The sequence below is a fragment of the Exiguobacterium sp. ZOR0005 genome (assembly GCF_000798975.1).
Lineage (GTDB): Bacteria > Bacillota > Bacilli > Exiguobacteriales > Exiguobacteriaceae > Exiguobacterium > Exiguobacterium aurantiacum.
Map to the genome: position 1 here is coordinate 1 of NZ_JTLB01000009.1, position 44,891 is coordinate 44,891.

Sequence of the window (44,891 nt, forward strand, 5' to 3'; positions counted from 1 at the left end):
GGGGACCGGCGATTCATCTCCCACCTACGCTGGGCCATGCCCTGAGACGCTTAGAGGTGGGAGAATTCTCGCCTAAATCAGTTAAATTATCCTGTAAAGACGTCTTCTTTTGGATAACGGAATTGATCTTTTGTGGATTTGGCGAGCGCAAAGGCTAATGTTACTGGTCCGACTCGTCCAACAATCATGAGAATCATGACGATTATTTTCCCCAACGCTGACAACTCTCCGGTCAGTCCCATAGATAGACCAACTGTACCAAATGCGGAAAAGGCTTCAAAAATGATACTTAAGTAATCGGCAGACTGTTCGGTATACGACAGTAAAAAAATACTGACTGCTACAAATCCCAAACTGATAACCAAAATGGAAAGAGCGCGAATGACAATACTTTCAGAAATTCTTCTCCCGAACACGACAGCATCTCGATTTCCTTTCAAATAAGCGCGCACTGTAACGATAATAATTAAAATCGTCGTCAACTTAATACCGCTTCCGGTTGAGGCGCTACCTGCTCCGATAAACATGAGCATAATAATCAACGTCAATGTACTCGGCTCTAAACTCGCGATATCAAGTGTGTTAAATCCCGCCGTTCGTGGTGTCACTGCCTGGAAGTAAGATCCCCAAAGCTTGTCAGACCAAGATAAAGAACCTAACGTATCTTGGTTATTAAATTCAAGTAAAAAGATAAGGAACATCACGATTAAATTCAATGTAAAGGTTCCGACTAACATCAACTTGGAGTGAAGTGAAAGTGTTTTAAATCTTCGCTTATGAACGAGGTCGTAAATAACTGTGAATCCAATCCCACCTGTAATGAAGAGCATCGTAATGATCATGTTCACGACAGGGTCACCAACATAATTCGATAGACTTTCTCCCCATAACGAAAACCCAGCGTTATTAAATGCCGAGACGGCATGAAATAAACTCGTAAAAAGACCAAAGCCCCATCCGTACTCAGGAACCCAACGCATCGCCAAAATGGCCGTGGCAATCAATTCCATCATCGTTGAGAAAGCGAGCAATAAAATTACGAGTCTGACAATTCCTCCTGTTGCTGTTTGGTTTAATGATTCTTGAACGAGGATGCGTTCTCTTAGCCCGATTCGCTTTCCTAAAATCAGGATAATAAGAAGCGCAAATGACATAAGGCCTAGCCCTCCGATTTTCATCAATATCATAATGATGATTTGTCCGAACATCGTAAAACTAGTTCCAGTGTCAACAACGACTAATCCTGTAACGGTGGTAGCAGACGTTGCTGTAAAAAGTGCATCCAGAAAAGTGATGGACTGTGTTGTGGAAATGGGAAGCTTCAACAAGAGGGCTCCGATAAAGATTGTAACCGTAAAGCCGATAGCGACGATTTGTGGCGGTGTGAGTCTCTTTTGATCCGTTAATCTAAGATTCATGAATGTAACTCCACTGTCGACCATCTTGCTGCATAATGTTGAATCATTTCTTTTTCAGGCTCGAGAATGTCTTCGACACCTATCCGCATTAACAGTTTGCGATGGCGTGCGTGTACAGCTTTAACACTAAACCGGACGTCTCGTTCGCTCAAATACATGGCTACAATCAAACTGTCTTCAATTCGATCACCGAGCGCTACGATGACATGGTCTACGTTCAAAATACCAGTCCGTTGCAATGCTTCTTCATCGGTTGCATCTAACTGGAAAGATTGCGTTGTTAAGGCGTGATAACGTTGAATTTTCCCTTCATCATAATCAATAGCTAAGATGTCATGTCCATTTTGCATCAATACTTGACATAACTCACTCCCAAAATGACCCAATCCGATAACTCCATACATCTTACGTTTCATAGAAACGTCCTCCTCAAACTATATAGACTTATCTCTTCTGATCGCTTACGAAGTTAGCTGTCGGGTTAGGAGCAAAGAGGACCCCTCGAATATCCGTTAACCCCAATTAATGGTTCCCCCGTTCCATAAAAGGATTCAGCGTGTTGAGTGATGGATGAACATAAATTTACTCCTCGAATAACATCCAGTCAATCATATTTTTGAAGGTGATCGGGCATTGAAAGCTTTAATTAAATAAGAAGTAAGCAAGGGGAAATGAATGTAAAATTTTAACCTCAAATCTTCACAATTACCTAATAATTACAACCGAAAAATAGAAAAGAGGATTTCCCTAGAGAAATCCTCAAAAAAAGTATTGTAGAAACAAACAGTCATGCCTTCATCCGTGTGACCGTCCGTGCATCCGTGTCGTACAGGCACCATTCACGGTCAAAGATGACGGCGCCGACGTTGATGACGTAGCGTTTCTTCTTCAACTTGAACGGTGTCCCGATTTCCCACGGGATCGAGCGTCCTTTCCGGTAAATACCCGGAATGTGGCTGTGGCCGATGAAGACGAGCGGGTACTTGCCTTTCTCGACGAGCGGTTCCCAGTCTTCGTTCCACTTCACTTGATGACCATGTAGGAACAGCGCCTCATCGAGCGTTGTCTGTTCCGGGAGGAGCGAGATGCGCGTCTTGACCGGATGTGAGACGACGAGCACCTCGTCGATTCGTTCTTCTTGATTGCCGCGCAGGCTCGGGAACGTGAGGAGCGCCTCGTAGTCCGGGTCGTACGTCACGACGTCCGTCACATCGCGAAACCTTTCGTTGCGCCGTTTTTTGCCGATATGGCACTCGTACAAGTCACCGAGGCAAAGGATATGTTCCGTCTCGCGGCGGACGGACTCGAGCACGGCTTTCAAATCAGCGAACGAACCGTGCGGGTCACTGATGATGGCGAGTTTCATCGGTAGTTTGTGAACTGGGCGTCAACCGACAACTCGAGCTCGCGGACGAGCTGCATGACAGCTTGCAGGTCATCACGTGACTTGGCCGTCACGCGGATTTGATCGTCTTGAATTTGTGATTTCACTTTCAACTTCGACTCTTTGATGGCGGTGTTGATTTTTTTCGCGTCATCTTTATCGATCCCGCTCTTCAATTTGACGCGTTGACGGACCGTTCCGCCGAGCGCGCGCTCGACTTTTTGATAGTCGAGGTTTTTCGTCGGGACGCCACGCTTGATCAATTTCGTAATCATGACGTCTTTCAACTGTTCGAGCTTATAGTCGTCATCTGAGACGAGGACAAGGTCGCCGTTATCGAGTGACATCTCGCTTTTCGACCCTTTGAAATCGTAACGGTTCAAGATTTCTTTTTCGGCGATTTGGATCGCGTTCTTCACTTCTTCGAGGTTCATTTCTGACACAATATCAAAAGAATTGTCTTTTGCCATGTTTCATCCATCCTTTATGAGGGTTTTGTTATAATGATAGCAGATTTGAAGTAGTGAAGGAGTGAAAGAATGGAACGTACTATTGATCAACAGACAAATGTAGATTTAGATCATATGGCTTATCACGGAAAAGATCTCGGGGTGACGTTTAAAAGTGACTTCATCCGGTTGCGAGTCTGGTCGCCAGTCGCCACAGAAATGGCTGTCAAACTGTACCGGACGCCACGGGCCCGTAAGTTTGAACGGATGGCGCTTGAGCAGGCAGAGAAAGGAACGTGGGTCATTGAACTCGATCGCTCGTTCGAAGGACAGTTTTACGTGTTCGAGGCGGTCGTTGACGGCAAGCGTGTCGAGTCGCTCGACCCGTATGCGAAAGTCGTCGGTGTCAACGGCAAACGCGGATGTCTTCTCGACCCATCTGCGCTTAATCCTGACCATTGGGTGAAAGAACGTCCGCTCTTCCACTCTTCGCAAGAAGCGGTCATCTATGAGGCACACGTCCGCGACTTGACGAGCCATCCGGACAGCGGCGTCATGCATCGTGGTAAATTCCTCGGCATGACCGAGGTCGGCACGAAGACGCCGAACGGCTATCCGACCGGACTCGACTACATCACCTCGCTCGGCATCACGCATCTACAGCTCATGCCGTTTTTCGACTACGGGTCGGTCAATGAGTCAAAAGAGAGTGAAGACAATTACAATTGGGGCTACGATCCGGTGCATTACTTTGCCGTCGAAGGTTCTTACGCGTCATCCGCGGACGACCCGGCCGCTCGCATCATCGAGTTGAAGGCGATGATTCAAGCGCTCCATGACCGCGGGATCCGTGTCATCATGGACGTCGTCTTCAATCATACGTACGATGCAGCAACGACACCGCTCGGTCAATTCGTACCTGACTATTATTATCGCTTGAACGAGGACGGGACACTCGCTGACGGATCAGCTTGTGGAAACGATACGGCATCGGAGCGGGCAATGATGCGGAAACTGATCATCGAATGCGTCACGTATTGGGCGAAGGAGTTCATGATTGACGGATTCCGTTTCGACTTGATGGGGCTGCATGACGTCAAGACGATGAACCAAGTCCGCAAAGCGCTCGACCGCGTCGACCCTTCGATTCTCGTCATCGGAGAAGGATGGGACCTCGATACGCCACTCTCGGTACGAAAGAAAGCGAACCAACATAACGCCCGGAAGATGCCGCGCATCGCCCAATTCAACGATGCCATCCGCGACGGTGTCCGCGGTGACGTGTTCATCGAGGACTTGCCAGGTTGGGTGAGCGGCAACCTCGACATGACGGCTGATGTGAAACGCGGCATCGCCGGTGCGGTCACGAGTCAAAGCTTTGCCGACGAACCGAACCAAGTCGTCAACTACGTCGAGTGCCATGACAACTTGACGCTCTGGGACAAGCTCGCCGTGACGAACCCGGACGATGACGAGACGACACGTCGCCGCCGCCATCGTCTCGCGACGACGATCGTGTTGCTCGGGCAAGGCATCCCGTTCCTCCATAGCGGACAGGAATTCTTCCGGACAAAAGACGGAGACGAGAACAGTTTCAACTCCGGTGAAGTCATCAACCGCTTGGACTGGAGCCGGGCCGAAGTCGAGACGCCGAGCGTCGAGTACGTCAAAGGCTTGATCAGTTTACGAAAGCAGTATCCGTTGTTCCGCCTCGAGAACGCGGAGCAGATCCGGAAACATTTACGCTTCTTTGATGAGGAAGAGGGCGTGATCGCATACGAGCTGCATCGCCACGTCGAAGGGTACGTGGAACGCCACCTCGTCTACCATAACGGTCTTGAGGAGGCGGTCGACGTGAAGCTGCCGTCCGGGAAGTTCGAAGTGAACGTCGAGGATCATACGGTCAACTTGACGGCGCCGCGGCTCGTCGAAGATCGGCACATGACGATCGCCCCGTTATCGACGCTCGTCGTGACCGAACGTCGTCCAGACTACAGCAAATACGCTGTCGCCGGCGGAGCGGCGCTCGCCATCCTCGGTCTCTGGTATGTGGCGAAAAAACGGAAAAACAAGCAAAAGTAAGCAAGAGAAAAGGAGACGTCATTCCGTCTCCTTTTCCTCGTTCGCTTCCGATTGTGAGGCTTCAAGTTGCATCATTTTTTGGACGAGGATATGTTTTGGCATATGCATCAAGTCTTCGAGCGGGACGTTTAGCTTCTTGGCAAGTTCGACAGCTGTCTCGGGTGACAGTTGAAGTGGGCGCATGAGAAACCCTCCTTTCTATAAATGGATTAGCTATCGCCAGTATACAGGAAATCAAGGCGAAATGAGAATGTGTTCGATGAACACATTCAAAATCGTCAAATCGTTCGGGCGTTGCTAAGCTAAAGCTAGGAAGTGATCAAATGTACAAACAAGTCGCAGACTATCAATTTCATCAGACGGTCGAATGGTTAGAGCGTGTCGGTGGAGGATGGATGTTATATTTGGCGCAAACGGGCTTTTTATTCTTTGATGAGACGTTCCACATCCAATGGGAACTCGAATGGGAATGGACCCCATGTGCCCTGTTTATAGAACCACATAGAAAGATTGCCGTCGCACTGTTCCGTGATCGGCAGACGTACGGCATCATCGACCTCGCGAGAGGAACGATGGAAAGTCATCCGCTACCACGCGCGTTTCATGACGATTGGTTCAGCAATTTATACCATTGGCAAGGGGACGACCTGTTCCTGTACTCGGCCGAATCCGATATTGCGGCGCTCAATGTGAGCGACAAGACGTTTCGTTACAGCCGGTACGAGGAAGTCCCGACGTTCGGAGCCATTATCGAGCTGGCGTATCAACCAGACTACGACTTTGAACGTTTCACGGCCCCTGGTCTCGTCACGTTGTATGACGAACGAAATCGCCGATTCCTCGTCGAGGACGTCGGTGCCAAAGAGCGCTGGATCATTCCATACGGGGGGGAACGCGATACCGTCATCGTCGATCAAATCGGTGAGACGACTGCGATCACATCGTCGACAGCGTTCCAGCTGTTTGGACGTGAGCGCGAACTGTTTTCTTCTGAAGTATGTGCTGAAAATGAATTATTGAAAGTCGTTTTGCTAGACGAGGCGGGCGACCGACTCGTCGTCTTATCAACGCCGCGTCGCTTTTGTCACAGTTGGCTTCAAGTGTTCGAGCGTTGATGTTCCTGAACCCGATCAAGGTTCAGGAATTTTTTGTGAAGACTCTAGTGAAAGCCTGAGAAAACGGGAAGAGTCTTCTTAGACGGAGAGGAGTGGGGAAAGTATGGAACGATTAGGACACACGTTAGTCCGATGGCGCTACATAGTCGTCGCGATTTGGACCGTATTATTGGCGGTATCGGTGTATTTTGGATTGCAACTCCCGGGCGAATTGCGAGGCAACGGTTTTGCCATTCAAGACGGACGGTTCGCCCAAGTCGAGGACAAGTTGAATGATCGGTTCGACCGAGCCGGTGCCTCGATGATCGTGTTGCTTGAAGGCGGGGACCTCGATGCCGCGCTCGAAGAGCAACGCGAACAACTCGAAGCGGTAAACGGTGTCGATGGGATCATCACGCCGGATGAGAATCCAGACGCGCGGTCTGGGGACGTCGCATATTTACTCTTGGAGTTTAACGACTATGAGACGGCCGAGGCGTCCATCGAGGACGTCCGCAACGCCCTCATTCAAAACAGTGACACTGAAATCCGTTTGACCGGTGAGCCGGTCTTTGCCGATGACTTGAACGAGGCGTCGAAAAACGATTTGATTCGAGCCGAATTGATTGGGATACCGGTCGCGCTCGTCGTCCTCTTGCTCGTGTTCGGCACGCCGCTCGCGGCGTTCATGCCGCTCTTTGTCGGTGTGATCACGTTCATCGTTGCGGCCGGATCGCTTTTCTTCTTCGCTCAGACGATGGAACTGTCCATTTTCGTCTTGAACGCGGTGGCGATGATTGCGATCGCGCTTGGCATCGACTTCTCGCTCCTGCTCGTCAACCGCTACCGTGAAGAGTTAGCGAAAGGGAAGTCACGGGAAGCGGCCATTGTCCGCACGGTCGCGACCGCGGGCCGATCGATTCTGTTCTCCGGCCTTTGTGTGTTCGTCGGCTTGGCCGGTCTCTTGTTCATTCAAGTGGACGTTTTCCAAGCCATCGCGCTCGGCGCGCTCATCGCCGTCGCCGGTGCCGTCTTATCGGCACTCACGCTCTTGCCGTCAGCGCTTTACATCGTCGGTGACGCGATCAACAAAGGGCGCCTCATCAAGACGAATGAGGTCCGTTCCGAAGTGCGCTGGCAACAGCTCGCCCGTTTCGTCATGAAACGTCCGGTCGTCATGACGCTCGTCGCGCTTCTCCTCTTGTTGCCGAGCCTCTGGTTCGTCCGCGACTTGGAACTCAATATTCCGGACGCCGATGCGCTCCCGACGTCGTATGAGTCGCGCGCTGCCTTGGAACGTTGGGACGATGTGTTCGGCGCCACCGCGACGGATGCGGTCCTCTTGTTCGAGACGAACGATTTGACCAATTCGATGATTCTCGATGAATTGACGGCGCTCACCGATGAGTTGAACGAAGATCCGATTGTTGACAACGTCACGACGTTCTTGACGGCATCGGGGCTCGAACCGGAAGCGTTCCAACAACTCGCCGAAGTCGCTCCCGAACAGCTCGAGGCGTTCGACCGTCTCGTCACACTCGATGGCGATACGAACCTCGCTCTCGTCAACGTCAGCTTTGATGTTCCACCAAGCGACAAGGAAGCGCAGGCGTTCGTCCGCGATTGGCGTGAGAAAGGGTTCGAGGTCGGAGGGCCAGCCGCGTTCAACGAAGAGATTTATGAAGAGATATATGACAGCATCCCGTATGCGGTCATCACGGTCATTTTGGCGACGTTCGTCATCCTCATGTGGGCGTTCCGTTCCATTCTGATTCCGATCAAGGCGATCATCATGAACGTGCTCGGTCTCGGGGCGACGTTTGGACTTCTCGTCATTATCTTCGAGTCGGGTTACGTCTATGACGCCGAGACGATCAGTATTTTGACACCGGTGTTCATCTTCTCGCTCGTCTTTGGCCTCTCGATGGACTACGAGGTGTTCCTCGTTTCGCGGATCGAGGAATATTACCGGGAGACGGGGGATAACGATTACGCGACAGAGATGGGGCTAGCGAAGACGAGTAAAATCATCACGTCGGCCGCCATCATCATGATTGTCGTGACGGGTGCGTTCGCGTTCACCGGTGTCAGTCCGATCAAACAGCTCGGGGTCGGGATCGCGCTCGCCATCTTCATCGATGCGACGATTATTCGGATTCTTCTCGTCCCGTCCTTGATGAAACTGTTCGGGGATTGGAACTGGTGGTGGTTCGGAAAGAAAAATTTACCGAAACGTAACCTTCATTAAATGTACATTTAATGAAACACTCGTCAAAGTATGTTAAAATAGTCCCATGATTACGCGCATTTATGGGAAAGGAAGGTCTTTATGGACACCGAGAGGGCATGGCCTCTGTTTCAATTGCCGGACTTCTAGCGTTGAGTTTTTACAGATGAAAGCAATGTAAAAATCAACAAACGGAAGATCGGAGATGGAACAGATGGAACCGCGGCTACGACTGAGGATCCTCCTCTCCGTTGAAAACGGGGAGGACAATCGGAATGAAACGAGTTGCTACCATAGTGCTCGGAACGCTGATCATGGCGTTCGGTTATTATTATTTGAATGAACAGTTTGGTTTGGCTGAAGGGGGCTTTGTCGGGTTAGCATTACTCGGCCGCTATTTATTTGATATCGATCCAGCGATCTCGATGATCGTACTCGATATCCCCTTCTTTTTAATCGCCCTTTGGTGGAAAGGCTGGCGTTTCGTCGGACAAGCGGTGCTTGCGGCGGCGTCACTTTCGCTCAGCTATGCGATGTGGGACCGGCTCGACCTGTTGACGTTTGACATCCAAGTATGGCCGGCAACGCTCTTTGCCGCGATCGCAAGTGGGATCGTGACCGGTTACGGTCTCGGTCTCGTCTTGAAGTCAGGCGGAGCGACGGGCGGGGACGACTTGTTCGCGCTCGGTTTGTCGAAGTGGACCGGCGTATCGGTCGGAACGATCCTCATCATATTCGATGTGATCGTCTTGGCGATCTCGCTCATCTACTTGCCATTGTCGAACGCGCTCTATACGCTCGTCGCCGTCGCAATCGCGGGACGTGTCGTCACGAAGATGTTGACGGAAGACGTTGTCGAAATCGTCGTGCCAAGTGTGACCAAACTGAAAACAAAAAACGATCTCGCGTGAGATCGTTTTTTGTTTTGTAAAATTTATCACAGTTATACTGCTCCCGTTCTTCTACACTAAACAGAGAAGGAGGGGGTCACATGAAATGGATGATTCCAAAACAGCACGGCGCCTGGTCGATGCTGATTTTACCGTTCTTGCTCGGCGGCATCGTCGGGGGCTGGACGCTCGTCCACATCCCGTTCGCCATTGCTTGGCTGTTCGTTTATATGGGGACGTTTTTCTTGTTCCAATACATCAAGCAACGAAAGAAGTCGCCAGAACTGTTGCGCACGGTCGCGACGTATTTGACGATTGCAATCGTCGCCGCCATCCCGGTGTTTCTAGCCGAGTGGCGTCTCGTCTGGTTCGTCCTTGCCATGATTCCGTTCGGCCTCGTCAACGCCTATTTCGCTAAAATCAAGGATGAGCGCAACGTCTGGAACGACGTCAGTGCCGTCACCTCGTTTTGTATCGGTGGGATGGCGAGTTATTATCTCGGGGCACGTGCCTTGGACGGGACGATAGTATGGATGTTCGTCTTGCCGTACTTATATTTCCTCGGCAGTATCTTTTTCGTCAAGACGATGATTCGGGAGAAAAAGAGCCTGTTTTATCGCAACGTATCATGGGGATATCATGGCTTGCTCGTCACCATTTTCATCGTCCTCGGCTACCCGATGCTCGCACTCGCTTACGTGCCGAGTCTCATGCGGGCGGTTGCGTTCTATGGAAAAAAGATCCCCATCATGAAGATCGGGATCGTGGAGATTGCCAACTCTGTGTTCGTGTTGGTATGTTTGAGCGTATATTTGTACACGTAGAAGGGGCGACCCTTCTTTTTTAGTTGTTCGATGATGTGCTCGAGATGACGGCCACGGTCGCAGCTGCCGTCGCGGCCTGCTGCATGGCGAGCAGATGGGCGAACGTGCCATGTAGGAGCAACTCACTCGCCTCTTCCGTAATATGTTCTGCGGCGACGAGTTGTAAAGCGACGGTCAGGCTATGCGTGTTGAACCAACGCTGTTTCTCGGTTTCAGCTAGGACGATGTCGGCCACGGCCTGGACCGTCTCGTCGGTCGGCTCGGTGACGATTGTGAGCAAGGCGAGCGGTGGCAGATGTTCGTTTCGGACGGTAATCTTTTGCCGTTGTAGCCTCTCTCGCCAAGCGAGGAAACGTGTGACGGCATCGTCTGGAGCGAGTTCGCTGAAGGCGAGCAAATGCGAGACGAGCTGCAGTTCGTTCGAGCGGGACACATGAACCTTCAGCGCCTCGTAGTACGTTTCGATCCGTTCGTTCAAACCGTCATGGTCGTCAAACGCTTGGAGGAGGACGAGCGCCGACAACAGGTCTTCTTCGCTCGTCAGCCACGGGTGATGTTGCTTGAACGTTTGATAGAGGGCACTTGCCTCGTCGAGACGGCGCTCCGGCTCGTCGACGTTCAGTAGCTGGCTCGCGATGAACGGACGTAACGTGCTGTAGCGGAAGTGTTTTCGGTCGAGCAGCTGATCGAGCCGCAGTGCCTCATCGATGGCCGGGGCGACGTCCTCATATTTGGCATCGAGGAACGATAACCAGACGAGGCTGTTCGTCCCGCGAAACTTCGAGAACATGCCCGTCTTTTGTTTTAAGGCAGTTTGTGCCGTCTCGAAACGTGTTGAATCGAACGCCATATCGTGGATGGCATAGTTGATGGCCATCAGTCTTCGGAAGTCATCGGTGAGTGACCATTTGGTCGCTTGTTTAATCGCTTCGAACGCATCAAGGTAATGAGTATAACGCTTCATCATCTGAAAACCTCCTTTTTCTACATACGACAAGTACAACGAAAATGTTTCAACACGTGAGCCTCTCTTCGGAAGAGAAAGAGAAAACGTTTAGTTGGAAACGAGAAGGGAATCAATTGGATGTCAGAAGATTCTGGTTTTAACTAGGGGGTGTAAAGGGATGGAGAGGCGTCCTTATGCGCAAGCGTTTCGAAATTTCGGTTCAGGATTTCTATTCGGGATCGGGCTCATCGCATTTGTTGATGAAGTGGTTTTCCATCAACTGCTCGCATGGCATCACTTTTATGATAAATCCACTTTGAAGGTCGGCTTATTTTCAGATGGCCTGTTCCACGCCTTTAGTTGGTTCGCCACCGTCGCGTCCTTGTTTTTATTAGCTGATCTACGTAGACGACAGTCTTTTTGGATGAAGAGATGGATGAGCGGGGTGCTCATCGGAGTAGGGTTCTTCCAATTGTACGACGGGATCGTCCATCATAAGCTTTTTCAGCTTCATCAAATTCGCTATGGCGTGAACATCCTTCCTTATGATCTCGTCTGGAACATTACGGCTGCCTTGATCTTAATCGGTGGTCTCATTCTGTTCAACCAGACACAAAAGCGGAAGAGACTGGCGGAAGAAGGGGGATGAGTGACATGCATTCCCACATGCACGTACCCGGTGGTGGGTATGAGACGATTGTCTTAATCTTGTTGCTGATCGCGCTCGTCGTTTATCCACTCGCCGCCGTGATGACGAGTCGCGCCTATAAATCGTGGCCGCTTCATCGCTACGGCTTATGGGTCGCCGGCATCTTAACAGCGGGACTCGCGCTCATCGGACCTTTGGCAGCCTACGCCCATACCAATTTTGTCGGTCATATGATTGGACACTTGCTTCTTGGAATGTTGGCGCCGCTTCTTCTTGCCTTAGCGGCACCGATGACGTTGATGTTACGGACGTTACGTGTAGAGGCGGCTCGACGAGTAACCCGGTTATTAAAAATCCGCATTTTCCAATTCATCATGAATCCTGCTACGGCAGCTGTTCTTAACATCGGAGGACTATACGTGCTCTACATGACGAACGTTTATTCGCTCATGCACGAATCGACTTCGTTGTATGCGTTAGTCCATCTACACGTATTTTTGGCAGGGTATATATTCACAATTTCAATCATTTATGTGGACATCACCTCGCACCGCTACAGTTATCTGTATCGAGCGACGATGTTGGTACTCGCCTTGGCCGGACACAAAATATTGGCAAAACTGATTTATGCTAACCCGCCTCACAGAGTACCGAGAGTGGAGGCGGAGGCAGGTGCGCTTTGGATGTATTACGGTGGTGATGCGGTCGATTTGGTCTTAATCATTATTCTTTGTTACCAATGGTATAAAGCGACAGCACCTCGCCATCTTGCGTTAGATAAAAACGGCTAACGGTAAGGAAAAAGACGATTCTCCCGAACAATCGGAGGAATCGTCTTTTTGGCTGGCGACTAACGTCGTCAGAAAATAGTGGTCATTGGACTTGCGTGTACAACTTCTGCATGTACTCGTTCACTTCGTCGGCCGCTTGGAACATCATGAATGAATGTTGCAAGATGATCTCCGGTGAAAAGCCGAGGTCGAGGTCGAGCGTCGAAGCGAGCGTGACATCACGGTCGCTGTCGAGGACACAACGGAAGTATTTGAACTCTTGGTTGAACTCGTTCAATGCGTTGAGGATCGGTAAATCTTCGACGTAGTCCGGCACGTGCGTCACGGTCGCGGCATAAAGCTCGGCGTCCGTCGTTTTTTTGTTGAAGGCGATAATCATAACGGGTTGAGCCCCGGATTTAGTCGTTTCACGCGTTAAAAACGTGACGTGCGTTTCAGTCTCGCTCTCTTTGAACGTCATGTTGCGTTCTGCGACGAGCGCTTTGAATGATTCTACTTTTTCTTCGAAGTTCACAAGAAATCCCCCTTAAAAGTCGTTACTCTAACTTTCCCCCATTTGGGAGGGGAAAGCAAGGGGAACTAGCGTTTCATCAACATTTTGATGGCTTCTTCGACCGTTTCAGACGTATCTTCGCCATCTTGTTGGGCTGTAATGATGCACTGCTCCAAGTTTTTCGCGACGATGATCGTCGAGGCGCGGTCGAGCGCCGAACGGGCCGCGCTCAATTGGGTGACGACGTCCCGGCATTCTTTGCCTTCTTCCATCATGCGGATGATGGCTTTGATCTGACCTTCGACGCGTTTCATCCGGTTCAACACTTTCGTGTCATATTGGTATTGTTCCATGTCTGTTCACCTCTATAGTAAAAATCGTTCAGTAACCCAACTATTTATTGTGTAGTCTCATCTTAATACGTAGGGGAGTATGTGTCGAGCGACAACCTTTGAAGTGAAGATTTTTAAAAAGTTTGCGGTTTCGTCAAACATATTCCTTGCAATGGGATACCATAGGGGGTATATTAATGACGTGGACGCGCATTGTTCAACGAATCACAAACTTTGTTGGACGCCAGCGACCAAGCTGAGATCAATACCGGATACATGACTATAGAAGAAAAGGATGGATTTACACAGATGAAAGCATCGGCTTTGAAACGACAAATGGATTTTGAAGTACCTGTAAATATCGTCGACGTTCGTGAACGGGACGAATTTCAAGAAGCACACATCGCCGGGGCGAAAAACTACCCGCTCTCTGAACTAGCAGACTGGATCGACACGCTCGACCCGGAGCAAGAATACATCGTCTTATGCCGTTCAGGTGCCCGCAGCACGCAAGCGACTTGGCAAATGGAAGCAAAAGGCTATAAAGTGGTCAATATAGAAGATGGCTTGATGAGTTGGCCAGGTGAAGTCGTCAAAGGAGGAAATGAGCAATGAGTAAAAAAATTGTAATCGTCGGTGGGGTGGCAGGTGGTGCTTCGGCAGCAGCCCGTCTTCGCCGTTTAAATGAAGAGAACCAAATCGTCATGTTCGACCGTGGAGAGTACATCTCGTTCGCGAACTGCGGTCTTCCGTACTACATCGGAGACGTGATCCAAGACCGTCAAAAGTTACTCGTCCAAACGGTCGAAGGGATGAACAAGCGATTCCAACTCGATATCCGTAACTTGACGGAAGTGACGAAAATCAACCGTGCTGAGAAAACGGTATCGGTGAAAAACGTCAAAACGGGTGAGACGTATGATGAGTCATACGACGTCCTCGTCTTGTCGCCAGGTGCGAAACCGATTCGTCCGAACATTCCAGGGATCGAAGAAGCGGAAGACATCTTCACGCTCCGTAACATTCCGGATACGGATAAGATTCGTAGCTACGTTGATGACAAGGCGCCGAAACACGCGACGGTCATCGGTGGCGGTTTCATCGGAATTGAAATGGCTGAAAACTTGCGTGAGCGCGGCGTCGAAGTGACGCTCGTCGAGATGGCCGATCAAGTCATGACACCACTCGACCGTGAGATGGTATCGCCGGTTCACGAGCATATGCGTCTTCATGGCGTCGACCTTCAATTGTCTGACGGTGTTGACTCGTTCTCGGAAAAAGGGAAGCGCGTCCACTTGAAGAGCGGTCGCGTCATCGAAACGGACATGGTCGTCTTGTCGATCGGCGTTGTGCCAGAATCTTCAATCGCGACAGAAGCTGGTCTTGAGACAGGCATCCGTGGCGCGATTCGTGTCAACGAGAAGATGCTCACGTCAGATCCGAACATTTATGCGATCGGCGATGCTGTCGAAGTACTCGACTACGTCTTCCAAGAGCCGACGGTCGTCCCGCTCGCATGGCCGGCTAACCGTCAAGGACGTCTCGTGGCCGACATCATTAACGGCCGTGATGTGAAATACAACGGTACGATGGGGACTGGGATCGCCAAAGTATTTGATATGACGGTCGCGTCGACAGGTTGGAACGAGAAACGTTTGAAAGCTGCCGGTAAAGAGTTTGAAGCCGTTCACGTGCACCCAGGTTCGCACGCCGGGTACTACCCAGGATCGACACCGGTGTCGCTCAAGCTGTTGTTCCATCCGACGACAGGTGAGATCTATGGCGCCCAAGGCGTCGGCATGAACGGTGTCGACAAACGAATCGACGTGATTGCGACAGCGATGAAAGGCGGATTGACGGTCCTCGACCTCCCAGACCTTGAACTCAGCTACGCGCCGCCGTTCAGTTCGGCGAAAGACCCGGTCAACATGATCGGCTACGTCGCCTCGAACGTCGTCCTCGGCGACAACGAAGTCGTCCACTGGGATGAGATTGAAGGCTTGGTCAAAGGCGGCGCGACATTGCTCGACGTCCGTGACGAGTCGGAACACGAACTTGGGAAAATCCCAGGATCGATTAACGTCCCGGTCAACTCGCTTCGTGACAACTTGGACAACTACAGCAAAGACGAAACGATTTACGTGACATGCCAAGTCGGTCTTCGCGGATACCTTGCTGCCCGCATCTTGCGTCAAAACGGCTTCAAAGTGAAGAACTTGAGCGGTGGCTACAAAACATGGTCACAAGTGAAGCGTGATTTTGATGCGATTGAGGAAGGCACGAAGACTGCGGCGGACGAAACAGCCGCGACAGCTACAAAGGAGGCACCACAAGCAATGATGAATGAACCAGTCGGGGAACCGATTTTCCTAGATACGTGCGGTCTGCAATGCCCGGGACCGATCTTAGAAGTAAACAAAAAGGTCGCTGAACTAGGCGAAGGCGAGACACTTCGTGTCCTCGCGAGCGATCCAGGCTTCTTCGCTGACATCGAGGCGTGGGCGAAAAAGACGGGCAACAAACTCGTTTCGAAACAGTTCGTCAACGGTAGAGTCGAAGCGATTCTTCAAAAAGGAAATGGCCCTGCGGCCGTCCCGGCAGGCGCACCAGCAGCTGACGGCGCATCGATGGTCGTCTTCAGCGGTGACCTTGACCGTGCCCTCGCTTCGTTCATCATCGCCCAAGGCGCGGCGGCGATGGGTAAAGAAGTGACGATGTTCTTCACATTCTGGGGACTTAACGTCATCCGTAAACCGGACGCACCGGAAGTGAAGAAACAAGGTCTCGAGAAGATGTTCGGCATGATGATGCCGTCACACGCAGGTGAACTCCCGCTCTCGAACATGAACTTCGCCGGTGTTGGACAGAAGATGATGAAGAAAGTCATGAGTGACAAGAACGTCCCATCACTCGACGAAATGATCAAGTCAGCTCAAGAGGCGGGCGTCAAAATGGTCGCTTGTACGATGTCAATGGACGTCATGGGTATCAAAGAAGAAGAGTTGATCGATGGTATCGACCTCGGTGGTGTGGCAGCATACCTCGGGGCAGCCGAAGGCGGCAACTTGAACCTCTTCATCTAATCGCATCGAATCGTAAGGACGACCGGTCACGTGACCGGTCGTCCTTTTTCACGGTCGCGTCAAACGATGAGATTGTTGAAAAGGATTGCAATTTTCAAATATTTTTCCTATAATTCTAAACATGTTAAGAAAGTTGACATAACTTTTACTTATGACTATTCATACTTATGGAGGATTAAGCAATGGAGAATATGATTGAAAAGTTTGTTGGGCAAGCGAACGACCTGCTCTGGTCGTCGGTGCTCATCGTCGTCCTTGTCGCCTTAGGCCTTTACTTTACGGTCCGGATGGGCTTCGTCCAATTCCGGATGCTTCCGGAGATGTTCCGTCTCTTGTTCAAAGAAGGCATGAAACGTGAGAAAGGCCAAGTTTCGTCGTTCCAGGCATTCGCCATCGGTACGGCAGCTCGTGTCGGTACGGGAAACATCGCCGGTGTCGCGACGGCAATCGCCCTCGGTGGCCCGGGAGCCGTCTTCTGGATGTGGCTCATCGCGCTCATCGGCTCAGCCTCGGCGTTCGTCGAGAGCACACTCGCGCAAGTATATAAAGTCCGTGACGGACGCACATGGCGCGGGGGGCCGGCCTACTATATGGAACGCGCCCTCGGACAGCGTTGGCTCGGGATTTTGTTCGCCATTTTGATCACGTTCTCGTTCGGCTTCGCCTTCAACTCGGTGCAGTCAAACACGATCTCGCTCTCGATGAGCAACCAGTTCGGCGTCAGCACGACGACGGTCGGGATCATTTTGGCGGTTATCACGGCAATCGTCATCTTCGGAGGCGTCCAATCGATTGCCATCTTGTCGAGTATCATCGTCCCGGTCATGGCCGGCGGATATATTTTGCTCGCGATGTGGATCATGATTTCGAACGCCTCGTTATTGCCAAGCGTCTTCAGCCTCATCTTCTCGGAAGGTGTGCTCGGCATCCAGCAACTGTTCGGAGGGGCGATTGGGGCGATGGTGCTTCAAGGTATCCGTCGCGGTCTCTTCTCGAACGAGGCAGGTATGGGTTCGGCGCCGAACGCGGCAGCGACGGCGGAAGTATCGCACCCGGTTAAACAAGGTTTGATCCAATCGTTCAGCGTCTTCGTCGATACACTCATCATCTGTACATCAACGGCGATGATCATTTTGTTGTCGGGCGTGGCTGGTTCAGAGTCGTTCGCTGGTGTCGAATTGACACAAGCGGCGCTTACGGCAGAAGTCGGTCCGATCGCGACATCGTTCTTAACGATTGCTATCTTCTTGTTCGCGTTCAGTTCAATTTTAGGTAACTATTACTACGGCGAGACGAACATTCAGTTTATCTCGCAGAAAAAGATTTACGTCACGCTCTATCGGATCGGTGTCGTCGGGATGGTCCTCTTCGGAGCGATTCGTTCAGCTGGCCTCGTTTGGTCGATCGCCGACGTGTTCATGGGACTCATGGCGCTCGTCAACTTGTATGCGATCTTCCGCCTCGCGAAAGTGGCGCGTCTCGTGCTCGATGACTACTTGGCGCAGCGTCGCCAAGGAGACGATCCAGTGTTCTATGCCGATTCGATTGAAGACCTTCCAGGTCGTGAGTATTTGGAAGCTTGGGAAACCGAAGCGGAAGAAACGAAAACCGGAACCGTCCGTTCATAACGTATAAACCGTCTACGAAAGCGCGTAGGCGGTTTTTTTGCGTCCAAAAGATGGGTAAACAATAAAAAAAGGGGGGCGTTCATTCATGGAGACGACACACTATATACGCATTTCCCCAGAGGTTTGGGTCTCGTTCGGACAAGACCCGGAGATGATCATGGATTGGCTCCTTCACGTCCACGCCCAAGGTCGCGACACCTATGACACGTTGACGCTGCCGAATATTAGTCATTTCCAAAAAGTACTCGGACAAATCGAGGTCTACATCGACGGGGACGACACGTATAACTTGGAAATGGCCGCGATCGGGGAAGAGTTGATCGTCAATGAAGAGCAGGCGGTCGTCGTCGGCATTTTGACGCCGCAACTGTTGCACATCGTTAAAGACGCGCTTGGCGCATTTACAAAAGAAGATGTAGCCGATATGGCGTTCGTCGATCAAGATGCGCTCGATGACGTTTGGCTAAAATGGATATCGCTCCAACATTTTTGCGAGGCGGCGGCAGAGCGGGACGAGCTCGTTTTGATTTACTATGAATGAGGTTAAGATGATGGTATAATATTGAAAAAATGGATGGTGATCAATGGTGGGTGACTTCTTCATTACGACAGCGCTCTTTTTTTCACTGATTAGCCCGATATTTGCCTATCGGACGGGACATAAATGGCTCGGTCGCGTCAACATGTTGACGTTGCTAGCGTTCGTGGTCGGTTTTTTATCCGTGCATGGATTTGTCTTGTATGACACGTGGTTGGTCACGGCCATGTTCGCACTATTTTTTCTAAATTTATTGTTTGCCATCATCAACAGTTCGATGTTTATCCACGACCGGCATCCGCGCGCATCGCTCGCCAAAGTAGCCGGAACGGTCGGCTTGATTTTTCTCGGAAGTCTATTGACTGCGTACTACTTCGATTTACGTGGGGAATGGTGGAGAGTGATTATCGGGGCAACGATCCCGACCGTGACACTGTTCGTGACCGGGGTGTTATTGCTTCGCCTGAAACAACTCGACAAACAGCCAGAAGTATAAAAGAACGCTCGGAGCCTGAGGCACCGAGCGTTCTGTTTGTATTACTTCAACGCAATTTCGAGCGCTTTGACGTTTTCACGCATCAAGTCGAAATAGCTCTGTTCCATTTGTTCTTTCGTGACCGATTCCAAGTTGTAAATCGTCACCGTTTCAGCACCGATCTCGTTTTTCACGACTTCGGCGACTTTCGGAGTGACCGTGTCTTCAAACGCGATATGCGTCAAGTCGTGGGCCCGCGCTTCTTCGATGACACGCTTTAACGCTTGCTGAGATGGCTCTTCAGATGGCGTCAATCCGGCGATCGGGAGTTGTTCGAAACCGTAACGGTCCGCCATGTATCCGTATGCCGCATGCGTGACGAGGAGTTGCTTCTTCGATCCGCCATCGACTGCTGCCTGTAGTTCGGCGTCGAGTGCTTCAGCCTCTTCTTTGAATGCGCTCAACCGATCTGCGAACTCATCTTTGTAGTCGGGTGCCTGATCGGCGAATGCAGCTTCAACAGCTTCCGCCATCGAGACGGCGTTCATTGGATCGAGCCAGACGTGCGGGTCGTATTGTCCGTGGCTATGACCGTGTGCATCTTCTTCGTGGGCGTGCTCGTCCTCTTCGTGGGCGTGCTCATCCTCTTCGTGGGCGTGCTCGTCCTCTTCGTGGGCGTGCTCATCCTCTTCGTGGGCGTGCTCGTCTTCACCGTGGGCGTGCTCGTCTTCACCGTGGACGTGAACCGTCTTATCGGCATCGAGTAATGTGACGTTCTCGGCTGTCTTGACGAAAGAGACGTCCTCGTTCGCAAGGCTCTTCTCCATCGACTCGACGTAAGGCTCGAGGTCGTGTCCGACTGTCAAGAACAAGTCGGCTTCAGCGATCTGTGTCATTTGACGTGATGTCGGCTCGTACGTATGCGGGTCGGCGCCAGGCGGGATAACCATCTCGACTTGGACGCGATCGCCTCCGATTTCTTCTGCGATTGACTTCAAAGCGAACGTCGACGCATAAACGGTCAACTGGTCGTTCGTCTCCTCCGACGCCCCGCTCTCTTCGTTATTGGCACATCCTCCTAATAGAAGTGTCCCTGCTGCGGCGACAGTAAGTAATTTTTTATTCATCTGACTTTCCACCTGTCCTCTCTATATTGACACTAAACAATTAAATCGTAACGGTTACGTTCTGTGACTGCGAGTTATATTATAGAGGGCAGATTCACTGACGTCAAGTCCGACTTCCGATGGATGGATTTTTGATAAAAAGGGAATATGATTAAAAAAAGAGCGAGGAGTGGATGTAATATGAGAAAGGAGACCGCCTGGTTTGTCGGCGGTGCCGCACTCGCCGCAGCGACTGCGGCCGGGGCGACCGTATGGAATCAGTACGGCTCGCTCGTGCGTTGGCAAGAGCCCGAACTGCCGATTCGGTCCTCGACGCGCAAACGGCGAACCCACACGTATAAAATCATCGATGACCGTCCGCTCCAATTTGATGTGTACTATCCGCCAGGCGACGGACCGTTTCCCGTCGCGGTCTATGCTCATGGCGGGGCGTTCGTTCGCGGCAGTCGAGGCATGGTGACGTTGTTCCATCCGTTGCTCGATCATTTCTTGGCAAAAGGGTTCGCCGTCATCAGTGTTGACTATCGCTTGTTCGAAGACGGTGTCTATTTCCCTGACAATATTATTGACGTGTCTGATGCCCTTTGTTACTTGAAACAACATGACGCGCTCTTGAACCTCGACATCGAGAAGTTGATCGTCTGGGGCGACTCGGCCGGGGCGGCCCTCATGTTGGCGACGGCGCTCGATCGGGAAAAGCAATTCATCGGCGCGCTGGGAGAAGATGTCCCGACGGTGAAAGGTGTGATCGCGCTCTATCCACCGACGAACTTCTTATTATTTAAATTTATCCAGACGTGGCTCGCCCATTTGAAATTCTATGAGGGGAGCCGCGAAGAGTGGCGAGAATTGATGGTGAAATGTTCTCCGGTGACACATTTATATGACGATGCCCCGCCGATTCTCATGCTTCACGGCAAGAAAGACCCGATCGTTCCGTTCGGACAGGCGCTCCACTTCGTTGAGCATGCGAGTGAGGTCGGCGCCAACGTCCAGCTCATCTCGTTCCCGAACGGCACCCACTCCTTAGCAAGCTTTCTCCAGTCCGATAACCCGATCAAAGAAGAAAAACTCATGGCCCGTATTGATCGTTTCATCGATGATGCGCTGACGTGACGTTGCGATTTTTTGAAAAGATGGTACGATGGGAAAAGATTTTAGAGATTGAAAAAGGAGTGACTCGTGTGACAGAGCTTTGTTTGGTCCGACATGGTCAGACCGATTGGAACTTTCAAGAAATCATTCAAGGCCGGGAAGATATCCCGCTCAACGCGCTCGGGCATCAACAAGCTGAAGAGAGCGCGGCCTTTTTAAGTCAAGAAGAGTGGGACGTCATCGTGGCGAGTCCGCTCACGCGAGCTGTTGATACGGCCCGGTACATTGCCGAAGCGTGCGGATTCCACGAAGAAACGATCATCCGGGACGAACGGTTCATCGAGCGTGAATTTGGGATGGCATCAGGCAAACCAGTGCCCGGTATTTATGAGGCGGTTCAAGCCGATGACCAGACTCGCGTGCCAGGCCTAGAGTCAGAGGATGAGATGCGGGCCCGCGTCCTCGAAGGGATGGAGCACCTCGTCAAGACGTATCCCGGAAAACGAATCATCGTCGTATGTCATTCTCATGCGATCAAAGCCGCGCTTTCAGCGGTCGACGATACGTATACGTTCCGTCACGCGATGCGAAACGCCTGCTCGAACTATATCGAGCATAAAGGCGACCGATTCATCATTAAGGCGGTGAACGTGGCCGACCATATTACGAACGAAATTATGGTGAAGTGAGGAGAGGCGTATGTCAACATTGCTCTGGGTTTTCATTATCGCATCATTCGTTGTCGCGTTCGCGGGTCTGATTTATCCGGTCATCCCGAGCGTGCTGTTCTTATTTATCGGTTACTTCATTTATGGCTTCGGGTTCTCGTTCGAACCTCTCACGTGGACGTTCTGGCTTTGGCAAATTGTCTTCCTCGTCTTCTTGTTCGCCGTCGACTATATCGTCACGCGGGCGACCGTCGATAAGCGGGGCGGGTCCGAACGGGCGAAGTGGGGAGCGACGATCGGTCTCATTGCGGGGCCATTCATCTTCCCGCTCGTCGGGGTGCTCATCTTTCCGTTCATCTTCGCATTTTTAGCTGAGCTGACGCTTGGCAAGACGACCCGGGAAGCATGGAGTATCGGCGTCGGGACGGTACTGGCATTTCTAGGTAGTACCGTGCTCAAAATCATCGGGATGACGATGATGGTCATCTTGTTTTTCATCTATATTTGAAGGCGGAGACAAATTCTTCGTCTTTTTTGGTTGAGGAGTTATCGAAAAAGGGGAAAGAAAAAAACAAGAACGTCCGATTACTCGAACGAACCTGTTTTGACGAGCTGATTGAATGCGGAGCGGCTGAACGACTGCTGATGCTCGACTTGTCTTTCGAAGAAGGAAGGCTTCAAATCAGCGTCGGCCACGCCCTCAGAAATGAGCGAGTCGAGCACTTGTTTGGTCGGATCTTGTTTCGGGAGGAGCATCAGTCCTTCGGCGACGAACGTATGATGGTTCGAGAGCGAGCGTTCGCTCGTGAACGTCAAGGCAATCGCCGCTGGACGGTTGGCCGGGGACGTGATCACCGCTTCGGCGAGGAGTAATATCCGCTTGTTCAAATAATGATGAAGCGTAACGGCAAACTCTGTCGGGACGAGCATCTCAAGCAACCATTCGTTGTCATGTTCTTTCGAGATGATCAATCCATCGACGAGGTCGATCGGGAGGTTCAATTCATTGCCGTATTCGTCTTGGACGAGGCGGACTTGGACGAGGCGGAACGTTTTCATCGGATCAATCCCTTCCACGTTTCTTTAGAACATCTTAACATAGTCTGATTGTCAGGTTGTGTTACGATAGCGTGGAAGCGACGTGAAAAAATTAGAGAGTAGGAGGCATCGAGATGAGTTGGATTGTAGGGATTATTGGATATATCGCAATACTAGCCATCGTCTATTATGGTGTCCTTTTCTTCAAAGTAAAACAAGAACGAAGCCGGGCCGGGTATCGAATCTTCCTCTTGCTCGCGGGTGTGTTCCTATTGAGCGGGAGTGACTATATCATCGCCTTGTTCCAAGGGGACACGGAGGCGACATTTTGGCAACGGACCGTCTATTTCATTTTGATTCTCATTTCCCTCTCGATTGCCCTTTACTTTCGGAGAAAAGAAGATCAAAGCCATGCGCACGAGATGACGACCGCATGACAAAGAGGCTGTGGAACCCCACAGCCTCTTTGTTTATTTCGGGATCCGTGTTTGGCGAATCATCTCGAGCTTCAAGTCCCATAGCGGTTTGCTGAACGTGACCGAATACACTTCTGGCAACCGGAGCCGCTTGTATTCTTCCCACAGCCCGTTCATTTGCTCTTTATGATAGTCGCGAATCTCTTTCGCGCTCGGAAGCGTATAGACACGCTCACCGTCGCGGAAAATCGGTTCGAGCAGACGTTTGACGTGGAAGTTGCGCGTCTTGATTTTGAATGCCGGGTCACGCACGTCGATGAGATCGATTTCCGAATACGTCTCGACGGGCTCATCGGCAAGGGCGATATAATCGCCTTTGAACTTTTTCGTTTCCTTGTCAATGATCCGATACAGTTCTTTCTTATGCGGGGTCGTTGTTTTCACTTTTGACGAGGACACTTTGATGACCGGCTTCAAGTTGCCATCCTGGTCTTCGCGGGCGACAAGCTTATACACCATGCCGAGCGCAGGTTGTTCGTACGCCGTGATGCCGCGCGTCCCGACGAGGAATGTGTCGGCTTCAGCCCCTTGCATCCGCAAGTCTTGGATGACGTATTCGTCAAGGTCACCGGACACGACGATTTTTACATAGTCTAATCCTGCTTCATTGAGCGCTTTTCGGGCCCGTTTTGATAAGTAGGCCAAGTCTCCTGAGTCGAGGCGGACCGATTTCAAACGATACCCTTTTGCCTCGAGTTCTTTCGCGACGGTGATCGCATTCGGGAGACCTGACTTGAGCGTGTCGTACGTGTCGATCAACAGGCTCGTATTGTCCGGATACATCTCGGCGAATGAGCGGAATGCTGTCAATTCGTCGTCGTGGAACTGGATATCGGCGTGTTCCATCGTCCCTCCGGTCGGTACGTCAAAATCACGTCCGGCCGAGACGAGGCTCGTCACGTCAAAGCCGGCGATGTAAGCGGCTCGTGTCCCGTAATAAGCGGCATCGACGCCTTGCGCGCGTCTGGCCCCCCCTTCAAGCAACGTCTCGTTCGGTGCCGCTTGACGGATCCGGGCGTATTTCGTCGCGATGAGCGATTCGTGGTTGGCAATGTTTAAGAACGCCGTCTGGAACAATTTCGCTTCGAAGATCGTCGACTCGATACGGACGACCTGTTCGTGAGGGAAAATCACTTCCCCTTCCCGGACACTGTCAAGGGAACCGGTGAACTTGAAATTGCGCAGGACATCGGCGAACTCGTCCTCGAAGTCGAGTTGCTGCTTCAAATACGCGATGTCCGCTTCCGTGAACGACACGTTTTCTAAATAGTGGACGATGTTTTGCAACCCGGCGAAGACGACATAGCCACCGCTGAACGGATTCGAACGGTAATAGAGGTCGAAGACGACTTTTTCGTTATGGCGCCCTTGCTTCCAATAGATATACATCCAACGTGGGAGATAAAGGTCCGTGTGCAGTGCTAAATTACGATGTAACATAAGTAAGTTCCTTTCTGATTTCGTGTCACTTCCCGGTAACGGTCGCTCCGAGCGTCGTGACAAAATGTTCGAGCGCCCATTCATGGCCGATCGGGTTGAAGCTTTGGACGGCGTCCGCGTGGACGACCATCTTGTAACCGAGGTTGTACGCGTCGACGGCGGTGTGGAGCACACAAATGTCCGTGCACACACCGACGAGATGAACTTCGTTGATGCCGCGTTCGCGCAGACGGATGTTAAGATCGGTACCGGCGAAGGCGCTATATCGTGTCTTGTCGATCCAATGATCGGCTCGCTCGGCCGCTGTCTTGACGTTTCCGTACAAGTCGCGCCCGTCGGTACCTCGGATGTTGTGGGGTGGGAAGAGCGTCGTTTCCGGATGATACGTATCACCGGCGTCATGCACATCGTTGGCGATGACGACATAATCTTCGGCCGAGAACTCTTCGATCAATTGTACGATGCGTTCTTCTATGTCTTGCCCAGGTTTCCCGCAAGTCAAACGACCCGTGTCCGCGATAAAATCGAACGTGTAGTCAATGACGATCAATGCGCGCATAGGAATTTCTCCTCTCAAGTGCAAAATAGTTGGCTATCCTTCTTATTCTAAATCATTTTACGTCAAGCGAAAAAGATTATTTTTCGCCGGTGTCGGGTAGTAGGTGTAAGTAGAACTGTAAGCGAAAGGGGAATGAGCTGATGCTGTTGTCATCCACCGAACTATCGGAACAATTGTCGCGCTTGAACGGGTGGGAAGTCGTCGAAGGTGAGCTACAGAAGACGTATCGTCTAGAGACGTTTCCAGAAGCGATTCAATTCGTCCATCTCGTCGCTGATTTGGCCGAATCGATCAATCATCATCCGAACATCTTGATCGAGTATCGAAACGTCACCCTCACCGTGTCCACACACGACGAAGGGGGCATCACGGAGAAAGATATCATGCTCGCGAAAGGGTGTGAGGAACTTGTCTAACTTATACATGACATTCGCTTCTGGCAGTGTCGCCGACCGGTTCCGTGAAAATCCGGACGTCCTCGTCGCGAGCGGCAATGAGACGATTTTGCTCGCGGAAGGGGACAAATCCCCGTTTCAAAGTGGGAAGACGTTCCGAATCGAAGAGGCGGAAGGACAATTCGCCTCGAAAGGGAATATTGTCTATGCGAACATTCCTGTCGATTCGAATGCGCGGTCGCTCTTGTTTCATCGATTGTTAACCGAAAAATCGCGACTCGGGGCCGGACATGACGGCTTCACGGCTTATCGTCTCGGCGTCGACCCGGACGACAACCATGGGATCGTCCTCATTCAATTTTCTGAAGCCGGCAACAAGTTCCGCGACTCGACCGATTATGTGTTGTTCCAAGAATGGCTGAAAGATGCCGTCGAGCAAAAAGGAGCAGGTCCGATTATAAAACACTATGTCGTCACGGAAGCGGATAACCTATAATAAAAGATAACGTCACGTTAGGGGAGGATTTTTTTAATGAACAAGAACTATTTCTGGATGGGCATGGCCGCAGGTGCAATCATCGGAGCAAGCGCGTCACTTCTCCATCGCGAGACACGTGAGCAACAAGTGAGACAGTTGAAAGGGTTGAAGTCACGCCTCAAATCTTCAGATGCCTCAACACAAGCCCACTCGGTCGGCCTGCAAGCGTCACCAAAGGGCAACTTGAAAGACCGCGTCATGGATTTGAAGGCGCTGTACGAAGAGAACCAAGACACGATCCAAAACCTCGTCGAAGACGTCAAAGACTTGATGGACGCGCTCCAAGAGGCCCGTCACAAAAATCAGATCTAATCTAAAGAGAATGGCCAAGCGCATGCGCTTGGCCATTTGTTATTCTTGCTTATACTCTTTTTCGGTGCCGTCCGTGAACGTGACGTCTGCCTCGATTTTCTTGGCGTCGTCCGCGATGTTGAAGGCTGCCTTGATTTGATTCAACACTTCCTCGTCTGGTGTGTCCTGATCGAAGTTCAACTGACCGAAGACCGGATCAAGTTCTTGCATCGCTTCGTCCCCGCGCAGGTTCTGGTCGTCTTCTTTCCGTTCGTAAGAGGCCTCGGTCGAGTTGTTCTCTGCCTCGTAATCGACTTTGATGGCGTCGTCGACGTCCGTGTAGTCGACTTCAAGTTCAAACTTATCGAACGTATACATCGAATTGTTCTCCGTGTTCGCCTCATCCTGGACCGGTGCGTCACTCGGCTGGTTCGTGACTTCGTCAGACGATCCGCACCCTGTAATCAAAAAGAGTGATGCTGTGATCGGTAGTGCCCATTTCAAACGTTTCATCAACACATTCCTCCTCTTATGTTTCGCATAGTCCTCTCATTCCCCTATCGTGAAAAAACTATTCGTCATTCGGCTGATTCAAATGATCCGACATCGTTTTATACATTTTGTATAAAAATACAATTGACAGTATAAATATACGTATGGTTTAATCGGATTATTCTTTTGAGGAGGTACGACAGATGATCACGTGTGGAATCGTCGGTGTGACGGGATACGCCGGCATGGAACTATTAAAACTGATTTCGGCGCATCCGCGCTTACAAGTGACGTGCGTGATGAGCGACTCGAGTGCAGGGGAGCGACTGTCTGATTTGTATCCGTGGATGGAGACGGGCGCGTTGACGCTCGAACCGTTCAATCCGGAAAACTTGAACCAGCTTGACGTCTTGTTTCTCGCGACACCGAGCGGGGTGTCGTCTCAATACATTGAGCAACTGGACGCGTTCGAAGGCGTCGTCGTCGACTTGAGCGGTGACTTGCGACTTGCGAGCGAGGCGTATACAGCGTGGTACGACAAAGTACCCGTCAACGCGAGTACACAAGCGAAGGCCGTTTACGGCTTGACGGAATGGGATCGTGAATCCGTGAAGACCGCGAGTTGGATCTCGAATCCCGGTTGTTACGCGACGGCCGTCTCACTCGGTCTGCTGCCGTTTCTGAAAGACGGTTTGATTGAGCCTGACGAGATCATCGTCGCGGCATGTTCTGGCATCACGGGTGCGGGGAAAGCACTCAGCACGAAAACACACCACGCCCGCTCGAACGAGAACGTACAGCTGTATAAAATACACACGCATCAACACATCCCTGAGATCGAGCAGACGATTCAGCAAGTGACGGGGGTCGAGGCGACCGTGTCGCTGTCGACGCATCTACTGCCGATCAACCGGGGCATCATGGCGACGATGCACGTCGTCCCGACGATCGATCAGACCGAAGCGGAATGGATTGAGGTACTGAGCCGGGCGTACGGACAAGAACGGTTTATCCGGGTGCAACAAGGGGAGCCAGAGATTCGGACGGCCGTCGGGTCGAACTATTGCGATCTCTGGGTGTATAAAGACGAACGGACCGGACGGCTCACCATCGTCTCGGTCATCGACAACATGCAAAAAGGGGCGGCCGGACAGGCGATTCAAAACGTCAACGCCCGGTTCGGTTTCGCTGAGACGCTCGGGCTAAGCGCCCAACCACAATACATATAGGAGGGATGACATGACAGATTTAACGATGAGTCCACCGGTGAGCCTGGTGTCACCAAAAGGCTTTCACGCGACGGGCGTTCATGCCGGCTTGAAGCGAAAGCGCAAAGATTTGGCGCTTCTCGTCTGTGAACAGCCGGCGAGCGCGGCGGCCGTCTACACGACCAACCAATTTCAAGCGGCACCGATTCAAGTGACGAAACGGACGCTACAGGCATCGAACGGAAAAATTCGCGCCGTTCTCGTCAACAGCGGCAACGCCAACGCTTGTACGGGTGACCAAGGATTGGCTGACGCTTACGCCATGCGGGCTAAGGCGGCGGCGCACTTAGGGATTGACGATGACGAAGTCGCGATCGCCTCGACAGGGGTCATCGGTCAACTGTTGCCGATGGAGACGCTCTTGGCAGGAATCGATTTGTTGACGCCCGTCGCGGATGCGGCACACGCCGAGGCGTTCGCCGAAGCAATCTTGACGACCGACACTGGGGTGAAGACGACCGGGATCCGTTACGCAGACGGGGAGACGTCCGTGACGGTCGCCGGGGTCGCCAAAGGCTCAGGTATGATTCATCCGAACATGGCGACGATGCTCGGGTTCGTGACGACCGATGCGGTCATCGCCCCGGAACTGCTACAAGTCGCGCTCAAACAAAGCGTCGACGCGTCGTTCAACAACATCACCGTCGATGGGGACAGTTCGACGAATGACATGGTGCTCGTGTTAGCGAGTGGGGCTTCCGACACGGAAGAAATTAAGGCAGGGACAGACGCGTACGAGCAATTCACGAAAGCGTTGACGGGCGTTTGCACGGACCTTGCCAAACAAATCGCCCGAGACGGGGAAGGCGCGACGACATTGATCGAAGTCGCCGTCGTCGGCGCGAAGACGGACGAGGCGGCCCGCATCATCGCGAAACAAGTCGTCGGTTCCTCGCTCGTGAAGACGGCGGTCTATGGCAAAGATGCGAACTGGGGACGCATCATCGCGGCCGTCGGGGCGACGAAAGAACCGATTGACGTCGGGCAGGTCGATATTCACATCGGCTCTCAGCTCGTCTTATCGAAAAGTGTGCCCGTCTGGTTCGATGAGGCGCTCGCCTCGGCAGAGATGGGGCAAGACGTCGTCTCGATCCGGATCGATTTGAACGACGGAACAGGGACAGGCAGCGCCTATGGCTGCGACCTCACGTATGACTACGTCAAAATCAATGCGAGTTACCGGACATGAGTGTGCGCAAAGTCGTCAAACTCGGCGGGAGCGTCTGGGACACGCTCCATCCGGATTACTTTGTCGAATGGAAGGAATGGGTCGAAGCCGGAAATGAATTGATTTTACTTCACGGTGGGGGACCGAGGTTGTCGGCGTACTGTGAAGCGCAACAGATCAAACCCGCCTTTCAAAACGGGCGCCGTGTGACGACCGCAGACGTATTGATCGGGGCGACGCGTGTGCTCGCGGGGGAGATGCAAACGGAAATTGTGATGGCGCTCGGCCAGTCTGACGTGAACGCGGTCGGATTGTCGGGTGTCGACGGACAGATGCTCATCGGACGTGAAATGACAGAGCTCGGGGCCGTCGGTGAAGTGGAAACCGTCGATGTGTCATTGATTGAGTTACTTGTCAAAAACCGATACGTACCGGTCGTGACGTCGATTCTCTCCGGAATAAACGGAGCCCTCAACTGTAACGGGGATGATTGCGCCGTCGCCGTCGCCTGCGCCCTTCAAGCCGATCACTTCGAGATGATCACCGACGTGCCCGGTATCCGGATCGAGGGTACGTTCCGCGAGACGTTGACCGTCGATGCGATGCGGCGGGCAATCGAATCGGGAGAAATATATGGGGGCATGATTCCAAAGACAGAGGCGCTCCGCTCCGCGCTAGACGGGGGAGTGGCGCTCGCCATCATTCGGGACGGCAACGACCCGACAGCAACGGGAACACAAATAAAGGAGGGACATTATGAGCGCACTACTTCCCACATATGGACAGCGAGCCATTGAGATTAAACAGGCAGACGGATCGTACGTGACGGACACGACGGGGAAACAGTACCTCGATTTCGTCATGGGCATCGCCGTCTGTAACACCGGGCATCGCCATCCTGCCGTGCTTGAAAAGATCGAGGCACAACTTGGAAGCGTTTGGCATACGTCCAATTTATATGCGATTAGCGGGCAGGAACGTGTGGCGGAGAAACTCGTCGCCGGGACGCATTTGACGCACGCCTTCTTCTGTAACAGCGGGACAGAGGCGAACGAGGCGGCGTTCAAGCTGATTCGGAAATGGACGGGGAAGACGAAAATCGTCTCGTTCACGAAATCGTTTCACGGTCGGACGTTCGCGATGCTCGGGGCGACCGGGCAAGACAAAGTGAAGACCGGTTTTGGGCCGATGGTGTCGGATTTCGTCCACGCACCGTTCAACGACATCGCGGCACTCGATTTCATCGATGACGAAACGGCGGCTGTCTGGCTTGAAGTCGTTCAAGGAGAAGGTGGCGTTGTCGTCGGTGACGTCGCGTGGTTCGCAGCGTTGCAAGCGAAAGCGGATGAACATGGGGTCAAAGTGGTGATCGATGAGGTGCAGACCGGGATCGCCCGAACCGGCACCCGATACGCGTTCGAACAGACTCCGCTCAAGCCGGACGTCGTGACGCTCGCGAAAGGGCTCGGGAGCGGCTTCCCGGTCGGCGCGCTCTTGACGGCACCGGGCGCGGAAGTGATTTTTCAAGCCGGGAGCCACGGGTCGACGTTTGGCGGTAACCCGCTCGCCATGGCCGCGGCCGAGGCGACGCTCGATGTGTTGTTTGACGACGCGGCGCTGGAACATGTTCAAAAGATGAGTGCGTACTTCAAGTCGGGCCTTGAGCGTTTCGTCGATGGGGACACGTTCATTGGTGTGCGCGGACTCGGTCTCATGCTTGGTCTCGTCGCAACGAATCCGGTGGCCGGTCTGATCGATCAACTACGAGAAGCTGGGCTTCTCGTCGTCGCGGCCGGACCAGACGTGATTCGGTTCTTGCCGTCATTACTTGTCAGTCAACAAGAGATCGATGAGGCGCTCGCCATCATCGAGCACGTCGTCACAAAGGAGCTGGTGCAATGAACGGGACATTGACGTTACAAAACGGGATGACGTTTCACGGGACATGGGAGACGAGCGCACGGCTCGGTAAAGGGGAAGTCGTCTTCTTCACCGGCATGACCGGTTATCAAGAAGTACTGACCGATCCATCGTACGCCGGGCAAGTCATCGTCTTCACATATCCGCTCATCGGACAGTACGGTCTCGAGGCAGGCGCGTCTGAAAGTACGGACATCCAAGTCGCTGGGGTGATCGTGCAGACGCTCGCAGGAAACGGACAGTCGACTGAGTTGAAAGACTGGTTGGAACAAGCGGGAATTCCCGTCTTGTCTGGAATTGATACGCGCACGCTCGTCCATACGCTCCGTCAGGAAGGTGATCAGTGGGGGCTCATGGCCACGAATTTGAACGGGCGCGTCGAAGGCAACTTCTTACAGATCACGGAGACGGTCACGACCGCGAAGCTGGTCCGACTCGGGACGAATCAAAAAGGACACATCGTCTGTCTCGACTTCGGGGTGAAGTCGTCGATGGTCGAGGCGATGCTCGAACGCGGCTATGCCGTCACGACGCTACCATATGATACGCCGGCGGAAGCGATTCATCGTTTGAAGCCGGACGGGGTGCTCGTCTCGAACGGACCAGGCGATCCGCGTGATTTGGTGGACCGGATTGAGACGGTCCGCGAGGTAGCGCTTCGTTATCCGACGCTTGGTATTTGTATGGGACATCAACTCATCGCACTGTCGTTCGGGGCGTCGATCGAGAAGCAGACGTACGGGCACCGTGGTTCAAACCACCCGGTACGAAACGTCCAGACGGGCGAGGTGTGGATGACATCGCAAAACCATGGGTACGTCGTGACGCGCGACAGTCTCGAACGGACACCGCTCGAGCTGTTGTTCGAGAACGTGAACGACTTGTCCGTTGAAGGCACGACGCATCCGACGGCCCCGATTTTGACGGCACAGTTCCATCCGGAAGCGAGCCCGGGACCGAAAGAGGCGCAGGCGTTATTCGATCAATTCGACGAAATGATTCAACAAGGGGTGAACGTATATGCATAAGAAAGTGCTCGTTATCGGTTCCGGTCCGATCATCATCGGGCAAGCGGCCGAGTTCGATTATTCGGGGACGCAAGCGTGTCAGGCGCTGCGGGAGGCCGGGTGTGAAGTCGTCTTGTTCAACTCGAACCCGGCGACGATCATGACCGACCCGGGCATGGCCGACAAGACATATATCGAGGCGATGACGCTCGAAAAAGCCGGGATGATCATCGAAGCCGAACAGCCGACACACCTACTTGCGACCGTCGGCGGACAGACCGCGCTCAATTTGGCGCTCGCGCTCGATGAGGCCGGGGTGCTCGAGAAGCACGGCATCGCCCTTCTCGGTACGTCGCTCGAGACAATCCGTGACGGTGAGGACCGGGAACGCTTCAAACAAAAGATGCATGAACTCGGTGAACCGCTTCCGGTGAGTACGACGATCGAGACGCTCGACGAGCTTGATGCGTTTATCGCATCGGCTGGAGTCCCGCTCATCGTTCGTCCGGCGTTCACGCTCGGCGGGACAGGGGGCGGCATCGCGACGACCGTCTCGGACGCCTATGAGATGGCGCGGCGCGGCCTTGAGGCGAGCCCGATCTCACAATGTCTCGTCGAAAAGAGTATCGCCGGCTTCAAAGAGTTTGAATACGAAGTGATGCGCGACGAGAAAGGGACGTGCATCATCGTCTGCAACATGGAAAACATCGACCCGGTCGGCGTGCACACGGGCGACTCGGTCGTTTTCGCCCCGGCCCAGACGTTGTCGGATACGATGCACCAGACGTTACGGAGCGCAGCGCTTCGCATCGTCTCCAGTCTCGGTGTCGTCGGCGGCTGCAACATCCAGTTTGCCGTTCATCCGACTGAACCGACTTACTACGTCATCGAGGTAAACCCGCGCGTGTCGCGGAGTTCGGCGCTCGCTTCAAAAGCGACCGGTTATCCGATTGCGAAGATTGCGACGCGTCTCGCGCTCGGTGAAGGGTTAGATGATTGCTTGAACCCGGTGACGAACGGCACGATGGCCAGTTTCGAGCCGACGCTCGACTATGTGACGGCGAAAGTGCCATGCTTCCCGTTCGATTTGTTCAAAGGGACAGACCGCGCCCTCGGTCCCCAGATGAAAGCGACGGGTGAGAGCATGGCGATGGGGAAGACGCTTGAAGAGGCGCTTCAAAAAGCGTGGCGTGGTGCCGGGGTCGAGCAGGCCCCGCTCTATCCGACTTGGATGAAGCGAGCCGATGCGGATGAACTGTGGCAGGAGGTGCTCGCCCCGACCGACCGTCGTCTGCACGCCTGTCTCGCGCTCATCGACCGCGGTCTTGCCTCGCGGAGTGAACTCGAGGACAAGACGGGCATCGCGCCGCACTTCATGGCGATGCTCGAGACGCTCGTCACGATGACAAAATCCGACGACTTGTTGACGGAGCCAAACTTGTGGCAGGCGAAACGGTTCGGGTTCACCGATGAACAAATCGCCGCCATCTCAGGTGCTACGGTTCAAGACGTCACGCAGCTGCGTGCGACGTTCGGCATTCAACCGGTCTACCATATGGTCGACACGTGCGCGGCCGAGTTCGAGAGTGCGACCCCTTACTTTTACGGGACATGGCACGGGAAGACAGAAGTGAAGGCGAGTCAGGCACGGAAAGTCGCTGTCATCGGGGCCGGTCCGATTCGCATCGGCCAAGGCATCGAGTTCGACTACAGTTCGGTCCATGCCGTCTGGGCGCTCCAACAGCAAGGCATCGAGGCGATCATGATCAACAACAACCCGGAGACGGTCTCGACCGACTTCACGGTCGCCGACCGGTTGTATGTCGAACCGCTCACGATGGAAGACGTCACGCACGTCCTCGAGGCGGAAGGCTGTCGCGACGTCCTCATCCAATTCGGCGGTCAGACGGGTATCGCGCTCGCGCACGACCTTGAGGCGGCGGGGTATCACTTGCTCGGCGCCTCGGCCGACGTCATCGACCAGATGGAAGACCGAGACCGGTTTTATGCGTTTCTTGATGCAATCGATGTGGCGCACATCCCTGGAGAAGAAGTCGGCAGTGAGACCGAACTGACAGCCGCGATCAACGGCATCGGCTTCCCGTGCGTCGTCCGGCCGTCTTACGTCATCGGTGGGAAAGGAATGCACATCTTGCAGTCCGAGGCAGACCTTGCCCGAATTGCTCCGGATCTCGCTTATCCGCTCCTCGTCGACCTGTACGTCGCCGGGCGTGAGCTCGAGGTTGACTGCGTGACGGACGGTCAGACCGTCTACGTGCCGGCCATTTTAGAACAGGTCGAGGCGGCCGGGGTTCATTCCGGTGACTCGACGATGGTCATGCCGCCGGTCGAGACGTCCGAGGCACACCAACGACAGATTGACACGATCACGAAACAGATCGGTCAGGCGCTCGAGTATCGCGGGGCGCTCAACATCCAGTTCGTCTTAAAAGACGACACGATTTACGTGCTTGAAATCAACCCGCGGGCGTCACGGACCGTCCCGATCGTCAGCAAAGTGACCGATGAACCGCTCATTGAATGGGCGACACGCGCCGCGCTCGGCCATGCACTTGAAGGCGTCGTGCCGGACGAGCGGAAACCGCTCACCGGCTATGCGGTAAAGACGCCGATTTTCTCGAGCTTGAAGCTACCGGGCGTCGACCCGCTCACGGGACCAATCATGCGCTCGACGGGAGAGACGCTCCAATTCAGTCCGGTACCAGTCGTCGCCGAACGGTTCTGCTACGATGCGACGACGACACGGGTGATGGCGCGACAACAAATCGTTTACGGCGAAGGTTGGGAGACGTACGGGAATGTGCCGCTCGAAGAGACGATCGATTTCCAACAAGTCGCCGTCCTCTTCTCGCATGTGCCGGCCGAACAAATGATGCGGGAGGCTGCGGTCCGAAACGGTGTCCACGTCATCTCGGAACAACACCTCGCCTCGTATTATCAAGCGACGGTCGACACAAAACCTGTGCCGGTCCGTCCGCTACAGGCGATGCATAAAAAGGAGGAATTACCGTTATGACGACAAAGACGCTCAAGCATATGTTGACGCTCGAGGAATTGACGCCGGTGGATTTAGATGAACTCATTCACTTGGCGCTAGATGTGAAACGCGATCCGGCCGCATATGGGACGACGCTTGCCGGGAAGAAAGTCGCCTTATTGTTTGAGAAGGCGTCGACCCGTACGCGCATGTCGTTCGAAGTCGGGGTCGTCGAACTCGGCGGCTACCCGCTCTTCTTGAGCGGAAGTGATCTTCAAATCGGGCGTGGAGAACCGATCACAGACACAATTCAAGTGATGAGCCGCTATGTCGACGCGCTCATGATCCGGACGTACGCCCACGAAACGGTCGAGACGCTCGCCACGGCGGGATCGATTCCGATCATCAACGGGTTGACGGACACGCACCACCCGTGTCAGGTGCTCGCCGACCTCTTGACGATCGAGGAGACGTTCGGGTTACGCCAAGGGAAAGTGCTGACGTATATCGGTGACGGCAACAACATGGCCCACTCGCTCATGCTTGGCGGTGCGTTGAGCGGGATGCACATTCGCATCGCCTCGCCGGACGGTTATACGGTCGAGGAGACGATTTACAACAAGGCGGCTGCGCTAGCCGAGACGACCGGGGGAAGTGTGACGCTCTACACTGATCCGATCGAGGCGACGATCGAAGCGGATATCGTCTACACGGATGTGTTCGCGAGCATGGGTCAAGAAGATGAGGCAGAAGAGCGCCTTGCCCATTTCGCCTCGTTCCAGGTGAACGACACGTTGATGACGTCGGCGCAGGATGAAGCGATTTTCCTGCACTGTCTGCCGGCGCACCGCGGTGAAGAAGTGACGGCTAACGTCATCGACGGCCCGCAGTCGCTCGTCTTCGACCAAGCCGAGAACCGACTCCATGCTCAAAAAGCACTCATGATCACGTTACTCGCTTAACGAAAAGGAGCTTCGCCGACTGGCGAAGCTCCTTTTGTCATAAGAATCGTGCGAATAGGCCGAAGGCGGCGAGTCCGATGATCACATAGAAAATCCATTTGCCTTCACCCGTATGGATGATGGGCGGCGAATATTTACGCGGTTTATACTTCCCGTAGCGAAGTGGCCGCGAGAACGGGACCGTGTAGCGCGACAGCGGATAAGCGAGCAAGAACCCGGCGAGGAATCCGTACACGTGCCCCCAGAGCGAGACGTTCGAACCGATTAACGTGAAGACGGCGCTGATGGCGACGAAGATGTAGACGAGTCGCGCGTCTTGACTATAGATGAGCGTTCGACGAAACCGTCCGATGAATACATAGAAACCAAGAATCGCTAAAATCGCACCGGAAGCACCGGCTTGAAGATAGAACAGTTGGCTCACGGTGAAGTACGTCAACAAGTTGGCGAGCGCTCCGGCGACGAGGTAAAACAGCGCGAAGCGAACATGCCCGACCATTCGTTCCATCGCTGGACCGAAGATGATGAGCGCGAACGAGTTGAACAGCAAGTGGCCAAGGCCCAAATGGATGAAGTTGGCCGTCAGGAGACGGTACCATTGCCCGTCTGCGAGCGCGAGATGGAACGATCCTCCCCGTGCGACGATCTGAAGTCCCGGCATCAAAGAATCGATGACAAACACGACTAGTTGGATTACAATGAACAGCGTTACGAGCGGATAGGCTCGTACGAACGTTTGAACATTCTCAGTACGACTAAACATAGCATCACCTCTTTCCCCAATTGTATAAGGAAACGAGTGAAAAAGGAAAGGAGCGAGTGTCCTGTGATTGTAGGAATCGGTATTGATATCGTCGAGCTTGAGCGGATCGCTCGCTCGATCGAACAACCACGCTTCATCGATCGGCTTTTGACCGAGTCGGAACGGGAACGCGCACGCGGATACAAGGAAGAGCGGCGCATCGAATTCGTCGCTGGTCGCTTCGCGGCGAAAGAAGCGTACGCCAAAGCCGTCGGAACGGGTATCGCCCGCGGCTTGTCGTGGCAACAGATCGAAGTGTTGCCAGATGAGACGGGCCGGCCACGGATGACGGCGCCTTTCCCAGGGCGAATCCATGTCAGCATCAGCCACAGCGAGCGATACGCAGTGGCACAAGTCATCATCGAAGAGGGGGATCACCATGTTTCGTCCAAGTTGGATTGAAATCGACCGGGCGGCGATCGCCCACAACGTAACCGAGATCAAGCGCCGCATCCCGCAAGCGCTCATGGCGGTCGTCAAAGCGAACGCTTACGGACACGGCGCCGTCGAAGTCGCGAACATCGCGCTCGACAACGGAGCCACGATGCTCGGGGTCGCGTTGCTCGAAGAAGCCATCGAGTTGCGGGAGGCCGGCATCACCGCCCCGATTCTCGTCATGGAAGCACAGTTCCCTGAACAAGCGGGTGTCGCTGCGTCCTATGATGTGATCTTGTCCGTCTTCTCGGCCGACTGGTTAGAAGAGGCGAAGCCATATGTAACTGAACACCCGCTCACGGTACACGTCAAAGTCGATACCGGCATGGGGCGTCTCGGCTTGAGAACGAGAGAAGAACTGGATGCGCTCCTTATGGCGGCGGACGACCGTTTCGTCATCGAAGGCATCTATACACATTTCGCGACGGCCGACGAACCGGATAGCACGCTCTATCATGAACAGCAAGCCCGCTTCGATCGTTTGATGGACGGTCTTGGTTCACGCTTCAAGTACATCCACACGTCGAACTCGGCCGGTGCGATCCGCATGGCCGGTGAAGATGTGCCGTATAACCTTGTCCGTGTCGGTATCGCCATCTATGGGCTCTACCCGTCAAGCGAGATGGCGTCGTTCTACTCGTTTTTACGACCGGCGTTCACGTTGAAGAGCAAACTCATGCAAGTGAAACGTCTCGAAGCGAGGCAGACGATCAGTTACGGGGCGACGTACACGACGACGGAAGCGGAGTGGATCGGCACAGTGCCGGTTGGTTATGCGGACGGTTGGATCCGGAAAGCGGGCGGGTTTCACGTCGATGTCGACGGTGAACGTTGCCCAATCGTCGGGCGGGTGTGCATGGATCGCTTCATGATCAAGTTGCCTCATGAATTCCCGGTCGGCACAGGCGTGACGCTCGTCGGTGGGCCGGTCGCCATCGATGAGTTGGCGGCACATCTTGAGACGATCAACTACGAGGTCGTCTGTCAATTGACGAGCCGATTGCCGAGACACTATGTGTGAATCAGAAAACGTGTGAAATTATCTGAATTCTTTCGCGAATCCTCTATATTTTCCCAAACTCGCGTGTTATATTGATAAAGAACGCGGGAAAATTTCCGCCAGTCATTGAAACGATTCTGGAGGTGTAAGATGTTGAAACAGCAAACAGCGGGTGCATTGGCATCCGTTCCAGATCGGTTCTCGCAGCATGGGGGTCCGATTTCGATGAAAGATCGTGAATCATTGTCGTTGAATGATGTAGTGACGTACTTGTCAAAAGAAATTGCTGATCGACAACAAACACTGCGTGAAGAATTGGCGAAAGGCTATCAAGAGATGGCCGCGTTTAATTTGAATATGGCAGAAGAGATGCTGATGATTGAGACGGAAGCCGAACATGCTCTCTTACGTCAAGTAAGCGGGGTGTGAGCGGAGTGATCGTAAAGCGTGGTGACGTGTTTTATGCGAATCTGTCGCCCGTAGTCGGTTCAGAGCAAGGTGGAGTTCGCCCGGTCCTCGTCATTCAAAACGATATCGGCAATCGCTTTAGCCCGACCGTCATTGTCGCTGCGATTACGGCTCAGATCCAGAAAGCAAAACTGCCGACTCATGTGGAAGTGTATCAAGTCAAACACGGTCTTGAACGAGACTCTGTGATTTTGCTTGAACAGATTCGAACGATTGATAAGCGTCGTCTGACGGATAAAGTCACTCATCTCGATGATGAGACGATGCGCAAAGTGGATAAGGCGCTAGAGATTAGTATGGGATTAATCCCGCTCTAGCTTACATATGATTAAAACCGGTACATGGGTATCGGTTTTTTTTCAAAAAAATAATGAAAAACAGGTTTAATAATCTGAAATACGGGAAATATGATTAATCGTACTCAATTTTTCTGTACGCAACATTAGGAGGGAATAACGATGGATTTAGCGATTCGCGAGCAAGTTATTGGAGAACAACTACACCTTTACGTATCCGGAGAAGTGGATACATATACCGCTCCCAAACTGAAAGAAGTATTGCATCCGGCAATCACGGAGCAAAACGTCGTCGTTCATTTGGATGAAGTGGATTATATGGACTCAACAGGTCTCGGCGTATTCGTCGGTGCCCTTAAAATAGCAACACGCAATGAAAAAGAATTGTCGCTCGTCGGTGTGACCGACCGCGTCAATCGTCTCTTTGAATTGACAGGCCTACACAAATTGCTCTCGATTAACACGAATGTAAGAGGTGGCACGAAATGAGTAACATCGAACAGACGGTGATGACGTTCCCGGCCAAACCGGAATATGTCGGTGTGGTCCGTTTAGTCGTGTCAGGAATCGCTAATCGTATGGGATATACGTACGACGAGATCGAAGACATCAAAATCGCGGTCTCGGAAGCTTGTGGCAACGCTGTTCAACATGCATATGATGACGCAGAAGGTGAAGTGAAGCTGACGTGCGGCGTATTCATGGATCGTTTGGAAATGACGATTGAAGATTCGGGCAAAACGTTCGCTGACGATGTGAAACGCCAAGCGGCGCCGGTCGAAGAGACGGCTGAAATCGAATCGCTTCACGAAGGAGGACTCGGTCTATTCCTTATTGAAGCGTTAATGGATGACGTCTCGATCAACAAAGACAACGGTGTCAGAGTGACGATGACGAAACTCCTTAACAGGGACGAGGTGGATCAGAGTGCCAGCAAAATCTCAACAACGCCATCACAGTGATGATGAAGTATTAGAGTGGATTGAACGCTATCAGCAGGACGACCAGAACGAGGAAGTCCAGATGCTCTTGATCAATCGCTACTCGGACCTCGTCGAGGCGCTTGCACGCAAGTTCTCCCGCGGCCGGGCCATCCATGATGACCTCGTCCAAGTCGGGATGATCGGGTTGCTCGCAGCGCTCCGTCGTTTCGATCCCGAATTCGGCCGTAGTTTCGAGTCGTTCGCTGTCCCGACCATCATCGGTGAAATCAAGCGATTCATCCGTGACAAGACGTGGAGTGTCCACGTGCCACGTCGCATCAAGGAGCTCGGACCAAAGATCAAGAAGACGGTCGAAGAGTTGACGACCGAGCTTCAACGCTCACCGCGCATCGATGAGATTGCCGATCACCTCGGTGTCTCCGATGAAGAGATTTTGGAAACGCTCGAGATGGGCAAAAGTTATCAGGCGCTCTCGGTCGACAGCTCGATTGAGGCAGATAACGAAGGCAGCACGGTCACGCTACTCGACCTCGTCGGTAGTCAAGAACGCGGCTATGAGTCGGTCGACCAACGACTCATCCTCGAGAAAGCGTTCAGTGTGCTGAACGAACGGGAACAGGCGATTTTAGAATGTGCCTACTATAAAAACATGAGTCAAAAAGAAACAGGTGAGCTGCTCGGCATTTCGCAGATGCACGTATCCCGCTTACAGCGACGTGCGCTTGAGAAATTGCGTGAAGCCATCAAAGTCCCACTCAACGAAGTATTCTCGAACGATGACTGAGGAGTCATCGTTTTTTTGTCGTCTCCTCGTCAGTTTGCTACACTTCAATATGAGAGAACAGAAAAGGAAGTGATTCGGTTGATCACGAAAATCGCGAAAGAACTGAAATTGAAAGCAAGCCAAGTCGAGACGGTGAGGCAACTCGCCGCCGACGGAGCGACGATTCCGTTCATGGCTCGTTACCGCAAAGAGATGACCGGAAACTTGGACGAAGTCGAAATCAAAGCGATTCTCGACGCTGTACAATATGAAGAAAACTTACAAAAACGTAAGACGGACGTGCTTGCGAAATTAGAAGAGCTCGAAAAGTCGACGCCTGAACTCGCGCGGGCGCTCGAAGCGGCGACGACGCTCCAACAAGTCGACGACATATACTTGCCGTATCGGCCGAAGCGTCGCACAAAAGCCGAACAAGGAAGAGAGAAAGGGCTACAGCAGCTCGCCGACTGGTATCGCGCCCCATCCGTTTATTCATTGGAAGATGCGCAGAAGCTCGCCGGAGACGTCCCGCTCGATGAGGCGTTGCCATTTGTCCAATCGATTATCGGTGAAGAATGGGGAGAAGAGGCGACGCTCCGTCAAACGCTCCGGACCCGAGTACGGAAAGAGGCGCTCCTTCGCTCACGTAAGAAAAAGCAGGCTGAAGATGAGAAAGAGATTTTCGCCCAGTATTATGAGTACGAGGAAAAAGTCGCGGGCATCGTCCCACACCGTGTGCTCGCGTTGAATCGAGGCGAACGCACCGATGTCCTTCAAGTGAAACTCGTGTTCGACGAGACCGGATTTATGGACCAGGTGCTCCGACGATTTGACCGGTTGCCGGTCGAGAAGCGAGAGCTCGTCGTGCATGCCGTGAAAGAAACGTATAAAAAGTCAGTCTTCCCGGCCATCGAACGAGAGATTCGCGGCGAACTGACCGAGACGGCGGAAGAGCAGGCGATCGACGTGTTCGCAAAAAACTTAAAACAACTGTATATGCAGCCGCCGCTCCGAGAAGTTGTCGTCCTCGGGATTGACCCGGCTTACCGGACTGGATGCAAATGGGCCGTCGTCAACGAAATCGGGAAAGTCGAAGAAGTCGGTGTGTTTTATCCGACGGCACCGAAACACGATATCGCCGGTTCGGAAAAAGTGTTGTCTTCGCTCGTGAAGCGATACCCGATCTCGGTCATCGTCATCGGGAATGGAACGGCGTCACGGGAAACCGAACAGTTCGTCGCGAACTGGTTGAAGACGGCTGAACGTGAGATCGCCTATGCGATTGTCAACGAGGCCGGGGCGAGCGTGTACTCGGCTTCTGAAGTCGCCCGTACGGAGTTCCCGGAACTGAAGGTCGAGGAGCGATCGGCCGTTTCAATCGCGAGACGGATCCAAGATGCGATGGCAGAGCTCGTCAAAGTCGACCCGCAATCGGTAGGTGTCGGGCAATACCAGCACGATGTCAGCCAAAATAAATTGAAAAACTCTCTCGAGTTCGTCGTCGAGAGCGTCGTCAACATGGTCGGGGTCGATGTGAACCGTGCCTCAGAATCCCTTCTCATGTACGTATCGGGCTTAAATAAGACGACGGCGAAAAACATCGTAGCGTATCGAGATGAATTCGGTCGCTTCGACACGCGAAAAGAAATCAAAAAAGTCCCACGGCTTGGTGCAAAAGCCTATGAGCAAGCGGCCGGCTTCTTACGCATCACGAACGGGAGTGACGTGCTCGACCAAACAGAGATTCACCCGGAAAGCTATAAGCTGACACTGTCGCTCTTGAAAGAGCTCGGTGTCAAGAAACAGGCGGTCGGTACGGCGGAACTAAGAGATCGGTTAAAAGCCGTCGATGCGCGCGAGTTGAGTGAAAAGCTCGGAGCGGGGTTGCCGACCGTGGAAGACATTTTGAAATCGCTCGCCAAACCGGGCCGTGATCCACGAGAAGACATTCAAAAACCGCTCCTACGAACCGACGTCATGGACCTCGATGACTTGAAAGTCGGAATGGAGTTCCAAGGGACGGTCCGAAACGTGATTGACTTTGGGGCTTTCGTTGATATCGGAGTGAAGCAAGACGGACTCGTCCATATCTCGAAGCTGTCGAACCGATATGTGAAACATCCGCTCGACGTCGTCGCCGTGGGTGATATCGTCACCGTATGGATTGAACAAGTCGATGTAAATCGGGGCCGGATCAGTTTGACGATGCTTGAACCGTCTAAACAGTGACGGCCATATAGAAGAAGAAAGTCGGGGTTGAGCAAAATGATTATATTTTGCTCAACTTTTTTTATGAAAAAGTGTTGACGGTCGTTTTGCCCCGTGCTATCTTATAGAAGTCGCCGAGAAACGGCACGGAAAATTAAAGCTTTTCTAAAAAAGTGATTGACACGTTCCTGGTTTGCGGTTACAATTTAAAGCGTTACTTCGATAAATTCAAGCAACGTTCCGCAATAGCTCAGTGGTAGAGCAACCGGCTGTTAACCGGTAGGTCGTAGGTTCAAATCCTACTTGCGGAGCCATTTTATTTTGGAGACGTACCCAAGAGGCTATAAGGGGCTCCCCTGCTAAGGGAGTAGGCTGGGAAACCGGTGCGAGGGTTCGAATCCCTCCGTCTCCGCCACTTACTTTTTAGAAATCATACACGGCCCGTTGGTCAAGCGGTTAAGACACCGCCCTTTCACGGCGGTAACACGGGTTCGAATCCCGTACGGGTCACCATCATATGGAGGATTAGCTCAGCTGGGAGAGCACCTGCCTTACAAGCAGGGGGTCGGCGGTTCGATCCCGTCATCCTCCACCATTCAAATAAAACGTAATCTGGTCTCGTGGTGTAGGGGTTAACATGCCTGCCTGTCACGCAGGAGATCGCGGGTTCAAATCCCGTCGAGACCGCCATTTACGTTGGGCTGTAGCCAAGTGGTAAGGCATCGGATTTTGATTCCGACATGCGAAGGTTCGATCCCTTCCAGCCCAGCTTTTTATTTGAGTCATTAGCTCAGTTGGTAGAGCATCTGACTTTTAATCAGAGGGTCGCAGGTTCGAGCCCTGCATGACTCACCATTTTTTATCCCTCGTAACACTTTTAAACGCTGCGGTCGTGGCGGAATCGGTAGACGCGCTAGGTTGAGGGCCTAGTGGTGGTTAACACCGTGGAGGTTCAAGTCCTCTCGACCGCACCAATATGCACCCTTAGCTCAGCTGGATAGAGCGTTAGACTACGAATCTAAAGGCCGGGAGTTCGAATCTCTCAGGGTGCACCATTTTTATTATGGGCCTATAGCTCAGCCGGTTAGAGCGCACGCCTGATAAGCGTGAGGTCGGTGGTTCGAGTCCACTTAGGCCCACCATTTTAACTGACGAACTTTGAAAACTGAACGATGAGGCAAAAAAAGTTTTACAAGTTTTGATTGAAGCGCAAGCTTCGTCATTTTCAAG

At 52.8% G+C, this 44,891-nt stretch carries 48 protein-coding genes, 10 tRNA genes and 1 riboswitch; of the genes, 44 read left to right on the forward strand and 14 right to left on the reverse strand.

The window, feature by feature from the left end:
* Positions 1–86: 86 nt before the first annotated feature.
* The 4 genes from L971_RS03110 to L971_RS03125 form a co-directional block, all read right to left on the reverse strand.
* Positions 87–1,418 carry a TrkH family potassium uptake protein gene (locus tag L971_RS03110; RefSeq protein WP_047374282.1) on the reverse strand — a complete coding sequence of 444 codons (1,332 nt, stop codon included), beginning with the start codon at positions 1,416–1,418 and terminating at the stop codon, positions 87–89.
* Positions 1,415–1,834, reverse strand: a complete 420-nt coding sequence (locus tag L971_RS03115; RefSeq protein WP_052200248.1) for a TrkA family potassium uptake protein — start codon at positions 1,832–1,834, stop codon at positions 1,415–1,417. The genes L971_RS03110 and L971_RS03115 overlap by 4 nt, the downstream gene beginning before the upstream one ends.
* Positions 1,835–1,861: 27 nt before the next feature.
* A riboswitch (cyclic di-AMP (ydaO/yuaA leader) is annotated at positions 1,862–1,985 on the reverse strand.
* Positions 1,986–2,205: 220 nt separating this feature from the next.
* The gene (locus L971_RS03120; RefSeq protein ID WP_024372131.1) at positions 2,206–2,784 is read right to left on the reverse strand and encodes a metallophosphoesterase; all 579 of its coding nucleotides are present in this window, start codon (positions 2,782–2,784) and stop codon (positions 2,206–2,208) included.
* Positions 2,781–3,272, reverse strand: coding sequence for a YajQ family cyclic di-GMP-binding protein (locus L971_RS03125; RefSeq protein ID WP_024372130.1), 492 nt, complete (start codon positions 3,270–3,272; stop codon positions 2,781–2,783). Before L971_RS03125 ends, L971_RS03120 begins: the two co-directional genes overlap by 4 nt.
* Positions 3,273–3,341: 69 nt before the next feature.
* Here L971_RS03125 and pulA point away from each other — a divergent pair, with 69 nt between their 5' ends.
* Complete coding sequence (pulA, locus tag L971_RS03130) at positions 3,342–5,333, forward strand: type I pullulanase (protein ID WP_029333782.1); 1,992 nt, start codon at positions 3,342–3,344, stop codon at positions 5,331–5,333.
* A gap of 18 nt (positions 5,334–5,351) precedes the next feature.
* Here the strand turns inward: pulA and L971_RS14905 are convergent, their stop codons facing one another.
* Positions 5,352–5,516: a YycC family protein gene (locus L971_RS14905; protein ID WP_081977035.1), complete on the reverse strand. Its 165-nt coding sequence runs from the start codon at positions 5,514–5,516 to the stop codon at positions 5,352–5,354.
* A gap of 140 nt (positions 5,517–5,656) precedes the next feature.
* Here L971_RS14905 and L971_RS03135 point away from each other — a divergent pair, with 140 nt between their 5' ends.
* The 4 genes from L971_RS03135 to L971_RS03150 all read left to right on the forward strand — a co-directional run bounded on the left by L971_RS03135 (position 5,657) and on the right by L971_RS03150 (position 10,368).
* A complete protein-coding gene (locus L971_RS03135) occupies positions 5,657–6,448 on the forward strand; it encodes a hypothetical protein (protein WP_024372128.1) in 792 nt (263 codons plus the stop codon).
* Between the two features lie 103 nt (positions 6,449–6,551).
* Positions 6,552–8,675 (forward strand): MMPL family transporter, encoded by a 2,124-nt coding sequence (locus L971_RS03140; RefSeq protein WP_047374284.1) that lies wholly within the window; start codon positions 6,552–6,554, stop codon positions 8,673–8,675.
* Between the two features lie 254 nt (positions 8,676–8,929).
* On the forward strand, positions 8,930–9,565 hold the full coding sequence (locus L971_RS03145; RefSeq protein WP_024372126.1) for a YitT family protein: 636 nt from the start codon (positions 8,930–8,932) through the stop codon (positions 9,563–9,565).
* A gap of 80 nt (positions 9,566–9,645) precedes the next feature.
* The gene (locus L971_RS03150; protein ID WP_029333778.1) at positions 9,646–10,368 is read left to right on the forward strand and encodes a YwiC-like family protein; all 723 of its coding nucleotides are present in this window, start codon (positions 9,646–9,648) and stop codon (positions 10,366–10,368) included.
* Between the two features lie 19 nt (positions 10,369–10,387).
* Here the strand turns inward: L971_RS03150 and L971_RS03155 are convergent, their stop codons facing one another.
* On the reverse strand, positions 10,388–11,335 hold the full coding sequence (locus L971_RS03155) for a DUF4003 family protein (RefSeq protein WP_231557554.1): 948 nt from the start codon (positions 11,333–11,335) through the stop codon (positions 10,388–10,390).
* A 157-nt stretch (positions 11,336–11,492) separates the two neighbouring features.
* On the opposite strand from L971_RS03155, the gene L971_RS03160 reads away from it, so the two are divergent.
* Complete coding sequence (locus L971_RS03160) at positions 11,493–11,963, forward strand: DUF2243 domain-containing protein (protein ID WP_024372123.1); 471 nt, start codon at positions 11,493–11,495, stop codon at positions 11,961–11,963.
* Positions 11,964–11,968: 5 nt separating this feature from the next.
* Complete coding sequence (locus L971_RS03165; protein WP_081977036.1) at positions 11,969–12,754, forward strand: cytochrome c oxidase assembly protein; 786 nt, start codon at positions 11,969–11,971, stop codon at positions 12,752–12,754.
* Between the two features lie 82 nt (positions 12,755–12,836).
* Here L971_RS03165 and L971_RS03170 read toward each other — a convergent pair whose 3' ends face one another.
* Together L971_RS03170 and L971_RS03175 are read right to left on the reverse strand one after the other, a co-directional pair.
* The gene (locus tag L971_RS03170; protein WP_016509669.1) at positions 12,837–13,268 is read right to left on the reverse strand and encodes a YbjN domain-containing protein; all 432 of its coding nucleotides are present in this window, start codon (positions 13,266–13,268) and stop codon (positions 12,837–12,839) included.
* A 65-nt stretch (positions 13,269–13,333) separates the two neighbouring features.
* Positions 13,334–13,600, reverse strand: coding sequence for a metal-sensitive transcriptional regulator (locus tag L971_RS03175; protein WP_024372121.1), 267 nt, complete (start codon positions 13,598–13,600; stop codon positions 13,334–13,336).
* A 288-nt stretch (positions 13,601–13,888) separates the two neighbouring features.
* On the opposite strand from L971_RS03175, the gene L971_RS03180 reads away from it, so the two are divergent.
* The 5 genes from L971_RS03180 (at position 13,889) to L971_RS03200 (ending at position 19,324) form a co-directional block, all read left to right on the forward strand.
* On the forward strand, positions 13,889–14,194 hold the full coding sequence (locus tag L971_RS03180) for a rhodanese-like domain-containing protein (protein WP_024372120.1): 306 nt from the start codon (positions 13,889–13,891) through the stop codon (positions 14,192–14,194).
* Positions 14,191–16,662 carry a CoA-disulfide reductase gene (locus L971_RS03185; RefSeq protein WP_047374290.1) on the forward strand — a complete coding sequence of 824 codons (2,472 nt, stop codon included), beginning with the start codon at positions 14,191–14,193 and terminating at the stop codon, positions 16,660–16,662. The genes L971_RS03180 and L971_RS03185 overlap by 4 nt, the downstream gene beginning before the upstream one ends.
* 182 nt (positions 16,663–16,844) lie before the next feature.
* A complete protein-coding gene (locus L971_RS03190) occupies positions 16,845–18,290 on the forward strand; it encodes a sodium:alanine symporter family protein (RefSeq protein WP_029333773.1) in 1,446 nt (481 codons plus the stop codon).
* An 85-nt stretch (positions 18,291–18,375) separates the two neighbouring features.
* Positions 18,376–18,831 carry a hypothetical protein gene (locus L971_RS03195; protein WP_024372117.1) on the forward strand — a complete coding sequence of 152 codons (456 nt, stop codon included), beginning with the start codon at positions 18,376–18,378 and terminating at the stop codon, positions 18,829–18,831.
* Between the two features lie 43 nt (positions 18,832–18,874).
* Positions 18,875–19,324, forward strand: coding sequence for a hypothetical protein (locus L971_RS03200; RefSeq protein WP_024372116.1), 450 nt, complete (start codon positions 18,875–18,877; stop codon positions 19,322–19,324).
* A gap of 41 nt (positions 19,325–19,365) precedes the next feature.
* Here the strand turns inward: L971_RS03200 and L971_RS03205 are convergent, their stop codons facing one another.
* Positions 19,366–20,430 (reverse strand): metal ABC transporter solute-binding protein, Zn/Mn family, encoded by a 1,065-nt coding sequence (locus L971_RS03205; RefSeq protein ID WP_047374292.1) that lies wholly within the window; start codon positions 20,428–20,430, stop codon positions 19,366–19,368.
* A gap of 180 nt (positions 20,431–20,610) precedes the next feature.
* On the opposite strand from L971_RS03205, the gene L971_RS03210 reads away from it, so the two are divergent.
* The 3 genes from L971_RS03210 to L971_RS03220 all read left to right on the forward strand — a co-directional run bounded on the left by L971_RS03210 (position 20,611) and on the right by L971_RS03220 (position 22,701).
* Entirely contained in the window at positions 20,611–21,546 is a 936-nt protein-coding gene (locus L971_RS03210; RefSeq protein ID WP_024372114.1) for an alpha/beta hydrolase, read from the forward strand.
* A 68-nt stretch (positions 21,547–21,614) separates the two neighbouring features.
* Positions 21,615–22,214, forward strand: a complete 600-nt coding sequence (locus L971_RS03215; RefSeq protein ID WP_024372113.1) for a histidine phosphatase family protein — start codon at positions 21,615–21,617, stop codon at positions 22,212–22,214.
* Positions 22,215–22,224: 10 nt separating this feature from the next.
* Positions 22,225–22,701, forward strand: a complete 477-nt coding sequence (locus tag L971_RS03220) for a DUF456 domain-containing protein (protein ID WP_024372112.1) — start codon at positions 22,225–22,227, stop codon at positions 22,699–22,701.
* 77 nt (positions 22,702–22,778) lie between these two features.
* On the opposite strand, the gene L971_RS03225 is transcribed toward L971_RS03220, so the two are convergent.
* On the reverse strand, positions 22,779–23,252 hold the full coding sequence (locus L971_RS03225; protein WP_024372111.1) for a YwpF family protein: 474 nt from the start codon (positions 23,250–23,252) through the stop codon (positions 22,779–22,781).
* 113 nt (positions 23,253–23,365) lie between these two features.
* Here L971_RS03225 and L971_RS03230 point away from each other — a divergent pair, with 113 nt between their 5' ends.
* A complete protein-coding gene (locus L971_RS03230; protein ID WP_024372110.1) occupies positions 23,366–23,668 on the forward strand; it encodes a membrane protein in 303 nt (100 codons plus the stop codon).
* Positions 23,669–23,701: 33 nt separating this feature from the next.
* Here L971_RS03230 and L971_RS03235 read toward each other — a convergent pair whose 3' ends face one another.
* Positions 23,702–25,147, reverse strand: a complete 1,446-nt coding sequence (locus tag L971_RS03235) for a nicotinate phosphoribosyltransferase (RefSeq protein WP_047374294.1) — start codon at positions 25,145–25,147, stop codon at positions 23,702–23,704.
* A gap of 25 nt (positions 25,148–25,172) precedes the next feature.
* Positions 25,173–25,706, reverse strand: coding sequence for a cysteine hydrolase family protein (locus L971_RS03240; protein ID WP_029333767.1), 534 nt, complete (start codon positions 25,704–25,706; stop codon positions 25,173–25,175).
* Positions 25,707–25,846: 140 nt separating this feature from the next.
* Here L971_RS03240 and L971_RS03245 point away from each other — a divergent pair, with 140 nt between their 5' ends.
* From L971_RS03245 to L971_RS03255, 3 genes are read left to right on the forward strand one after another with little or no spacing between them, the layout of a single operon-like run.
* Entirely contained in the window at positions 25,847–26,122 is a 276-nt protein-coding gene (locus tag L971_RS03245; protein ID WP_029333766.1) for a 4a-hydroxytetrahydrobiopterin dehydratase, read from the forward strand.
* Positions 26,115–26,597 (forward strand): hypothetical protein, encoded by a 483-nt coding sequence (locus tag L971_RS03250; RefSeq protein WP_231557555.1) that lies wholly within the window; start codon positions 26,115–26,117, stop codon positions 26,595–26,597. The genes L971_RS03245 and L971_RS03250 overlap by 8 nt, the downstream gene beginning before the upstream one ends.
* A 36-nt stretch (positions 26,598–26,633) precedes the next feature.
* Complete coding sequence (locus L971_RS03255; protein ID WP_024372105.1) at positions 26,634–26,951, forward strand: hypothetical protein; 318 nt, start codon at positions 26,634–26,636, stop codon at positions 26,949–26,951.
* A gap of 39 nt (positions 26,952–26,990) precedes the next feature.
* On the opposite strand, the gene L971_RS03260 is transcribed toward L971_RS03255, so the two are convergent.
* Entirely contained in the window at positions 26,991–27,443 is a 453-nt protein-coding gene (locus tag L971_RS03260) for a YusW family protein (RefSeq protein ID WP_052200250.1), read from the reverse strand.
* Positions 27,444–27,625: 182 nt separating this feature from the next.
* Here L971_RS03260 and argC point away from each other — a divergent pair, with 182 nt between their 5' ends.
* The 7 genes from argC to argF are packed head-to-tail and all read left to right on the forward strand — an operon-like array spanning position 27,626 to position 36,745.
* Entirely contained in the window at positions 27,626–28,651 is a 1,026-nt protein-coding gene (gene argC, locus L971_RS03265) for an N-acetyl-gamma-glutamyl-phosphate reductase (RefSeq protein ID WP_047374296.1), read from the forward strand.
* A gap of 10 nt (positions 28,652–28,661) precedes the next feature.
* Entirely contained in the window at positions 28,662–29,879 is a 1,218-nt protein-coding gene (gene argJ / locus L971_RS03270) for a bifunctional glutamate N-acetyltransferase/amino-acid acetyltransferase ArgJ (RefSeq protein ID WP_024372102.1), read from the forward strand.
* On the forward strand, positions 29,876–30,655 hold the full coding sequence (gene argB, locus L971_RS03275) for an acetylglutamate kinase (RefSeq protein WP_047374298.1): 780 nt from the start codon (positions 29,876–29,878) through the stop codon (positions 30,653–30,655). Before argJ ends, argB begins: the two co-directional genes overlap by 4 nt.
* On the forward strand, positions 30,615–31,760 hold the full coding sequence (locus L971_RS03280; RefSeq protein WP_047374299.1) for an acetylornithine transaminase: 1,146 nt from the start codon (positions 30,615–30,617) through the stop codon (positions 31,758–31,760). Before argB ends, L971_RS03280 begins: the two co-directional genes overlap by 41 nt.
* Complete coding sequence (locus L971_RS03285; protein WP_047374301.1) at positions 31,757–32,806, forward strand: carbamoyl phosphate synthase small subunit; 1,050 nt, start codon at positions 31,757–31,759, stop codon at positions 32,804–32,806. Before L971_RS03280 ends, L971_RS03285 begins: the two co-directional genes overlap by 4 nt.
* Positions 32,799–35,822, forward strand: coding sequence for a carbamoyl-phosphate synthase (glutamine-hydrolyzing) large subunit (carB, locus tag L971_RS03290; protein WP_047374302.1), 3,024 nt, complete (start codon positions 32,799–32,801; stop codon positions 35,820–35,822). The genes L971_RS03285 and carB overlap by 8 nt, the downstream gene beginning before the upstream one ends.
* Positions 35,819–36,745 (forward strand): ornithine carbamoyltransferase, encoded by a 927-nt coding sequence (gene argF, locus L971_RS03295; RefSeq protein WP_047374304.1) that lies wholly within the window; start codon positions 35,819–35,821, stop codon positions 36,743–36,745. Before carB ends, argF begins: the two co-directional genes overlap by 4 nt.
* A gap of 37 nt (positions 36,746–36,782) precedes the next feature.
* Here the strand turns inward: argF and L971_RS03300 are convergent, their stop codons facing one another.
* The gene (locus L971_RS03300; protein ID WP_024372096.1) at positions 36,783–37,508 is read right to left on the reverse strand and encodes a rhomboid family intramembrane serine protease; all 726 of its coding nucleotides are present in this window, start codon (positions 37,506–37,508) and stop codon (positions 36,783–36,785) included.
* 63 nt (positions 37,509–37,571) lie between these two features.
* Here L971_RS03300 and acpS point away from each other — a divergent pair, with 63 nt between their 5' ends.
* The 18 genes from acpS to L971_RS03390 all read left to right on the forward strand — a co-directional run bounded on the left by acpS (position 37,572) and on the right by L971_RS03390 (position 44,803).
* On the forward strand, positions 37,572–37,949 hold the full coding sequence (gene acpS / locus L971_RS03305; RefSeq protein WP_047374307.1) for a holo-ACP synthase: 378 nt from the start codon (positions 37,572–37,574) through the stop codon (positions 37,947–37,949).
* Positions 37,927–39,003 (forward strand): alanine racemase, encoded by a 1,077-nt coding sequence (gene alr, locus L971_RS03310; RefSeq protein WP_047374309.1) that lies wholly within the window; start codon positions 37,927–37,929, stop codon positions 39,001–39,003. Before acpS ends, alr begins: the two co-directional genes overlap by 23 nt.
* Before the next feature lie 129 nt (positions 39,004–39,132).
* Positions 39,133–39,411: a hypothetical protein gene (locus tag L971_RS03315; RefSeq protein ID WP_024372093.1), complete on the forward strand. Its 279-nt coding sequence runs from the start codon at positions 39,133–39,135 to the stop codon at positions 39,409–39,411.
* Between the two features lie 5 nt (positions 39,412–39,416).
* Positions 39,417–39,767 (forward strand): type II toxin-antitoxin system PemK/MazF family toxin, encoded by a 351-nt coding sequence (locus L971_RS03320; RefSeq protein WP_024372092.1) that lies wholly within the window; start codon positions 39,417–39,419, stop codon positions 39,765–39,767.
* Positions 39,768–39,908: 141 nt separating this feature from the next.
* Positions 39,909–40,235 (forward strand): STAS domain-containing protein, encoded by a 327-nt coding sequence (locus L971_RS03325; RefSeq protein ID WP_024372091.1) that lies wholly within the window; start codon positions 39,909–39,911, stop codon positions 40,233–40,235.
* Positions 40,232–40,708, forward strand: coding sequence for an anti-sigma B factor RsbW (rsbW, locus tag L971_RS03330; RefSeq protein ID WP_024372090.1), 477 nt, complete (start codon positions 40,232–40,234; stop codon positions 40,706–40,708). Before L971_RS03325 ends, rsbW begins: the two co-directional genes overlap by 4 nt.
* The gene (gene sigB / locus L971_RS03335) at positions 40,674–41,474 is read left to right on the forward strand and encodes an RNA polymerase sigma factor SigB (protein ID WP_021068185.1); all 801 of its coding nucleotides are present in this window, start codon (positions 40,674–40,676) and stop codon (positions 41,472–41,474) included. The genes rsbW and sigB overlap by 35 nt, the downstream gene beginning before the upstream one ends.
* Before the next feature lie 78 nt (positions 41,475–41,552).
* Positions 41,553–43,682 carry a Tex family protein gene (locus L971_RS03340; RefSeq protein WP_024372089.1) on the forward strand — a complete coding sequence of 710 codons (2,130 nt, stop codon included), beginning with the start codon at positions 41,553–41,555 and terminating at the stop codon, positions 43,680–43,682.
* Between the two features lie 218 nt (positions 43,683–43,900).
* A tRNA-Asn gene (locus tag L971_RS03345) sits at positions 43,901–43,975 on the forward strand.
* 9 nt (positions 43,976–43,984) lie between these two features.
* A tRNA-Ser gene (locus tag L971_RS03350) sits at positions 43,985–44,076 on the forward strand.
* Between the two features lie 23 nt (positions 44,077–44,099).
* Positions 44,100–44,174, forward strand: a tRNA-Glu gene (locus L971_RS03355).
* 6 nt (positions 44,175–44,180) lie between these two features.
* Positions 44,181–44,256: transfer RNA gene (locus L971_RS03360), tRNA-Val, on the forward strand.
* A gap of 19 nt (positions 44,257–44,275) precedes the next feature.
* Positions 44,276–44,351, forward strand: a tRNA-Asp gene (locus L971_RS03365).
* Between the two features lie 7 nt (positions 44,352–44,358).
* Positions 44,359–44,430, forward strand: a tRNA-Gln gene (locus L971_RS03370).
* A 10-nt stretch (positions 44,431–44,440) separates the two neighbouring features.
* Positions 44,441–44,516, forward strand: a tRNA-Lys gene (locus L971_RS03375).
* A 31-nt stretch (positions 44,517–44,547) separates the two neighbouring features.
* Positions 44,548–44,635, forward strand: a tRNA-Leu gene (locus L971_RS03380).
* 4 nt (positions 44,636–44,639) lie between these two features.
* Positions 44,640–44,716, forward strand: a tRNA-Arg gene (locus tag L971_RS03385).
* 10 nt (positions 44,717–44,726) lie between these two features.
* Positions 44,727–44,803, forward strand: a tRNA-Ile gene (locus L971_RS03390).
* Positions 44,804–44,891 lie beyond the last annotated feature (88 nt).

Excerpts from the sequence above, each read along its gene's own strand:
- L971_RS03300 (WP_024372096.1), bottom strand. The coding sequence starts at position 37,508 with ATGTTTAGTCGTACTGAGAATGTTCAAACGTTCGTACGAGCCTATCCG.
- L971_RS03135 (WP_024372128.1), top strand. The coding sequence starts at position 5,657 with ATGTACAAACAAGTCGCAGACTATCAATTTCATCAGACGGTCGAATGG.
- L971_RS03285 (WP_047374301.1), top strand. The coding sequence starts at position 31,757 with ATGAACGGGACATTGACGTTACAAAACGGGATGACGTTTCACGGGACA.
- L971_RS03140 (WP_047374284.1), top strand. The coding sequence starts at position 6,552 with ATGGAACGATTAGGACACACGTTAGTCCGATGGCGCTACATAGTCGTC.
- L971_RS03165 (WP_081977036.1), top strand. The coding sequence starts at position 11,969 with ATGCATTCCCACATGCACGTACCCGGTGGTGGGTATGAGACGATTGTC.
- L971_RS03175 (WP_024372121.1), bottom strand. The coding sequence starts at position 13,600 with ATGGAACAATACCAATATGACACGAAAGTGTTGAACCGGATGAAACGC.
- L971_RS03205 (WP_047374292.1), bottom strand. The coding sequence starts at position 20,430 with ATGAATAAAAAATTACTTACTGTCGCCGCAGCAGGGACACTTCTATTA.
- L971_RS03325 (WP_024372091.1), top strand. The coding sequence starts at position 39,909 with ATGGATTTAGCGATTCGCGAGCAAGTTATTGGAGAACAACTACACCTT.
- L971_RS14905 (WP_081977035.1), bottom strand. The coding sequence starts at position 5,516 with ATGCGCCCACTTCAACTGTCACCCGAGACAGCTGTCGAACTTGCCAAG.
- argJ (WP_024372102.1), top strand. The coding sequence starts at position 28,662 with ATGACAGATTTAACGATGAGTCCACCGGTGAGCCTGGTGTCACCAAAA.
- L971_RS03190 (WP_029333773.1), top strand. The coding sequence starts at position 16,845 with ATGGAGAATATGATTGAAAAGTTTGTTGGGCAAGCGAACGACCTGCTC.
- L971_RS03115 (WP_052200248.1), bottom strand. The coding sequence starts at position 1,834 with ATGAAACGTAAGATGTATGGAGTTATCGGATTGGGTCATTTTGGGAGT.
- L971_RS03160 (WP_024372123.1), top strand. The coding sequence starts at position 11,493 with ATGGAGAGGCGTCCTTATGCGCAAGCGTTTCGAAATTTCGGTTCAGGA.
- L971_RS03180 (WP_024372120.1), top strand. The coding sequence starts at position 13,889 with ATGAAAGCATCGGCTTTGAAACGACAAATGGATTTTGAAGTACCTGTA.
- L971_RS03260 (WP_052200250.1), bottom strand. The coding sequence starts at position 27,443 with ATGAAACGTTTGAAATGGGCACTACCGATCACAGCATCACTCTTTTTG.
- L971_RS03195 (WP_024372117.1), top strand. The coding sequence starts at position 18,376 with ATGGAGACGACACACTATATACGCATTTCCCCAGAGGTTTGGGTCTCG.
- L971_RS03110 (WP_047374282.1), bottom strand. The coding sequence starts at position 1,418 with ATGAATCTTAGATTAACGGATCAAAAGAGACTCACACCGCCACAAATC.
- alr (WP_047374309.1), top strand. The coding sequence starts at position 37,927 with ATGTTTCGTCCAAGTTGGATTGAAATCGACCGGGCGGCGATCGCCCAC.
- L971_RS03280 (WP_047374299.1), top strand. The coding sequence starts at position 30,615 with ATGAGCGCACTACTTCCCACATATGGACAGCGAGCCATTGAGATTAAA.
- L971_RS03230 (WP_024372110.1), top strand. The coding sequence starts at position 23,366 with ATGAGTTGGATTGTAGGGATTATTGGATATATCGCAATACTAGCCATC.
- argC (WP_047374296.1), top strand. The coding sequence starts at position 27,626 with ATGATCACGTGTGGAATCGTCGGTGTGACGGGATACGCCGGCATGGAA.
- L971_RS03145 (WP_024372126.1), top strand. The coding sequence starts at position 8,930 with ATGAAACGAGTTGCTACCATAGTGCTCGGAACGCTGATCATGGCGTTC.
- L971_RS03155 (WP_231557554.1), bottom strand. The coding sequence starts at position 11,335 with ATGATGAAGCGTTATACTCATTACCTTGATGCGTTCGAAGCGATTAAA.
- carB (WP_047374302.1), top strand. The coding sequence starts at position 32,799 with ATGCATAAGAAAGTGCTCGTTATCGGTTCCGGTCCGATCATCATCGGG.
- L971_RS03200 (WP_024372116.1), top strand. The coding sequence starts at position 18,875 with ATGGTGGGTGACTTCTTCATTACGACAGCGCTCTTTTTTTCACTGATT.
- rsbW (WP_024372090.1), top strand. The coding sequence starts at position 40,232 with ATGAGTAACATCGAACAGACGGTGATGACGTTCCCGGCCAAACCGGAA.
- L971_RS03125 (WP_024372130.1), bottom strand. The coding sequence starts at position 3,272 with ATGGCAAAAGACAATTCTTTTGATATTGTGTCAGAAATGAACCTCGAA.
- L971_RS03240 (WP_029333767.1), bottom strand. The coding sequence starts at position 25,706 with ATGCGCGCATTGATCGTCATTGACTACACGTTCGATTTTATCGCGGAC.
- L971_RS03225 (WP_024372111.1), bottom strand. The coding sequence starts at position 23,252 with ATGAAAACGTTCCGCCTCGTCCAAGTCCGCCTCGTCCAAGACGAATAC.
- argF (WP_047374304.1), top strand. The coding sequence starts at position 35,819 with ATGACGACAAAGACGCTCAAGCATATGTTGACGCTCGAGGAATTGACG.
- L971_RS03185 (WP_047374290.1), top strand. The coding sequence starts at position 14,191 with ATGAGTAAAAAAATTGTAATCGTCGGTGGGGTGGCAGGTGGTGCTTCG.
- L971_RS03120 (WP_024372131.1), bottom strand. The coding sequence starts at position 2,784 with ATGAAACTCGCCATCATCAGTGACCCGCACGGTTCGTTCGCTGATTTG.
- L971_RS03235 (WP_047374294.1), bottom strand. The coding sequence starts at position 25,147 with ATGTTACATCGTAATTTAGCACTGCACACGGACCTTTATCTCCCACGT.
- pulA (WP_029333782.1), top strand. The coding sequence starts at position 3,342 with ATGGAACGTACTATTGATCAACAGACAAATGTAGATTTAGATCATATG.
- L971_RS03315 (WP_024372093.1), top strand. The coding sequence starts at position 39,133 with ATGTTGAAACAGCAAACAGCGGGTGCATTGGCATCCGTTCCAGATCGG.
- L971_RS03150 (WP_029333778.1), top strand. The coding sequence starts at position 9,646 with ATGAAATGGATGATTCCAAAACAGCACGGCGCCTGGTCGATGCTGATT.
- argB (WP_047374298.1), top strand. The coding sequence starts at position 29,876 with ATGAGTGTGCGCAAAGTCGTCAAACTCGGCGGGAGCGTCTGGGACACG.
- L971_RS03220 (WP_024372112.1), top strand. The coding sequence starts at position 22,225 with ATGTCAACATTGCTCTGGGTTTTCATTATCGCATCATTCGTTGTCGCG.
- L971_RS03255 (WP_024372105.1), top strand. The coding sequence starts at position 26,634 with ATGAACAAGAACTATTTCTGGATGGGCATGGCCGCAGGTGCAATCATC.
- L971_RS03210 (WP_024372114.1), top strand. The coding sequence starts at position 20,611 with ATGAGAAAGGAGACCGCCTGGTTTGTCGGCGGTGCCGCACTCGCCGCA.
- L971_RS03245 (WP_029333766.1), top strand. The coding sequence starts at position 25,847 with ATGCTGTTGTCATCCACCGAACTATCGGAACAATTGTCGCGCTTGAAC.